The 57,671-nt window shown below is 69.4% G+C and carries 42 protein-coding genes, 1 tRNA gene, 1 rRNA gene, 3 pseudogenes and 1 riboswitch (1 of these 48 running past the window's edge); of the genes and pseudogenes, 23 read left to right on the top strand and 24 right to left on the bottom strand.

Annotated elements, in window-relative coordinates:
* The 5 genes and pseudogenes from ACTMVF_RS00235 to ACTMVF_RS00215 form a co-directional block, all read left to right on the top strand.
* A pseudogene (locus ACTMVF_RS00235) lies at positions 1-712 on the top strand (DUF3631 domain-containing protein); it begins 597 nt to the left of the window's first position.
* Between the two features lie 431 nt (positions 713-1,143).
* Entirely contained in the window at positions 1,144-2,070 is a 927-nt protein-coding gene (locus tag ACTMVF_RS00230) for a DUF2637 domain-containing protein (protein WP_441268916.1), read from the top strand.
* A 167-nt stretch (positions 2,071-2,237) separates the two neighbouring features.
* Positions 2,238-2,981 carry a MobC family plasmid mobilization relaxosome protein gene (locus ACTMVF_RS00225; protein WP_441268915.1) on the top strand — a complete coding sequence of 248 codons (744 nt, stop codon included), beginning with the start codon at positions 2,238-2,240 and terminating at the stop codon, positions 2,979-2,981.
* On the top strand, positions 2,978-4,690 hold the full coding sequence (locus ACTMVF_RS00220) for a relaxase/mobilization nuclease domain-containing protein (protein ID WP_441268914.1): 1,713 nt from the start codon (positions 2,978-2,980) through the stop codon (positions 4,688-4,690). The genes ACTMVF_RS00225 and ACTMVF_RS00220 overlap by 4 nt, the downstream gene beginning before the upstream one ends.
* Before the next feature lie 122 nt (positions 4,691-4,812).
* On the top strand, positions 4,813-5,925 hold the full coding sequence (locus ACTMVF_RS00215; RefSeq protein ID WP_441268913.1) for a pentapeptide repeat-containing protein: 1,113 nt from the start codon (positions 4,813-4,815) through the stop codon (positions 5,923-5,925).
* A gap of 190 nt (positions 5,926-6,115) precedes the next feature.
* Here ACTMVF_RS00215 and ACTMVF_RS00210 read toward each other — a convergent pair whose 3' ends face one another.
* From ACTMVF_RS00210 to ACTMVF_RS00195, 4 genes are all read right to left on the bottom strand, one after another.
* Positions 6,116-6,694 (bottom strand): HAD domain-containing protein, encoded by a 579-nt coding sequence (locus ACTMVF_RS00210; RefSeq protein WP_441268912.1) that lies wholly within the window; start codon positions 6,692-6,694, stop codon positions 6,116-6,118.
* Positions 6,695-6,723: 29 nt separating this feature from the next.
* Positions 6,724-7,416, bottom strand: a complete 693-nt coding sequence (locus ACTMVF_RS00205) for a class I SAM-dependent methyltransferase (RefSeq protein ID WP_441268911.1) — start codon at positions 7,414-7,416, stop codon at positions 6,724-6,726.
* 1 nt (position 7,417) lies between these two features.
* Positions 7,418-8,329, bottom strand: a complete 912-nt coding sequence (locus tag ACTMVF_RS00200) for a phosphotransferase family protein (protein WP_441268910.1) — start codon at positions 8,327-8,329, stop codon at positions 7,418-7,420.
* Positions 8,330-8,406: 77 nt separating this feature from the next.
* Positions 8,407-9,156 (bottom strand): hypothetical protein, encoded by a 750-nt coding sequence (locus ACTMVF_RS00195; protein WP_441268909.1) that lies wholly within the window; start codon positions 9,154-9,156, stop codon positions 8,407-8,409.
* 226 nt (positions 9,157-9,382) lie between these two features.
* Between ACTMVF_RS00195 and ACTMVF_RS00190 the strand changes: the two genes are divergently transcribed.
* Both ACTMVF_RS00190 and ACTMVF_RS00185 read left to right on the top strand, forming a co-directional pair.
* On the top strand, positions 9,383-10,741 hold the full coding sequence (locus ACTMVF_RS00190; RefSeq protein ID WP_441268908.1) for a tetratricopeptide repeat protein: 1,359 nt from the start codon (positions 9,383-9,385) through the stop codon (positions 10,739-10,741).
* A 36-nt stretch (positions 10,742-10,777) separates the two neighbouring features.
* Entirely contained in the window at positions 10,778-11,278 is a 501-nt protein-coding gene (locus ACTMVF_RS00185; RefSeq protein ID WP_441268907.1) for an NUDIX domain-containing protein, read from the top strand.
* Positions 11,279-11,352: 74 nt separating this feature from the next.
* Here ACTMVF_RS00185 and rrf read toward each other — a convergent pair.
* From rrf to ACTMVF_RS00170, 3 genes are all read right to left on the bottom strand, one after another.
* Positions 11,353-11,469, bottom strand: a 5S ribosomal RNA gene (gene rrf, locus ACTMVF_RS00180).
* Between the two features lie 165 nt (positions 11,470-11,634).
* Entirely contained in the window at positions 11,635-12,738 is a 1,104-nt protein-coding gene (locus tag ACTMVF_RS00175; protein WP_441268906.1) for a BsuBI/PstI family type II restriction endonuclease, read from the bottom strand.
* Positions 12,739-12,740: 2 nt separating this feature from the next.
* Entirely contained in the window at positions 12,741-14,504 is a 1,764-nt protein-coding gene (locus ACTMVF_RS00170) for an Eco57I restriction-modification methylase domain-containing protein (RefSeq protein ID WP_441268905.1), read from the bottom strand.
* A gap of 419 nt (positions 14,505-14,923) precedes the next feature.
* On the opposite strand from ACTMVF_RS00170, the gene ACTMVF_RS00165 reads away from it, so the two are divergent.
* A complete protein-coding gene (locus ACTMVF_RS00165; protein WP_441268904.1) occupies positions 14,924-16,948 on the top strand; it encodes an ATP-binding protein in 2,025 nt (674 codons plus the stop codon).
* 250 nt (positions 16,949-17,198) lie between these two features.
* On the opposite strand, the pseudogene ACTMVF_RS00160 reads toward ACTMVF_RS00165, so the two are convergent.
* The 6 genes and pseudogenes from ACTMVF_RS00160 to ACTMVF_RS00135 all read right to left on the bottom strand — a co-directional run.
* Positions 17,199-17,516 (bottom strand): annotated as a pseudogene (locus tag ACTMVF_RS00160) (site-specific integrase); the annotation flags it as partial.
* A gap of 124 nt (positions 17,517-17,640) precedes the next feature.
* Positions 17,641-18,234, bottom strand: coding sequence for a GNAT family N-acetyltransferase (locus tag ACTMVF_RS00155; RefSeq protein WP_441268903.1), 594 nt, complete (start codon positions 18,232-18,234; stop codon positions 17,641-17,643).
* A gap of 135 nt (positions 18,235-18,369) precedes the next feature.
* Positions 18,370-19,206, bottom strand: coding sequence for a M55 family metallopeptidase (locus ACTMVF_RS00150; RefSeq protein ID WP_441268902.1), 837 nt, complete (start codon positions 19,204-19,206; stop codon positions 18,370-18,372).
* A gap of 211 nt (positions 19,207-19,417) precedes the next feature.
* Positions 19,418-19,639, bottom strand: coding sequence for a hypothetical protein (locus ACTMVF_RS00145; RefSeq protein ID WP_441268901.1), 222 nt, complete (start codon positions 19,637-19,639; stop codon positions 19,418-19,420).
* Positions 19,640-19,881: 242 nt separating this feature from the next.
* Positions 19,882-20,505 carry an HAD family hydrolase gene (locus ACTMVF_RS00140; RefSeq protein WP_441268900.1) on the bottom strand — a complete coding sequence of 208 codons (624 nt, stop codon included), beginning with the start codon at positions 20,503-20,505 and terminating at the stop codon, positions 19,882-19,884.
* Between the two features lie 4 nt (positions 20,506-20,509).
* Entirely contained in the window at positions 20,510-21,268 is a 759-nt protein-coding gene (locus ACTMVF_RS00135) for a DeoR/GlpR family DNA-binding transcription regulator (RefSeq protein WP_441268899.1), read from the bottom strand.
* Between the two features lie 72 nt (positions 21,269-21,340).
* On the opposite strand from ACTMVF_RS00135, the gene ACTMVF_RS00130 reads away from it, so the two are divergent.
* Complete coding sequence (locus ACTMVF_RS00130; RefSeq protein ID WP_441268898.1) at positions 21,341-22,543, top strand: MFS transporter; 1,203 nt, start codon at positions 21,341-21,343, stop codon at positions 22,541-22,543.
* Here ACTMVF_RS00130 and ACTMVF_RS00125 read toward each other — a convergent pair.
* Positions 22,498-22,599 (bottom strand): annotated as a pseudogene (locus tag ACTMVF_RS00125) (winged helix-turn-helix domain-containing protein); the annotation flags it as partial. The gene ACTMVF_RS00130 and the pseudogene ACTMVF_RS00125 overlap by 46 nt on opposite strands.
* Positions 22,600-22,699: 100 nt before the next feature.
* Here ACTMVF_RS00125 and ACTMVF_RS00120 point away from each other — a divergent pair.
* The 3 genes from ACTMVF_RS00120 to ACTMVF_RS00110 all read left to right on the top strand — a co-directional run bounded on the left by ACTMVF_RS00120 (position 22,700) and on the right by ACTMVF_RS00110 (position 25,661).
* A complete protein-coding gene (locus ACTMVF_RS00120) occupies positions 22,700-23,464 on the top strand; it encodes a GNAT family N-acetyltransferase (RefSeq protein ID WP_441268897.1) in 765 nt (254 codons plus the stop codon).
* Between the two features lie 121 nt (positions 23,465-23,585).
* The gene (locus ACTMVF_RS00115) at positions 23,586-24,269 is read left to right on the top strand and encodes a maleylpyruvate isomerase N-terminal domain-containing protein (RefSeq protein ID WP_441268896.1); all 684 of its coding nucleotides are present in this window, start codon (positions 23,586-23,588) and stop codon (positions 24,267-24,269) included.
* A gap of 453 nt (positions 24,270-24,722) precedes the next feature.
* Positions 24,723-25,661 (top strand): MerR family transcriptional regulator, encoded by a 939-nt coding sequence (locus ACTMVF_RS00110; protein WP_441268895.1) that lies wholly within the window; start codon positions 24,723-24,725, stop codon positions 25,659-25,661.
* A gap of 304 nt (positions 25,662-25,965) precedes the next feature.
* On the opposite strand, the gene ACTMVF_RS00105 is transcribed toward ACTMVF_RS00110, so the two are convergent.
* Positions 25,966-26,205 (bottom strand): hypothetical protein, encoded by a 240-nt coding sequence (locus ACTMVF_RS00105; RefSeq protein ID WP_441268894.1) that lies wholly within the window; start codon positions 26,203-26,205, stop codon positions 25,966-25,968.
* Between the two features lie 257 nt (positions 26,206-26,462).
* On the opposite strand from ACTMVF_RS00105, the gene ACTMVF_RS00100 reads away from it, so the two are divergent.
* Positions 26,463-27,266, top strand: coding sequence for an MBL fold metallo-hydrolase (locus ACTMVF_RS00100; RefSeq protein ID WP_441268893.1), 804 nt, complete (start codon positions 26,463-26,465; stop codon positions 27,264-27,266).
* Between the two features lie 255 nt (positions 27,267-27,521).
* Positions 27,522-30,800, top strand: a complete 3,279-nt coding sequence (locus ACTMVF_RS00095; protein WP_441268892.1) for a S8 family serine peptidase — start codon at positions 27,522-27,524, stop codon at positions 30,798-30,800.
* 101 nt (positions 30,801-30,901) lie between these two features.
* Here the strand turns inward: ACTMVF_RS00095 and ACTMVF_RS00090 are convergent, their stop codons facing one another.
* Positions 30,902-31,546 (bottom strand): GTP cyclohydrolase II, encoded by a 645-nt coding sequence (locus ACTMVF_RS00090; RefSeq protein WP_441268891.1) that lies wholly within the window; start codon positions 31,544-31,546, stop codon positions 30,902-30,904.
* 178 nt (positions 31,547-31,724) lie between these two features.
* Entirely contained in the window at positions 31,725-32,240 is a 516-nt protein-coding gene (locus ACTMVF_RS00085; protein ID WP_441268890.1) for a MarR family winged helix-turn-helix transcriptional regulator, read from the bottom strand.
* 71 nt (positions 32,241-32,311) lie between these two features.
* On the opposite strand from ACTMVF_RS00085, the gene ACTMVF_RS00080 reads away from it, so the two are divergent.
* From ACTMVF_RS00080 to ACTMVF_RS00065, 4 genes are all read left to right on the top strand, one after another.
* On the top strand, positions 32,312-33,454 hold the full coding sequence (locus ACTMVF_RS00080) for a dihydrofolate reductase family protein (RefSeq protein WP_441268889.1): 1,143 nt from the start codon (positions 32,312-32,314) through the stop codon (positions 33,452-33,454).
* Between the two features lie 47 nt (positions 33,455-33,501).
* Positions 33,502-33,575 (top strand) — tRNA-Met (locus tag ACTMVF_RS00075).
* Between the two features lie 445 nt (positions 33,576-34,020).
* Positions 34,021-34,178, top strand: a riboswitch (cyclic di-AMP (ydaO/yuaA leader).
* 11 nt (positions 34,179-34,189) lie between these two features.
* Positions 34,190-35,215 (top strand): M23 family metallopeptidase, encoded by a 1,026-nt coding sequence (locus tag ACTMVF_RS00070; RefSeq protein ID WP_441268888.1) that lies wholly within the window; start codon positions 34,190-34,192, stop codon positions 35,213-35,215.
* Positions 35,216-35,363: 148 nt separating this feature from the next.
* The gene (locus ACTMVF_RS00065; protein WP_441268887.1) at positions 35,364-36,311 is read left to right on the top strand and encodes an aldo/keto reductase; all 948 of its coding nucleotides are present in this window, start codon (positions 35,364-35,366) and stop codon (positions 36,309-36,311) included.
* Positions 36,312-36,441: 130 nt separating this feature from the next.
* Here the strand turns inward: ACTMVF_RS00065 and ACTMVF_RS00060 are convergent, their stop codons facing one another.
* The 4 genes from ACTMVF_RS00060 to ACTMVF_RS00045 form a co-directional block, all read right to left on the bottom strand.
* Complete coding sequence (locus ACTMVF_RS00060; protein WP_441268886.1) at positions 36,442-37,773, bottom strand: PrsW family intramembrane metalloprotease; 1,332 nt, start codon at positions 37,771-37,773, stop codon at positions 36,442-36,444.
* 228 nt (positions 37,774-38,001) lie between these two features.
* Entirely contained in the window at positions 38,002-38,865 is an 864-nt protein-coding gene (gene trmB / locus ACTMVF_RS00055) for a tRNA (guanosine(46)-N7)-methyltransferase TrmB (protein ID WP_441268885.1), read from the bottom strand.
* 85 nt (positions 38,866-38,950) lie between these two features.
* Positions 38,951-40,180 (bottom strand): L-2-hydroxyglutarate oxidase, encoded by a 1,230-nt coding sequence (gene lhgO, locus ACTMVF_RS00050; protein WP_302003700.1) that lies wholly within the window; start codon positions 40,178-40,180, stop codon positions 38,951-38,953.
* Between the two features lie 102 nt (positions 40,181-40,282).
* A complete protein-coding gene (locus ACTMVF_RS00045; protein WP_062702981.1) occupies positions 40,283-41,707 on the bottom strand; it encodes a hypothetical protein in 1,425 nt (474 codons plus the stop codon).
* Positions 41,708-42,409: 702 nt separating this feature from the next.
* On the opposite strand from ACTMVF_RS00045, the gene ACTMVF_RS00040 reads away from it, so the two are divergent.
* Together ACTMVF_RS00040 and ACTMVF_RS00035 are read left to right on the top strand one after the other, a co-directional pair.
* Positions 42,410-44,500, top strand: coding sequence for an asparagine synthase-related protein (locus ACTMVF_RS00040; RefSeq protein WP_441268884.1), 2,091 nt, complete (start codon positions 42,410-42,412; stop codon positions 44,498-44,500).
* 373 nt (positions 44,501-44,873) lie between these two features.
* The gene (locus ACTMVF_RS00035; RefSeq protein WP_441268883.1) at positions 44,874-48,320 is read left to right on the top strand and encodes a BTAD domain-containing putative transcriptional regulator; all 3,447 of its coding nucleotides are present in this window, start codon (positions 44,874-44,876) and stop codon (positions 48,318-48,320) included.
* Here the strand turns inward: ACTMVF_RS00035 and ACTMVF_RS00030 are convergent.
* Both ACTMVF_RS00030 and ACTMVF_RS00025 read right to left on the bottom strand, forming a co-directional pair.
* Positions 48,307-50,316, bottom strand: a complete 2,010-nt coding sequence (locus ACTMVF_RS00030; RefSeq protein ID WP_441268882.1) for a sigma-70 family RNA polymerase sigma factor — start codon at positions 50,314-50,316, stop codon at positions 48,307-48,309. The genes ACTMVF_RS00035 and ACTMVF_RS00030 overlap by 14 nt on opposite strands.
* A gap of 295 nt (positions 50,317-50,611) precedes the next feature.
* Positions 50,612-51,394, bottom strand: a complete 783-nt coding sequence (locus ACTMVF_RS00025) for a TetR/AcrR family transcriptional regulator (protein WP_441268881.1) — start codon at positions 51,392-51,394, stop codon at positions 50,612-50,614.
* A 385-nt stretch (positions 51,395-51,779) separates the two neighbouring features.
* On the opposite strand from ACTMVF_RS00025, the gene ACTMVF_RS00020 reads away from it, so the two are divergent.
* Positions 51,780-53,159, top strand: coding sequence for an NAD(P)/FAD-dependent oxidoreductase (locus ACTMVF_RS00020; RefSeq protein WP_441268880.1), 1,380 nt, complete (start codon positions 51,780-51,782; stop codon positions 53,157-53,159).
* A 197-nt stretch (positions 53,160-53,356) separates the two neighbouring features.
* Entirely contained in the window at positions 53,357-55,027 is a 1,671-nt protein-coding gene (locus ACTMVF_RS00015; protein ID WP_441268879.1) for an ATP-binding SpoIIE family protein phosphatase, read from the top strand.
* A 198-nt stretch (positions 55,028-55,225) separates the two neighbouring features.
* Here ACTMVF_RS00015 and ACTMVF_RS00010 read toward each other — a convergent pair whose 3' ends face one another.
* Entirely contained in the window at positions 55,226-56,494 is a 1,269-nt protein-coding gene (locus ACTMVF_RS00010) for an MFS transporter (protein WP_441269511.1), read from the bottom strand.
* A gap of 133 nt (positions 56,495-56,627) precedes the next feature.
* Between ACTMVF_RS00010 and ACTMVF_RS00005 the strand changes: the two genes are divergently transcribed.
* Positions 56,628-57,176: a MarR family winged helix-turn-helix transcriptional regulator gene (locus tag ACTMVF_RS00005; protein WP_441268878.1), complete on the top strand. Its 549-nt coding sequence runs from the start codon at positions 56,628-56,630 to the stop codon at positions 57,174-57,176.
* Positions 57,177-57,671: the final 495 nt, after the last annotated feature.

The raw sequence follows: 57,671 nt of genomic DNA, 5'->3' as shown, positions 1-57,671 counted from the left end.
CGTGTGGTCGGCAACGACCACACCCCGCACCGCTTCGCGACTTTCGCCCTGGCGGCCATCGCGGGGATCGGCGACCTGCCCGACACGGTCATGGACCGGGCGGTCGTGATCCGCATGCGGCGCCGGGCCGAGGGCGAGAAGGTCAAGCCCTTCCGTTCTCGCCGTGACATCCCAGCCCTGCACGATCTACGCGACCGCATCGCCGCGTGGACCAAGCCTCTGATGGACGAGGCCGCGAACCTGGAGCCGGACATGCCCGTCGAGGACCGTGCCGCGGACACCTGGGAGCCCCTGGTCATCGTCGCCGACCTGGCCGGCGGGCGCTGGCCCCGGCTGGCGCGGGTCGCGTGCGCGCGGATGGTCGCCGCCGAAGCGGCGGCCGAGGAGGACCACCCCAGCGGGGCGCGGATCCTCGCCGACATCCGCCGGGTCTTCTACGCCCAGCGAGGTGGACAGCCTGTCCACCGAGGAACTCCTCCACCACCTGCGCCAGGACCCCGAGGCTCCGTGGGCCGAGTGGGGACGGGGCGGGCTCACCGCGCGTGAGCTGAGCAGGATGCTGCGCGCGTACGAGATCAAGCCCGGCAACGTGCGCATGGCCGACCGGACCCAGCGCAAGGGGTACATGCGCAACAAGTTCCTCGATGCCTGGCGCCGGTACTGCCCCACCGTCCACCCCGTCGACGCCGACACCACTCGCGGCGAGGGCTGAGCCCAGCGCCCCTGGTTGCCGTACTTGCCGTCCCTGCCGTGATCTCGCAGGTCACACGGCCTACAGACAAGACAGCAACCGGGGCCAAGACGGAAACGCGATCATCAATCGCACCCTGCCGCCAAGACGCCGCCCGTATCCGTCTTGCGCCGTCCGCCGCCGTCCTGCCGTATCGCCGCAGGTCGCAGCCCTGCCCACCGGGACGGAAGACGCAACGCCACCGTCCCGACCGGGGGCACGGCCACACCGACACCAGGCCCGCCAGGACATCCCGCGCTTGTTCCGTCTCGGAACAAGACGTCGGCAGCGCCTGCCGGGACGGAGGGCCGAGGCGGTTGCCGTACCCGCTGTGACCTGCGCCTGCAACGGCCAAGACGCCAAAGACGCACCACACCACTACCCCAGGAGTATCCCGCTTGAGGATCCCTCTCATGTCCCGTCGCCGAGACCGCCCGCCGCGCGGTGACCAGCCCGGTCAAGAGCAACCAGCGAAGACGAAGCTCACTGCGGAGCAGTACGTGCTCCGCACGGCCGGCATCGTCATCGTGGCCCTTACCGCCGGTGCGTTCTGGCTCTCCTACGCACACCTGGCCGAGGTCGCCGCCCAGCACGGACTCCGCGACTCGCCGACCCGCCGATGGGCGTGGCCCGCGACGCTGGACGCATTCATCGTCGCGGGCGAGCTCCTCATGCTCCGTGCGGGCCTGCGCCGCGTCACTGACAAATGGGCCATCGGCGTCACCGCCATCGGATCATTCGGCTCCATCGGGCTCAACGTGGCCGGGGTGACCGGCACGCGCGACGTCGGCAGCGTGCCGTTGCTCGACTACGTGGTCGCCGCGGTTCCCCCAGCCGCCGCGATGGTGGCCTTCGGCGTGCTGATGCGGCAGATCCACGAGCTCGTCGCGCAGCCCGTTGTCGACCATTCGGCCCCCGATTCAGCGCAGGTGTCGCAACCACTGGCCACCACATCCGTCCAGCCCACCGAGCTGTTGACCACCACGGTCGGCCAGTCCGGCGAGGCTCCGGCTGAGGGCGTCCAGCCTGCCGGTCTGCTGGTTCAGCCCGGCCCGGCCGCTGAGCCGTCGGCTGCCGTATCCGTCCAGTCGCCGGAATCGCCGACCGACGCTGCAGCGGGCAAGTTGCGCGGTGGCCGTCCGCCCGGCGCCCCACTCCAGGTACTCGTGGAGATCGGCCGGGCTGCTGCCGCTGAGCAGGGCAAACTCACCAGGGCCGTCGTCCGAACGGCAGTCGAGGACAAAGGGCTGACGGTCGGCAGTAAGCGGCTGACCGAGGTGATGGACATCCTCCGGGCCGAACTCGAAGCCGCAGCGGAGGCCCATCGAGCCGACGGCTGACCGGAACCGCCGCCGGGTGACCGGAACCCTTCCGGTCACCCGGCCCGCCGGTCACCGTCCCGTGTAACGCGTGATCGTCCACACCTGTGGATGAGGTGGCAGCCGTCCGAACTCCGTCTGATCTTCGCGTTGCCCCGCGCGCCCCACGCCTATCTGGAGAACCGTCCATGACGCACGACCCGCTCAACCCCGAGAACGCCCCCGACGAGCTGGGGCAGCTGACGAAGTCCCCTACGCTGATGGACCGTTGGCGCCGTGCGTTCGGACGGGGTGCCCCTGGCGGAGCCAGTAGTACCCCGAGTCCGACTCAAGGCCGGTCTTCGGGGGGCTCCGCCTCGGGGGTGGCGGGGGAGGCCCAGCGCCAGGGGGCGCCAGGCCAGGACGTCAGGGCTCAGGGCGGCCCCGACGCGGACACGCTCCACACCGTCCAGTGCGAGACCCTGCGCCCCGTACGCGCCACCGACACCGCTGAGGCTGTCGGCGGCGAGCCTGTCGTGAAGAGCGTGGAGCCCACGATCCGCCGCTTCACCGGCACCAAGCGCGTCGTCCGCGTCGGCCCCCTGCGCTTCACCGGCGACGAACACATCCAGCTCCAGGAGGCAGCCGCCGAGCACGGCTACAAGGGCGACTCCGGCTTCGCCGCCGACATCGTTCTCGCCTTCATCACCGGCCGGTTCACCGCCAACCTGCCCCTGTCCGAGGACCGCCGCCGCACCCACATCTTCCGCGCCCAGGTCCTGCGCCAGCTCAACCGGATCGGCGTCAACGTCAACCAGATCGCCCGCGCCCTCAACAGCGACCACACCCCACCCGACATCCGCCAACGCCTGACCGAACTCCACGACCTGCTGGAGCTGATCGCCGAAGCCCTGCGTCAGCCCGTCGAGGTGGAGACGGAGGCGTCCGCGTGATCGCCGCCATCAAACCAGCCGGATCCAACACCCGTGGCCTGCTCGCCTACCTCTACGGCCCCGGCCGCCACGACGAGCATCTCGACCCGCACATCGTGGCTGGCTTTGCGATGCTCGGCATGCCCGACCCCGGCCGCGACGAGAATGCCACACTCACCGAACTCGCCCGCTACCTCGACGAGCCCGTACGGCTGCGCAACGGCGAGTTCGGCAAGCCGGTGACCGACCACGTTTGGCACTGCCCGGTCCGCGCCGCCCCCGAGGACCGCTACCTCTCCGACGCCGAGTGGGGCGAGATCGCCCAGCGCATCGTCCAAGCCGCCGGCATCGCCCCGGCCGGTGACGACCTGGCCTGCCGCTGGATCGCCGTACGCCACGCGGATGACCACATCCACATCCTCGCCACCACCGTCCGCGAAGACGGCCGCCGCCCCAAGCTCCACGACAGCGGCATCCGCGTCGGCGACGCCTGCCGCGAGATCGAGAAGGACTACGGGCTGCGCCGCCTGAAGAAGGGTGACCGCACCGGCGCCCGCCGCCCCACCCAGGCCGAGATGCACAAGGCCGAACGCCTCGGCTGGGACCAGACCAGCCGCGAGTGGCTCCAGGACCGCATCCGCGCTGCCATCCCGCACGTGAGCAACGCGGAGGAATTCATCGCCTACCTGCAAGCTGAGGGCGTCGAGGTCCAGGCCCGGCGCGGCCCGTCAGGCGACCTCCTCGGCTACGCCGTCGGCCGCCCGGGCGACGTCAACGAAGGCGGCGAACAGGTCTTCCACTCCGGAGGAAAGATCGCCCCCGACCTCTCCCTGCCCAAAATCAAGGCCCGCCTCGAATCAAGGCAGCCAGAAGAGCACCCCACCGCCCGCCGCAACCGACCCAGCACCGCCTGGCACGAAGCCACCGACGCCCTCGACACCCTCCACACCGACCTCGCCGACGACACACACGCCCAAGCCAACATCACCGCCCTCGGCGAACTACTCGAAGCCACCGCTCAGAAGGCACCCGACAACCTGCGCGCTGAACTTCAGGCTGCGTCCAAGGCATTCGCCCGCGCCCAGCGTTCTCACGTCTGGCCCGAAGACCGAGCAGCCCACGCTCTACGCAGCGCGGCACGCGACATCGTGCACACCGCCACCGACCCCGACGGCAGCGCCTTGGCCGCCTTGATCGCAGCCCTCGTCTGGGCCGTCATCGTCGCCGGGCGCTGGCACGAAGCGAAGAGCCACGCCCACCAGGCCGACGCAGCCCGCCAAGCCGTCCAGCACCTCCAGACGGCCGCCGACCACGCACTCGCCCCGACACTCGCCGAACTCACAGCCCGACCGCCCAGGGAGCAAGCCCGCCGCGTACTCGCGAACGACGTACGAGCAGTCATCCCCGACCACGCCGAGCGAATCCTCACCGACCCGGCCTGGCCCGCGCTCGCCACCGTCCTCGCCGACGCCGAAGTCCGCGGCCACCAAGCCCACCAGCTCCTCAGGGAGGCTGCCGCCCAGCGTGAGTTGACCACCGCCCGGCAACCCACACGCGTGCTGATCGCCCGTATCCAGCACGCCGGTCGGAACCCGGCGCTCAACCGCCATGCCGAGGCTGCCCGCCGACGCTCGACCATTGCAGGCTCGGTCCCCTCTCAGCGGAGTCGAAATCCCCAGCCCGCAGCGGCTGCGACTCTTACCGAAGAGCAGCGCCGCCAGCGTCGGTAAGCATCATGCGTTCCGTCTGAGCGAGGCTTCAGCCGTCTCACCGAAGTCGACCGCCATAGGTAGGGCATGCGAGACGGTCCAAGACCGCAACCAAAACCATGCCAGGGGACCTGTAAAGACTCATGAAGACTGATCTCGACAGGCGGCGAATGCGGGCTCGTCGCCTCCGCGCGCTTCAGCGCTACGCGACCTGGGGTCTCGTGTCTGTGGCCGCGTTCATGCTGTTCGGTGGGCTGCCCTGGCTGGTGTGGAAGGGCCCGTACGTCCTTGACAGTAAGTACATCGACATCGACACGGTAGGGGACGGCACCGGCTCTGCGGCTCTGGTCACTGGTCTGCGGACCGCACTTGTGGCCTGCGTCGCCGCGCTCGGCGCCGGAATCGCCCTCTTCTACACGGCTCGCAACTATCGACTCACCCGACGCGGACAGGTTACTGAGCGCTTCACCAAAGCCCTGGAACGCCTCGGCTCCGACGAAATCTACGTAAGGATTGGCGGGATCCTAGCTCTGGAACAGATTGTCCAGGACGCACCCGATCAAGCAACCGACGCTGCCCACGTTCTTGGACACTTCATCCGGCATCGAGCCCCCGCCGCAGACCCTGCTGCGCCTACCGCCGACGAGGCGGGTAGTACGGTTGGCAAGCCCCAAGCTCCCGACGCAGACGTGCAAGCAGCTCTGACCGCACTCACCCGCCACGAATCGCGCACGCACGTCGATCCCCGGGAAATTCTCGATCTTCGAGGGCTTTGTCTTGCCGGTGCTCGCCTCAACTCTGCTGATCTCACAGATGCTGTGCTTAACGGCACTGACCTCAGGGGTGCTGAAATGAACCAGGCCAAGCTCACCGGTGCCCGGCTAAACGAGGCGAACCTGAGTGGTGCCTGGCTGAACCTGGCGAACCTGAGCGGCTCTCGGCTGAACGGGGCAGACCTCAGTGGCGCTGGATTGAATAAGGCAGATCTCAGTGGTGCTCAACTGGATCGTGCGGACCTCACCGGTGCGGGGCTCAATGATGCCGATCTCAGTGGCGCCGGGTTGGTCAACGCAAAGCTCGCCGGTGCTGGGTTGAATAAGGCCAATCTGAGCGGCTCTCGACTGAACGGGGCAGACCTCAGTGGCGCTGGGCTGAACAAGGCAGACCTCAGTGGTGCCCAACTGGACGGTGCGGACCTCACCGGTGCAGGACTGGACGGTGCGGACCTCAGCGGTACTGGTCTCGGAGGAGCCTGAGCAATAGCCGAATGCGTGCGCGGTGAGCGCCAGCGAGTCGGGTGTCGCTTCTGAGGGGGTGGGGTCGTAGTCGATCCGGCCTCCGATGATGTGGCGGCGACAGGACGGGCTCAGCTGCCAATGCTGGCTCAGGTTGTCGCCCTCGCCGCGTGTGGCGGCAAGGGCACGCTCCTTCTTGTGGCTGGTTCTGTTACGCGGCTTCGGCTTTGCCTGAATCGCTCGCCGCACCTGCGTGTGTGATGGACAACCGCACAGCCCATGTCAGGACCTCGACCAGGTGCTCGGCCAGCAAGCCGACGTGGGGATCAGGCTGGACCAGGGCAGTCGCTTGGCCGCGGGCGGTGCGCTCCCTCGCCCACTCGTGGTCGAGGCTGGTGAAGTCGTCGTCGATCCAGATGGCGGGTGCGTCGCCGAGCCAGGCGTCGACGTGGTCACGCTTCCACAGGTAGCCGTTGGGGTGGCTGGTCGCGATCTGCGGATGCGGGAGGTCGACGTATGGCAGGGGTGGGAGGCTGAGAAGCGGGCCGATGAGCGTGCTGGCGTCTTGCCGCCAGCTGGTGCACCAGACGGGGGCGACTAGGCCGGTCCGGATCACCTGCATGAGCAAGGGGCCGTGCGCAGGGTTGAGCCAGATGGTGACCGGGTCGTCAGTGGACCGGCCAGTGGGAACCACGCCGTGACGGGTGTGGGTCGACGGGCCAGCCCCTTCTGCGTCCGGGAAGGGTATGAGGATGCCGTCGATGTCGAGGAGCAGGTAGGGCGGTCGCATCGGTTCCTCCCAGAGGGCCGGGGCGGGGATCAGAGCTTGCGCGCGGTGATCAGCAGGGTGGTGGGCCAGATGCCGTGACGGGCGTCGTGGAAGTCCTGTGCTGAGGTGAGCCACAGGCCGGAGCGGTCGAGGTGTTTCTCCCAGCGATTGGCGTCGAAGTCCCAGCGGGCGTTGGGTAGTCGGGTGCGGTCTGGGAGGATGACGTAGTCGCGGCGGGGATGGTCGTTGGTGGTTGGGCGTAGGCCACCGCGCTGAGGGTGAGGGACCGAGAAAGCAAGGGGGCGCCCGGGTTTGAGGTGCTGGGCGATGGCCGGGAGCAGAAGTTCGGGGGCTACGAGGCCGACGGCTCCGAAGACGGAGTAGATGGCGTCGAATTGCTCGTCGGAGGCTTGTAGGTAGTGCAGGGCATGGCCGGCGACGAAGGTCAGGTTGCTCAGTCGCCCGTAGTGCGAGCGGGCTCGGCGGACCTGGAGGCCGACGAGGTCGACGCCGGTGACCTGGGCGCCGTAGCGGGTGGCGAGGTGGGCGGCGTTGTGGCCGGGGCCGCAGCCGAGTTCCAGCAGTCGTTTGAGGCGCAGGTCCGGGCCGAGGACCTCGGCGCCGGGCCCGGCGCCCGGCCGCGTGGTCCACTCCATCCGCGCGGGGACCGAGAGTGGCTCGGCAGGGTTTGCCGTGGTGCGTTGTAGGGCGTGGACGTACCAGGGGGAAGCCTGGGCAAGCACGTCAGACCTCCAGGAGGTGGAGGACGTCGGTGAGGTGGCGGCGTACGGCCTTGATGTAGGCGGGGTCGGTGGCCGGGTCGTTGATCCAGCGGATGGACTGCTCCATGAACCACTCGACGGCCCACATGCGGTGCCAGCCCAGCGCCCAGTTCTCGGCGGTGAGCCCGCCGCGATGGGTGAGGGCGTCGGGGGTGCCGCCGGCGGTGACGTACTGCTCCAGGAAGACGCGGAGGCGTACGGGGTCGGGGGTGTCGAGGGTGCCGTGCCAGCTGGCGAGGTCGAGCAGGCCGGGGCCGGTGAAGGCGCGGGCGAAGTCCAGCAGCCGCCAGCCGTGCCTGCTGATGTGGAGGCTGGTGGGGTGGAACTCGGAGTGCACCCAGCCGAATGGAGCCACTGTGGCACCGGCCGAGCGGGTCTCGGCGGCCTGGGCGATTCGATCGAGCGCGTCCTCGATGTCGTCCGCCTCCTGCCACCGCTCGGCCTTGCGGAGCCGGGCGAGGTGTTCCAGGGCCCGGTTTGGCAGCGTGCGGAGCCGGGCTTGGTCGAGGACGGGCAGTGCGGGTGCTGTGCGGGTGCCGTGCAGGACCACGGCCGCGGCGGTGCCGTCGAGGTCGTCGGCGTCGCGGACGGCGGGGTCGAGGTCCTCCATGAGCATGCCGAGCCAGCCGTCCATGACGGCGGAGGCGTGGACCTGCGGGACGGGAACGCCGAGCGTGCGTGCCAGGCGGAGAGCTTGGTCCTCGCTGTCGAAGGGCCGCTTCGCGTACTTGAAGATCGCGGTGGTGGAGTCGGGGAAGGTCAGGCGCTCGACCCCGGACATGGACCACACGCGCACCTCCTCGCGCACGGCGGTGGTACGGCTGGCCATGGTGAGCAGGTTGTCGAGAAGTTCGGCGCTGGGGTTCGCGGTCACGTGGGGGCTCCAAGGAGGTTGGTGGCGTCCGGGGCGGGCGAGCGGTGCCGGCCTGCCCCGGAGCCTGGTGTGCGGTGTTACGCGGCTGGGCTCACGCGGTGGGCGTAGATCTGCTCGATCCATCCGGCCTTGAAGGCCGCGAGGTCGTTGCGGAAGGCGGCCATCGAGGCACCGTAGGGCGCGACGACGCCGCCGGTCTGGTCCGGCACGGACTGGCAGCCGTGTACGAGCCTGCCGCCGAGGGCGGCGTGGGCCTTGATGGACTCGATGCGGCGGTGCTCGTTGAACCAGCCGCCGTGGTAGACCTCGTCGAGCATGCCGCCCATCTCGTCGCTCAGGTCGAAGACGACGGAGGTGGCGGCGGGGAAGAACCAGCACGGGCCGACGTTGGAGATGTGCCCGTCCAGCTCGACCTTGTTCAGCGCCATCAGCGTGGCCGCCTCGCGTAGCATCCGCAGGTGCTCGGCGGTGATCCGCGGCAGGCCGAGGCCCGCGAGGTGCTCGTCGCGGAACAGGTACGCGTACACCGCGTAGGCGGTGGACAGCACGCGGGCGGCGTCCGAGGTGGACTCGGCGTGAGCCTTGATGAAGTCCAGCGCGAGCTGCTCGACCGCGCTCTCGGTGGTCTCCTGCACCTCCAGCAGCTGGGACTTGACCAGCTTCCAGTCGGCGACGAGCCACGTGTTCGACTCGAAGCGGAAGAAGTACTCGGCCGGGTCGATGGTGATGCTCCGGCCGTCGACCTGGATGCCGGGCAGGCGGCTCCAGCGCTCGTCGAACGCCTCGGGCAGCTCGACCGTGATGGCCGTGGTGTTGATGGTGGTCACCGTATCTCCGTCTCTGATCGGCCGGGTTCGGGCATAGGAATGTCCGAACCCGGTGTAGGCGTACGGAACTTCGGGGAGCAACCCGGCCGAAAGGGGGAGCCTGGTCGCTGTGTCGGACCAGGGCCGGGCGGCTGATGATTAGTGAACCCTCCGTCACACACAGTGGGTACCGTGAGAGGCAGTTGAAGCGGTATACGCGGTTTACAGCCCCGGAGCGGAGGCGATCGTGGCAGCAGCGCCGAGAGGTCCCAACTCCCGCCTGCGTGACGTCATCGAGGCGATCGGCTGCACCTACGAGGCTCTGGCGAAGGACATCCGGCGTATCGCGGCCGAGAACGGCGAGATCCTCCAGACCAACAAGTCAGCCGTCTCTCACTGGGCGAACGGCACACGCCAGCCGACCGGACAGACCGGCCAGTACCTTGCGGAGGCGTTGTCCCGCCGAGCAGGCCGCACCATCACCTCGGTCGAGATCGGCCTGCGAGCACCCGAAACGGCGGTGTCGGAAGAGCCCGATCCTGTTCTGGCCGCCACCGATCTGGGCCGAGCCGACGTCGAGCGCCGCCGCTTCCTTGCCGTGGCTGCCTTCACCACGGCCGGTGTGGCCATGCCGCTCTTCTACGACCACGAGGCCACCGCCCGCATGCTGCGGGCCCGCACAGGCAGCTCCCTTGTCGGGATCGAGGACGTGGACGTCGTACGGCAGATCACCGCAGCCTTCAGTGCGGCCGACGAACGCCTCGGCGGCGGCCATGGCCTGACCACCGTCACCGCCTACCTCGCCGACACCGCCGCTCCCATGCTCCGCGGACGCTTCCCGAACGAAGCCTTACGGCAGGCCGCCTTCGGTGCCGTCGCCGAACTCGCATACCTGGCTGGGTGGAAGCACCATGACCTCGGCCAGGAAGGTGCCGCCCAGCGCTACTACCAGGTCGGCTACCAACTCGCTTGCGAAGCCGACCCGCGTGGCCACGCCGCCTGGATGATGCGCGCTCTCGCCCACCAGGCACTGAGCCTCAAACAGCCCCACCACTGCGTCGACCTCGTCGAAGGAGCCCTCACCCGCGGCCTAGGCCACGTCGACGGCCAGACCGAGGCGCTACTACACATCACCCACGCCCGCGCCTACGCTGCGGTCGGCGCGAAGCCAGCAGCAGCCCGCGCTCTGCTCGCCGCCGAAGACGCCCTCCTGCGCGACGACGGTCCCCAGCCCAGCTACTCCCGCGTCAGCGGCCCGGCCGCCGGCACCGTCGCCAGCCACACCGCCCGTACCCTGACCGACCTCGCCGACCACGTCGGCACCGAGCAACAACACCGCGACGCCCTGGTGCGCTGGGACCCCGAGAAGTACAAGCGCGTCCACGCCCTCACGCACGCCGACCTCGGCGACAGCCTCGCCGCTCAGGCCCGCGCCGACGAGGCCGTCGCCGCCTGGTCACAGGCTCTGACCCTGATGGAGGGAATGACCTCCGACCGTACGCGCAAAGCGATCACCTCGCTCCGCTCCACCCTCTCCATCTACCAGCGCCGCAAAGTGCCCGGAGCCGCCGAACTCGCCCGCCGCGCACGCGAAGCGCTGGCCTAAGCTGCCCACCAACCGGCCGACGAAGGGACACAAGCCGTGGCTCAGCGGACAACCGACGACCAGCCCAAAGCCCTACAGCCCGCCCTTGAATCCATGACCCTCCTGGTCGCCGCCGTCATCGTCCACGACAAGGCCACCAACCGCGTCGTTCTCCTCCAACGCAGCCAGAACGCCAAGTTCGCCCAAGGCATGTGGGACCTCCCCGTCGGCAAGAGCGAACCCGGCGAGCCCATCACCGAGACCGCCGTACGCGAGTTGTACGAGGAAACCGGCCTGACCGTGAAGCCAGAGTCCCTGAAGGTCGCCCACATCATCCACGGCGCCTGGGGAGTCGAAGCCCCCAACGGCTTCCTCACCGTCGTCTTCGCTGTACACGAATGGACTGGCGAACCCGAAAACCGAGAACCGCGAAAGCACGCGCGAGTTTGCTGGGTTGACGCGGCATCTATCCCCGAATCATTCGTCGATACAACTGCCAGCGCTCTCCATGCCTATCTCAGGCGCGGGTCGCAGGTGTCGCTTGACGGCTGGGCATAGCCAACTTAGACAGCTAGGAAGGCGAGAAAAGAGAAAGGGGTACTGCCTCGTGGAGGCAGTACCCCTTAAAAACTTCCCGGCAGCGACCTACTCTCCCACGAGGTCCCCCTCGCAGTACCATCGGCGCAATCAGGCTTAGCTTCCGGGTTCGGAATGTAACCGGGCGTTTCCCTGATGCTATGACCACCGAAAACTGTGTGGCGTGACGTTCCCGCCAGCGCCTTCAAAGAAGATCATACATGTTCCACCGAGCAGGGTACCGAGGCGGCGGCGGTTGGTGTACGGCGCCTACGTCGCCAGCCCCGGCCTGCCGGCTGGTGGCGTGGCGTTCGTCTCCTCACCCGAGCAGGTGGTTCCTAGGCGTCGTCCGCGCCTGGCACGACCTCGTACCAGGCCAGCTCATGGAATGGCTCCGCAGCAAACCAAGCCCACGTGCCGGAGGCGAGGTCCTTGAGGCGTCGCCTTGCCGCATCCGAATTGCGTGACTCGAACGCGGTGAGGAACGAGCAACGGCCTTCCGCAATGTTCTGTTTCGCTGCCCATTTAAGGAGTGCTGTCCGCCTGGCCGCAGTGACAACCCCGTCTGAAGCCGCAACCTCAATGATCCAAAAATCGACTGGATCTGCACCTATATCTGCCATAATGACGTCGGGGAGAACGTTCTTGACGTCGATTGTGATACCGAGACCCTGCAGAGCTATTTCCTCGCCGAGATGGACCTTGTCTCCCGGCTCAGAGATGGCGAGGACGACCGGCTTCTGCATCCGAGCCTCGGCCCAGGTCTCCACGACCCCCTTGATGATCAGAGAAGCTATGCCTGGTTCGAGTGTTCGAGTAGCCCCTCCGCTGTTGGGAAGAAGCACAGTGACGGCATGTTCGGCGGCCTCAGCCTTCAGCGCGAACGCCGCCTTCAACCTGGCTCCAGCATCCAAGTGTTTGTCGCGCCAAGCGGTCGCTGCCTGCTCGAAAATCTCGTCGGAGAGTTCTGGGTCAAAGAGGTCGGCGAAGTGGTCGAGAAGCGCCCAGCTGGGCTGGCTGCTCGCCGTCGGCAGGCCAGCGCGCTTGCGGATGGCTGCGTGGGAACGCCACTCCCTGAAGGTCTCGTCTCGCAGAGTTTCCCTTGAGTTGTCCCTGTAGGACGGCTGGAAGGGCTCGTTCCACGTCTCCTCGTGGAGGGCGGCTACGTGCTTGTTGCCCTTCGCCGCGGCCGTTCTCCAGGCTATGCGGTCGGCGTCTCCCGAGTGAGCCAAGGCGCCCTTGGACATCCACAACACGGTCGTTGGGCGTGCCCACTGCACCGTGTCCGTTGGGTCATCAGCGCTGCAAACGGCGTCGACGTAGATCAGAGCCGACACGGCCATCGCAGCGAGCGGCGAGGAGAACACCGGGTCGAACGCAGCCCTCGGGAAGATCACTTGAAGTCGCCTCTCGGCTTCCTCGGGGCTGATGAGCTTCCTCAACTTCAGGCTCCTGTAGGTCGGTAGGCGGCGGCGACTGCTGCTTCGAGTGCATCTCCCTCAAGGTCATTCCACTTCCGCACTACCTCGCGGTGCGGCATGGGGATGGACTCAAGCTCGTAGGCGCTGAGCGCAACCGAGCCGGAGATGCAGCGGACAACCTTGTCCATGGTCTTGGTGGCAAGCAAGCGAGTCATGGCCTCAGGCGTCAGCACCGAATCAGCAGCGGCAGAGCATCGCAGCACGTTTACGTGGTTTTCGACAGTGACTCGGCCGTCGCGGGCGTCCAGATCTGCCTGACTGAGATGTGCGGCAACGAGCCGACGTGACTGTTCGGGGGCCGTGGTGCGCTGGACCAGCACGGCAGGGCTATCTAGCACCATCACCTTGAGGTCAGAGGCGGCGGTGAGGGCCAGGAACCGCATGGAATCCCGCGCAGGATCACGATGTAGGACGCCGCCGTCTAGGTCTGCAGCCCAAATCACCTGGGAACGATTGGGACCGCCGGACGGGTACAGGTCGCTGCTGCGTCGATTCCACACGAGCGGACCTGTGGAGGCGCGCCAGCCCAAGGACCCCAGAGACTCTTCCATGGCTGATGCTGCGGCAGCGATGGGCGCATCGTCGGAGCGGCGTGGAAGAACCCAAGGTTGCTCTGTCCTCTGGGTCTTAACACTGGCGATGGTGGTCTCGGAGCTGCCAAGACTGCTGATCCTGGTCTTCCTGCGCTTCCGCCTCTCGAACGTGGCCAGGCATGTTTCTTGAAGCACAGACGTGAACACGCCGCTGCGGTCCTCCACGAACGCCACAGCGCTCATGGCCGCCTCTTGGCTTATGTGATCGCGCAGCTTGCTGAAGTAGCGTCCGCTGGTGAAGCTGGTCGGAACGAGTGCGGCTAGGACACCCTCAGCGTCCAGGGCATCGATAGCCCTAGCCATGAAGAGCCCGTACAGGTTTGCGTGTCCGTAGAGGACGTGGGCATAGCGCTCGCGCTCGACAGGAGAAAGCCGCACGCGACCATATGGCGGGTTCATCACCACAACGCGCACAGATCCTGCAGGCATGTCCAGGCCGTCACCAACGTGGGCGAGTGCGGGTAGTGGCTTGCGAACAGATGCAGGGACTCGGGCAAGAGTCGGCAGCATCTCCGCTGCTAGCACCACGTTGGCGACCCACACCGCAGCTTCGTCGGCGTCCACCCCGCGAAGGAGGTTGGGCAGGCCGGCCAACGTGAGCGCAGGATCGACATCGAACGCTGCCCGCAGGTGTTCCCGCAAGGCTGGCAGTAGAAGGGCGCCGGCGCCGCAGGCGGGGTCAAGTACTAGACCCGTAAGCATTCGGTTGCTGGGGGGCAGGCCAAGGCTTTCTCGAGCCATTCCCCACAAATGGACGGCGAGTTCGCGTGGCGTGTAATGGCGACCGTGGCGCGACCGCGTTGCAGCCGATAGGGCTTCTACGTACGCCGCACCCACTTGCTCTGGCCCGAGTGTCGACAGGTCGGCTGGCTCGATGGAGCCATCCATGATCCCAGCAGGCGGACGCGCCTGGAGGGCCTGTTCGATATCCAGCCACGCCCCGTCGAGCCCGGCAGCAGAAGCACGCGACCTCCACCACGCTGAAAGGCCGGCGAGTACTGCTGCAGCGCTGGAAGTCAGCTCTGCTGGCCGGTCCGTCAGCTCGCCTCGGGAACCCCGGGAACCCAAGGGCCGCGCCGTAGCGTTGCTCACCTTGGCTTCCGACAGTGCTGCGGCAGCGAGCAGTTCCGGCATGAAAGCGGTGCTCCTTCAGGGTAGGGCTCGACGCAACAGTAGCGACCTGGAACTGGTGTGTCCTCGAAAGGCTTGTGCTACCAGCGCCAACTACAGACAACCGAGACTACTGCGATGCATTGGCGTTATCGGTTGGTTATGTCTAGTTCGATTGGGAGGTTGGCGGTGCGAGTAGCAGTGGCGAGGTTGGCCGACGCTGCCCGCCTGTAGGGGTCAAGGTCAGGGCCCCTCCGTCCATCGCTGGCCGGTGGCGGGTGATGCATGCAGCTAGGTTCCGTACGTCAGTGGATCAAAACTGGCCAACTGTCAGCCGGTCATGGCCCATATCCGGCCGCTTGTCCTGTGCAGGCTTGCCGATGGCTACGCTGCGTGCCTAGGAGATCTCGATGCGTGGGCGGATCTGACAAGAAGGAGGACGCTTGAGCACTCATCTGCGCTTTGCGCCGGAAATCCTGATCCGCCTGGGTGAGGAGCTGATCCCCCACCCAGATCTCGGCGTGATCGAGTTGGTGCGCAACGCGTACGACGCGGATGCGACGAAGTGCATCGTCCAGCTGCACAATGCCACGCAACCGGGCGGGACCCTCGTTGTTGAGGACGACGGCGACGGTATGACCGTTGAGGACATCCGGGAAGGCTTCCTACTCATCGGGAGGTCCTCGAAGCCTGGTGCCCCGGACAGTCGATCCAACCGCCGGCGGATTGGTGAGAAGGGCCTGGGGAGGTTGGCAGCCCTGCGTCTCGGTCGCCGAGTCGAGGTGAGCACGAGACCGCGTAGCGAGCCGGGTCTGGAGCACCTGCTGGTCATCGACTGGTCTGACTACGAGTCGGTCACCTCAGTCGAAGATGTTGAGTTGGCAGTCTCCACCCGATCAACGTCAAAGCCTCCGGGCACCTCGTTGACCGTTCACCGGCTAATGGAGGGGTTCGACAACGAACAGATGGAGCGGCTTGCACGCGCCATGCGCTTGCTGACCGGGTTTTTCAATGACGAGGACACGGGCTTCGCTGCCACGCTCATTGCTCCTCAGTTCGAGAGAATCTCGGAGGCGGTTAATCGGGGCTTCTTCGATGAGTATGAGTACAAACTCGAAGCCCACCTGGATGAGCAAGGTTACGCCAGTACAATCCTGTACGACTGGAAAGGAAATGTGATTACAAGGGGTGAGCATATTGACGTAGTGCCCGATCACCGCAGAGGGCGTTTGCAGCCCCCTTTGCGATACCAGGCGCCACCAGCATCTTTCGAGCTGTGGATGTTCTTGCTCAGCAAGCGCGCCTTTGACCTCCGTGGATCAAAGCGGCGGTACGTTGAACTACGTCCTTGGCTGGCGGTGGTGGGTGGTGTCCACGTGTTCCACCGTGGACTTCGTGTTCATCCGTATGGTGACCAAGGATCAGACTGGCTAGACCTCAACCTTCACCGGTCGCGCAGTCCCGAGCTGCGACCCTCTACTAATACCAGTATTGGGCGGCTTTCGGTAGAGGATCCGGATGGGCTGCTTCTCCCTAAGACGGATCGAATGGGGTTCCAGGAAAATGCTGCCTTTATTGAGCTTAGACAGTTTGCCGCAAGTGCTACAGACTGGGCCGCACGTGAACGGAGGAGGATTCGAGATCGTGAGCAGCTAGAGCGTCCTGCTCCGACTCGTCGCACCGATCAAGATGTTCCTTCCAGCGAGAAGACGGAGCCTGAGGAGGCCGTGTGGGCTGGGTCTACGGGACTTGAGCCTCAGGAACAACCGTCGACGCCGGAACCGCCTCTGCCGAAGCAGCGGCAGAAGTCGGCGTTGCCAGCAGTGCCGCCTGAGCGTTTGGCCTATCGGGCTCTCGCCACAGCCGGGATCTTGTCTGTCGCGTCCGTACGTGAGTCGGTCGCGGTTGGCGACGCCGGCAGTTTGGCTGCCGACGGAGCAGCCGACTGGGTTGCGCTCGGGGCACGGGCGGCACATCCGGATAAGTTCCGGATTGCGGCCCGTGACCTCAATGAGGCTATCGGTGACGCGTTGAGCGCAGTGCGTGGCCAGCTGGAGCGTCATGGGGTCTCACTCACGCTAGACCTCTGGGGGGAGCCGGTTCGGGTCGCCGCGGCCGCTTCGGATCTGGAAGCGATCGTTTTCAACCTTGCTCTGAACGCCGTCAAGTCGTTTGAGCGTGCCGGTGAGATGTTGGGTGGGCGCGCCGTGTTGGTGCGCACCCACGTCGATAGCGGGCAGGCAGTCGTCGACTTCTTGGACTCGGGTCCGGGCGTCGACGACGTTGGCCTCGTTGAGATGTGGCTACCGGGCGTGGCCGGACGGACGTCAGACAGCACTGGACTTGGGCTGACGATCATTCGGGACGCCGTCGCTGACATGCGTGGCACACGATCCGTGGATGCCTACGGGGAGCTGGGGGGCGCGACGTTTCGCATTCGCCTGCCCTTGTGGCACGACCAGGACTGATGCGAGTGCACGCAGGAGAGGCTCTTCACGGCAGCTTGCGTGAGCGATGCGTGAGCGGATGATGTGGCACGAGCTGTTACGAGCCGCAGCGCGCATCACGACGCACGTACTCTGACCAGGAGGTTCCGGACACCGAAGAACCGTCCGGAACCACCCAGCAAGCTTTGGCCAGGACTTTTAATCCATTGGTTGTGGGTTCGAGTCCCACAGGGCCTACCGGTGGCGGGGGAGGGAAACGGCCTCTGACCTGCTACGCAGCGCCTGAGTCGGCTTCGGTCGGGTCGGGCGCTGCTTCGTTTTCGAGCCATTGCATGAGCGATGCGTGAGCGGATGTGCTCGTGGCCTGCGGATCGGGTGCCGCTTGGGCGGATGAAGTGGAGTGCCGCAGCGTCTCCTTCACCGTGTGGATGTCGCCGCCGCCTCCATGCGTGAGCGTCGCGGCGACGTGGCGCAGGTCCCGCAGGGTGATGGGCGGCAGGTCGGTCGTGGCGAGGATGCGGCGGAAGGTCTCCGAGACCGTCTCCGGGTGGAGCCAGGAGCTGTCCTCCTTGGTGAACACCTTGCCGGTGGGAGAAGAAGATGCGCACGGCGGCGGGATCGGTGGTGCCGCAGCGGATCGAGGGCATGGCGGCGTCCGGCCTGGTCCCGGATTGCCGACGCATCGTGGATGGCGGAGGCTCGCGCCCTACTTTTCAGCGGGGGTCGGAGAGAGGAGACCGGGCCTTGAATGAGTGCAGGTCGGCTACGGCGAGGGTTTGCTCCGCGTCATGCGCCTCGAAGGTGCCGATGCACTGGAAGCCGAGGCGGATGGCGAGCCTGAGGGAACGCTCGTTGGCCGTCTGGGTCACCACCAGGACCGGCTGGTCGGGCAGCTCGCCGGCGGCGGCGCGCAACATAGCTGTGGCGGCCTCGAATGCCAGTCCCGCACCCCAACTGCCGCGCCGGAGCAGGTAGGTCAGCTCCAGCTCCGAGCCTTCCTTGGTGACGTGTCCGGGAAGGTCGGCGGAACGGCGGTCGAGTACGAGTGTCCCGATGAACCGGTCAGTTTCCTTGTCGGCGATGACGTAGGTACCGGGCTTGGCGGCAATGGCGCTGATGCCATTCGCGTCGAAGTACTGCTCGACGACGCTACGGGGCCGCGGGCCGCCGAGGTGGGCACGGACCTGTGGATCGGTCTGGAGCTCGATGAGGCCGTCGATGTCGGCAGCGTGCGCTTTTCGCAGTTGGAGACGATCCGTAGTGATCTCCGTGGCAGACAGGGTGGGTAGTGCGGTCATGAGATCCATTGTCCCGGCTCCTTGGATCGAGCCATCGCTCCAGGGGCGGCGGTCAGCCGGCCCGCGGGGATGCGCGGTTGGGGCACTTCCTGCACGAGGGAGGTGTCTCGGTGAAAGCCAAGTCGTCGCACTGCATCGAGGGCTTCAGCAGTAGGGCGCTTGGTTGGTGAGAGACGCCGCTACCCGCATCCATATGCCGAAGAGGCGGTACAGGGCGGGCAGTTCACCTGTTGCCTGGGTGGTTCTGCTGTCTGTCGTGGTGACTCCTGGGATTCCTGCCAGGGTGGTTGCCACGGATGTCGACTGCCATCGCACGGCCAGGGTGGACTGCTCCCTGGTGGCTGTGGCTGCGGCTGCGCGCGGCCGCGTCGAGAGCACGGTGGCGACGGCCGCTTCGATGTCCTGGTGCGCTTGTGCGATGGGGCGTAGGTCTGCCGCGAAGCGACCGTGTGCGTGCTTCACGGTCACGGTGGTGATCGAGTCGTCCCAGGCCGTTGCTTCTGCGCAGGCGATGTCATCACCGGTGAGCGCGACCAGCGGGACGCCGAGTGCTGCCGCTGTGGCCTGGGCGAGCCCGATTTCTCCCACGGGCCGGTCGTTGAGCCACATGTCCTCGATCTCGTGACCCATGAAGCTGTGGCTCAGCACGCCAGGAGATCCGGCCCGGGAGTGATAGCCGATGCAAATCATGGCGTCGTGCCCCGGTTCGAGGCCGGCCAGCATGCCCATGGTCTTGGGTTTGCCCCTTACCAGGCGTGCTGCCGGATGCAGGGTCTCGGGGAGGAGGTTGCGCATCGGACCGTGCGCGTCGTTGACGAGGATGTCGGTTGCCCCGGCTGCGAGTGCGCCGCGCACTGCGGCGTTGACGTCCTCGGCCATGAGCAGACGGCCACGTTCGTAGTCCCGCCCGTCGGGCTGGACGTCGGCGGCGTCGACGAGTCCGGTCACGCCTTCCATGTCGGCGCTGATGTAGATCCGCATACGTGTACCTCTCGGCCTTCTGGTCAGTGATACGAGGGCTGGTCTGCTGCCGTCCGGCCCGTGCCGGGGCCGTGCTCGAGGTCTGGTTACTGGGCCTTCTGCAGGAAGGCGCGGGCAACAGGGCCTGCGTCGCGTCCGCCCAAGCCGCCGTCTTCGAGTAGCAGGGCCCGGGCGAGGTCCTGGTCAGCTTGGAATCCGATCATCCAGTGGCCTATGAGGGGCGCAGCAAGTTCGTTGTCCGACCGGAGACCGGCCCTGGGCAGTGGAGCCGTGCCTGGGCCACGGTGGGCAGCGAACGCTGCAGGCGCAGCGTCCAGGTCTGTACGTCCCGGGCCTCGGTGGGTGCCGCTGCGACGCGGGGCAGGGAGATCTCCCGGTCCACGACCTTGCGGATGGTCGGCGGATCGAGTCCGAGTGCGCGCAGGGTGCGCACGAGAGCCGGCCGGGCGACGGCACCGTTTCGTAGAGCCGGTATCCGGCCGGGCTGAGGTCGGCCGGCGTCACGATCCCCGAATCGGAGCAGAACCGGATCGCCTTGACCATGAGGGCGGTCCGCTGGGCCGGTGCACCGATGAGAAAGAGGCGGGGACCGTGCCGCTGCGGGATGGCGTCTTCGTACAGGAACTCTCTTGGGATTTCCCGGAGCGCGATGGGTGCCGGTGACGGGTCCGAGCGTCATGGTCGAGATGGCTCAGCGTCGCTCTGGGCGAGGTGTTCTCTCAGCCGGGCCGCGGTGGTGAAGAGGTGCCCCCGCATGCCGACGGCCTCGGCCGCCCGGATGTTGTCCTGACGGTCGTCGACGAAAAGGACGCGATCCGGTGGCACACGCAGGGCATTTTGGCACCACCGGTAGGCGTCCGGGTCGGGTTTGGCCCGGCCGATGCGGCAGGACAAGGCGCATACCTCAAAGCGATTGAACCAGGCGTGGCGTACTTCGTAGTGGCCGGCCAACTCTTCGGGGATGTTGGACAGGAGCGCGATCCGCCGGTCTTGTGCGGCGAGTTCCTCGAGGAGGTCGACCATGGTGTCGTCGACGCCGCTCCAACTGGCGATGTCGGCCGCGACGAGGCGCTCGATCTGGTGGTCGTCGAAGCAGGTGCCCAGGGTCTTGGCCACCCTGCGCCAGTAGCCGGGGCCGTTCACCTCACCGCGGTCGTATGGCGGACGCAGCGTCCAGTAGGCGTCCCAGAAATCGGGTGCAGGTATGCCCGCCGTCCGGACGATCCGGTCCTTGCCCTCGGCGGACTGGAGGCGCGCGATGACGCCGAAGAGATCGAAGAGAAACACAGCGCCGGTCATGAGGTCACACCTTCCGTACGGTCACGCCCGCCGCGCTCAGCCGGTCGGTCTGGTCGTCGGGAGCGGACTCGTCCGTGACGACGGCGTGCAAGGCGGAGGCCGGGGCGACGAAGCCGAGTGCGGTACGCGAGAACTTGGCGCCTTCCGCGACAGCGATGACCCGGCGGGAGGAGGCGATCGCCACACGCTTGACGGCGGCGTCGTCCAGGTCATAGGCGGTCAGGCCGTTTTCCGCGTCCAGTCCGCAGCAGCCGATGATCGCGGTGTCGAAACGCAGGGCGGCCAGCGACGCCGTGGTGAGTGGACCGGTCAGCGCCAGCTCGCCCGGCCGCGGTCGGCCGCCCGGGACCAGCAGAGTCAACTGCGGGGCTCCAGCCAGCGCGTTCACGGCGTGCAGGGACAGCGGCAGCACGGTGAGCCGTCGGTGCTCCAGGGTGCGGGCCACCTCCAAGCACGTGGTGCCGCTGTCGAGGACGACGGACTCTCCGTCGGCGATCAGCCGGGCAGCCTCGGCGGCGATGCGCCGCTTGACCTCCAGCCCCTCCTGGGCCCGCAACGCGAAGGGCGGCTCCTCGCCGCGCAGCAGCAGGCTCCTGGCTCCCCCTCGATAGCGCTCGAGCACCCCCTGCGCCGCCAGGACTTCGAGGTCGCGACGGACGGTCATCTCCGAGGCGCCGGTGAGCCCGGCCAGTTCGGCGACGCCGATGCTGCCGGCTTCCCGTACGGCGTCGGTGATCTGCCTGAGTCGATCTGTACCTGCCATGCCCAGATTGAACATCAGAGGTGTTCGAAAGGCAACCTTTCGAAAGGAGATCATGTTCTATATGTTCGAAGCATGGAACAAGACCTGCGAGCCGGCCGGCTGGCCACCTTCGCCTATTTCATGCTGAACGGCTTCCTCATGGGGATGTGGGTCGTCCACATCCCCGGCATCGAGCCGCGGGCAGGAATCGGCCATGCCGTGCTCGGCTGGCTCTTGCTGCTCCTGGGCGCAGGCGCCTTCGCCGGCATGCAGGCCGTCGGCCCGCTCACCGACTGCTTCGGGGCCCGCACCGTCGTCCCGCTCAGCGCGGCACTGTGCAGCGCGGCCGTGGTCCTGCCCGGCCTGGCGGCGAACGTCTGGACGCTGGGGGCCGCGCTCCTGGTGCTCGGCGTCGGCAACGGCTGCCTGGATGTCAGCATGAACGCCCATGCCGTCCAGATCGAGCGCGGTTACCGGCGGCCCGTCATGTCCGCCTTCCACGCCGCCTTCTCCATCGGTGGTGTGCTCGCCGCGCTGGCGGGATCCCGCACGCTCAGCCTGGGCTGGAGCCCCGCCGCGACTCTCGGCGTGGTGGCGCTCGGCGGCCTGGCCGTCGCCGCGCTCGCGGCCCCCGCCCTGCTGCGCCGCGACGCCGTCCGTCCCTCGGACGACGCCACCCCTGCCACGGGGACCCGTCAAAGGACGCCCCGGCGCATCTGGATGCTGGCCACGCTGGCATTGATGATCATGCTGTGCGAAGGCGTGGCGAACGACTGGAGCACCCTCCATCTGCGCCAGGTCCTCGACGCGAGCGCAGCCACCGCCGCCCTTGCCTACGGAGCGTTCGCCACCGCCATGACCGTCGGCCGACTGCTCGCCGACCGGGTCACCGCGCGCCTCGGCCCCGTGGCCATCCTCCGCTACGGCGCGTCCGTCGCCGCACTCGGCCTGACCGCGGCGGCCCTCTCGCCCTGGGTCCCCCTGGCTCTGGCCGGCTGGGCCGTGTTCGGGGCAGGACTGTCCGGCTGCGTTCCCCAACTTCTCAGCGCCGCCGGCCATTCCGACCAGGACACTGCCGGCGTCAATGTCTCCCGCGTCGCCGGACTCGGTTACCTCGGCATGCTCGCCGGGCCCGCCGTCATCGGCCCGCTGACCCACGTCCTGCCGCTCAACCTCACGTTCCTCCTCCCCGTGGCGTGCTGTGTCATCGCCGCCTGCCGCTCCGGCATCCTGCGGCCACCGCAGCCGGCCACAGCCGCATCGTCACGTTCGGCTGCCCGCCGCGCGGGCTGCTGACACGACCAGCCGTGCCGCCGCAACCGTTCCCACACACCACGGACGGACAACGACACCCTGAGCTGATCCACTCGCCTCAACCGAATCCGGAAATGATCACCCCTGAGGAAACGTCAGTTACTACGAACGCCGACAATCCCCGGAAAGGCATGCCTGGTGGAAGAGCTCGTACGACTCGGTGACATCGAGCAGGCCGCGGCCGGAGACACGCGGCCGATCTGGGCCGCCCAGGGACGGCACGACGGCAGTCTGGGGCCCGGCGTGCGGGCCTGGCGCCATGGAACTGCCCTGGCGGTGGCGAGTCCAGGCCTCTCGGAACGGGATCGGCTTGCGATCCAGGGCGACCGAACCGATGCGGTCACCTTGGTGCGGCGAGTAATGGATGAAATCGGACCGTCATATCGCCCCTTCGCGGAGGCACCCTTGATCGATGCCGTGGTGCGGCAGATACCCGGCCTCGTGCCGATACACGAATTCTTCTGGATGGAGACTGCGTCCCGGCCCGGTACTGCCCCTGCAGGCGCGCAATGGTTGGAAGCTCGACAGGAGAAAGCAGCTACGGCACTCTTCGATCGCTTCTTCCCTGACTCGTACGCGCAACCGGGGCGCATCGGCGTACGCCGATGGGCCGGAATCCTCGGCAGCCTGGAAAGCGGCTCAGCCGCGGAGCCCTTGGCGGTCGCGGCCGATGCGTGGTCAGCAATCGGCTGCGGGTACATGGCCGGGGTATGCACTCACCCCGCAACCCGCGGACGCGGCCTGGCACAGGCCGTCTGTGGCTTCGTCGTGGACGATCTGGTCCACCGGTACGGACGTGCCGCGCTCATTGTGGATGCTGCCAACACGTCGGCAATCGCCGCGTACGAACGCCTCGGCATGACCAAACACCTCTCCGGAGCGGCGCGCTTCTCTCCCCGGTGAGTTCGGGGTGTACCGCCAGCCCCCATAAGTCGCACCGGTATTCCAAGGTCAGTTGCTTGACCAGGCGAACCAGCATGGCCAACCGGGTGTCTGATTGTGCCCGGTTGGTAGCGTCACAGGCATGGATCAAGACCGTGTGCTCGAAGCGTTTCGTCGGGAATCCGGGGCGCTCACTGATGCTGTCTCAGGACTGTCTGAGGCCGAGTGGAACCTCCCGACACGCTGCACCCCCTGGGCCGTACGCGACCTGCTCGGGCACGTGTCCGTCGTGATCGATTGGCTTCCGGGCATGCTGGACGCCCCAGCACCGAGCGAGGCCAAGGTTTCCGCAGCGGAGTACTACCGCCCGGACGACCGGTTTTCACCCCGGACCAACAGTGCCCGGATCGCCCTGGCTCAGGACCGGGCAGCAGAGTCGGCTGACGGTGCCGCCTTTGCCGACGATTTCGCCGCGATCTGGCGGCGAGTCGACCGGCTGTGCCGGGTCCAGCCTGCCAGCCGTACCGTGCGGACGCGTCATGGTGACGCCATGCTCTTGTCGGAGTTTCTGCTCACCCGAGTCGTTGAAGTCGCCGTCCACGGCCTCGACCTGGCTGATGCAGTGGGACGCGAACCTTGGCTCACCTCGTCGGCCGGTGACGCCGTGCTGGAGCTGCTTCTCGGCGCAGAGCAGATGGCGGCCGCCGACACATTGGGTTGGAGCCAGCCGCATTTCCTGCGCAAAGCCACCGGCCGTGAGCCGTTGGACGCATCAGAAACCGCGCAGATCGAACAGCTCGGCATCCGATGGCTCGCCCTGGGCTGACAACTGTGCTCGGCTGCACCCCCTCCAAGTTCATCCGTGGCTCGCGGCCGCGTCGGCGGGCACTCCGCCGTTGCCACCGAGGCAGTCATCCGCGCCGCCCGCGACCTGCTGCCCGACCCCGGCCGCTCGATCACGTCGATCGCCAAGCTGCTGGGTGTCTCTCCGGTTACCCCCTATAACCACAGGGCCCACGGAGCGCCCTGGGCTCGGGCAAGGATTTCCAGGCCGACGCCGAGGGTGGCGGCGTGCACCACCGGTAGGCGTCCTCCGCGCCCCGCTGGGGTGCGGAGCGGCATCACGGACCGGTACCCGCCGACGAATGGCCCCGCTCCTCTCGCCACTGGCCGCCGGGGGTGTTCGCGCTTTCTGGAACCAGAAGGCGAGCAGGAGGGAGCGTGGAGACGTAGCCGCAGACTTGAGTCTCCTGCAGGGGGAGACAGGAGGGTGGGTCTCATGGATGGCGGCACCCTCTACTCGATCGGTGAACTGGCCCAGCGCACCGGGCTGACAGTCAAGACGATCCGGTACTACTCCGATCGCGGCATCGTGGCGCCGGCCGACCGTACCCACGCCGGCTACCGGCGCTACGCCCCGGATGCCGTCGCTCGCCTTGCCCTCGTGCGAACACTGCGAGAACTGGGACTCGGCCTCGACATGATCCGGCGGGTCGTGGATCAGGAACTCACGCTCAGCGAAGTCGCCGCGGAGCACGCCGCCGCACTGGACGTACAGATCAGCATCCTGCGTCTGCGACGGGCGGTGCTGACGGCCGCCGCCGAACGCGAGCCCAGCCTCAAGGAGATGGAACTCATGCACCAGCTGGCCACACTGTCCGAAGCCGAACGCCGACGCTTGATCGACGAATTCCTCGACACCGTCTTCGACGGTCTGCACAGCGGCTCCCGCTATGCCGCAGCTCGGCGGTCCATGACGCCCGAGCTCCCCGACAACCCCACAGACGAGCAGGTCAGGGCATGGATGGGCCTGGCCGAACTGTCCCTGGACCCGGACTTCCGCGCCAGTGTGCGGCGCCTGACCGAAGACCATGTGGCCGGCCTGCCCGACGGCGCCACGACGCCACCGCGCCCGGACGTGGTCGCCATCACGCGTGATCTCGTGGGACCAGCCGTGGCATCCGGCATCAGCCCGGATTCGCCCCAGGCCGATCCTGTCGTCGCGGCGCTCACCGCCCACTGCGCGCTCGCCCACGGCCGCCCCGATGACACCGAGTTGCACCGATGGCTGCTGCACCGTCTGGAAGCCGCGAGCGATCCGCGCAGGGACCAGTACTTCCAGTTGCTCGCGCTGATCAACGGCTGGCCGGCGCCGGAACGCCTCGTCCCGGTGATCGACTGGTCCGTTACAGCTCTGCGGATACGGGCGGCTCGATGACGCAGCAGCCTCACAGCCCCGCCGCACAGCCAGACGAAGCACTCAAGGCCACCGTCGCCACATACTGCCTGCCTCATCCCACCATCAGTGCGGACCTGCGGGGCCTGCCCTTCTGACGCGCGCTGAGCAGGAATCACCGTGTGGTCACGCTGCTTCGGCATATCAGGGAGGAGAAGACCGGGTTACGAGCTACATCTGCTCTGACCTGGTGGTTCCGGACACTGAAGAACCGTCCGGCCCACAGACGGACTCGGCGCCGGGCTGGTGGGCCCGGCGCCGAGGCTTGGTGCGGTGCAGTGGACAACTAGTGGTGACAACTCGAGCCGGTGTGGTTGATTTGCCCGCCCGCGCTGCCTTCACCGTTGAGTGCGTTGCCCAGCAGACCGTTGAGCACGCCAACCTGGCCGAGGATGTCGATGTTCTGGTCGTGCGACTTGCATCCTCCGTGGTCGTGCCCGCCGTATGCGTTGGCAGAGCCGGTGGCTATGAAGCTGAAGCTCCCCAGGATGGCGGCCGCCACAGCGGCCTTCTGAAGCTTGCGCATTGCTCCTCCTTGGGTCGGGTAGAGCGCACCATTGATAGATCCACTTTGCGCTCATTTCGGAGGCTAATCCGATATCTCCCACTGCGCTCATCGGGACTGCCATATGGGGGTCCTGAGGGGCAATCGGCTGTGACGGGGCCTCAATGTCCCCCGCTCTGGGGCGACTTCGACTTCTCACGTTTTGGGTTGCGCCTTTCCGTGAGAGACGGTTAGCTGTGTCTCACGGATAGATTCACTATCAACCGTGAGGAATGACGATGGCTGCCCCTCGCACCACCCCTCGCACCGCCGCTCGCACCACCAGTGAGCAGGTCCCCGTCCGCGTCTTCGGCGGCCCGACCGCCCTCATCGAGTACGGCGGCCTGCGCCTCCTCACCGATCCCACCTTCGACGCCCCCGGTGACTACCCGCTGGGAGGCGGCCGTGCCCTGACCAAGACCGCCGCCGCCTCCGTCTCGCCCACCGAGCTCGGGCGGATCGACGTGGTTCTGCTCTCGCACGACGAGCACCCCGACAACCTCGACATATCCGGCCGTGCGCTGCTCGCCGAGGTGCCGTTGACCTTGAGCACGCCGAGCGGCGCGGGCCGGCTGGGCGGTACCGCTCGGGGGCTGGGGGACTGGGAGTCCGTGGCGGTGGACCGGCCCGGTGGAGGCGCGATCACCGTGACCGGGGTGCCGGCGCTGCACGGCCCGGGGGAGCGCGAGGAGCTCGAAGCGGTCATCGGGCAGGTCGTTGGCTTCGTGCTGACCGGGGACGGTCTGCCCACGGTGTACGTCAGCGGCGACAACGCCCAGCTCGGGCCGGTCAAGGAGATCGCCGGGCGATTCGGGCCGGTGGACACGGCCGTCCTCTTCGCCGGTGCCGCCCGCGGGGCCGTGCTCGACCGCCAGTTGCTCACCCTCGACAGCGTCCGGGCCGTGGAGGCTGCCCGGATCCTCGGGGCGCGCCGGATCGTCCCCGTCCACTTCGACAGTTGGGCCCACTTCACCGAGGGGCGCGACGAGCTGGCGGCCGCGTTCACCGAGGCGGGGCTGATCGACCGGGTCCAGCTGGGGTGACCGGCGCCCAAGGGGCCGGCTCGCCGCCTCACCGGCTCGCCGTCTCACAGGAATGTCACAGCCTGAGTCAGTAAGTCCCCTGTGACGCATGGCGGGTTTGTGCCAGTCAGCGATCTCCGCTCCCTGAACTATCAACAGAAATCGGTCCCTTGAGGAAAGCTGGGCGATCATCCGGGATCACATTCCGGACCGCGGCGGTCGAAGGTGCTCGATCCGGCCGCCGATGCCTTCATTCCTTCAGCACCAGGGATCACCATGCCCCCCACCCCCCACCCGGCCCCGATACCGGGGGCGAAACGCGCCGCCCGTATCGCCGTGGCCGCAGGCCTCGTTGCAGCGCTCTCCGCGGCCGGGCCCGTACCCCTCGCCCTCGCCGCGGACGGCTCCACCGCCACCGCGGCCGACCCCGGCGTCAAGTCCGCGCACGACAAGCTCGGTTCGGACGACGCCGACCTCCTCGCGGAGGCCAAGGCACAGCGCGACAAGACCGTCACGATGATGATCGTCACGGCACCCGGACGGACCGAGAAGGTCGCCGAGGAGCTGGACGCGGTCAAGGGCGGCTCCGTGGGCCGTACGTACGACAAGCTCGGCTACGTACGGGCCACGGTGCCGACCGCCAAGGCGGAGTCGGCCATCGCGGCCGCCGCCAAGCTCTCCTCCGTGCAGGCCATCGACCTGCGGGACGAAATACCCCTGGAGGAGCCGAGCCTCGAAAGCGGCGGCAAGTCGAGCGCCACCGCGGCCACTTACTCCGGCCCGGACAAGAACACCCCCGCGAAGAACCCGTACAACCCGTCCTTCGAGACGGGCGCCGTCGACTTCGTGAAGAAGAACCCGAAGGCGGACGGGCGTGGCGTGACCATCGGTGTCCTCGACACCGGCGTCGACCTCGCCAGTCCCGCACTGCAGAAGACGACGACCGGTGAGCGCAAGATCGTCGACTGGGTGACCGCCACCGACCCGCTGGTCGACGGCGACGGCACCTGGCGGGCGATGACCACCTCCGTCGCCGGGCCCTCCTTCACCTACGGCGAGAAGACCTGGAAGGCCCCTGCGGGCTCGTTCCAGATCAGCACCTTCCGTGAGGCCGTCACCAATCAGGGCAAGGTCACGGAGGGCGACGCCGACGGCGACGTCAACCGCGACGGCGACACGACCGACGACTGGGGCGTGCTGTACGACGCCAAGGCCGGCACGGTCACCGTCGACGTCAACGACAACGGCGACTTCACCGACGACACGCCGATGAAGCCTTACAAGGACGGCCACCAGGTCGGCCACTTCGGCACCGACGACCCGGCTACGGACATCCCCGAGAGCCAGGACTTCGTCGTGGAGGTCCGCAAGGACGTCCCGATGGATCCGCTGGGCGGCGACTGGGTCGGCAAGAAGGCCGACTTCGTCAACATCGGCCTCACCGCCGGTTCGCACGGCAGCCACGTGGCCGGCATCACCGCCGCCAACGGCATGTTCGGCGGCAAGATGAACGGCGCCGCCCCCGGCGCGAAGATCGTCTCCTCGCGGGCCTGCCTCTTCGGCCCCGGCTGCTCCAACGTCGCCATCACCGAGGGCATGATCGACCTCGTCGTCAACCGTGGCGTCGACGTCGTCAACATGTCCATCGGCGGCCTGCCGCCCCTGAACGACGGCAACAACGCCGGCGCCGAGCTGTACACGCGGCTCATCGACACGTACGGCGTCCAGCTCGTCCTCTCCGGCGGCAACTCCGGTCCCGGCGCCAACACCATCGGCGACCCGGGTCTGGCCGACAAGGTCATCTCGGTCGGCGCCGGTGTCTCCAAGGAGACCTTCGCCGCCAACTACGGCACCGGCGTCGAGAACAAGTACCAGCTGTTCAACTTCTCCTCGCGCGGCCCGCGTGAGGACGGCGGCTTCACGCCGACGGTCGTCGCCCCCGGCGCCGCGGTCAGCACGATCCCGGCCTGGATGCCCGGCTCGCCGATCGCCGAGGCGGGCTGGAAGCTGCCGGCCGGCTACGCCATGTACAACGGCACCTCGATGGCGGCCCCGCAGACGGCGGGCGCGAGCGCGCTGCTGCTGAGCGCCGCCAAGCAGCAGGGCATCAAGCTGACGCCCCAGAAGCTGCGCACCGCGCTCACCTCGACCGCCCACCACATCGAGGGACTTCAGGCGTACGAGGAGGGTGCCGGCCTCATCGACGTCGTCGACGCCTGGAAGGCGATCAAGGCGGGCGCCACCGCGCACGACTACGCCGTGAAGGCCCCGGTCGACACCGCGCTCGACCAGGCGCTGAAGACGCCGGGCTTCGGCACGGGCGTCTACGACCGCGAGGGCGGCCTCAAGGCCGGGAAGAAGAAGACGTACGACGTCACGATCACCCGTACGTCCGGCCCCGCCGGCTCGCTCCCGCACATCCTGCGCCTGGCGAACAACAAGGCCCGCACCTTCTCGATCGTCGGCCCGAAGGTCGTCGACCTGCCGCTGAACAAGGCGGTGACCGTCAAGGTCCAGGCCGCCCCGAAGCACGCGGGCATCAAGAGCGCGATCCTGGAGGCCGACGACCCGAGGACCGTGGGCGTCGACAAGCAGATCCTGAACACCGTCGTGGTCTCCACGCCGCTCCAGCACACCTTCACCGCGTCCGGGTCGGTGCAGCGCAACAACGTCAAGTCGTACTTCGTCACCGTCCCCGAGGGCACGAAGTCGCTCCAGGTCACGCTGGGCGGCCTGGCGGAGGGCAGCCGGACGCTGTTCAGCGCCATCAGCCCGTACGGCACCCCGGTCGCCGACAACGACCCGAACACGACGGACATCGCCTCCTACGAGGACCCGCTGCCCGGCGTCTGGGAGATCGAGGTCGACTCGCGCCGTACGTCGGCCCTGCTGGACAACCCGTACAAGCTGAACGCCACCGTCTACGGCGCGTCCTTCGACCCGGCGGCCGTGACGGTGCCTGAGGCCAAGGTCGGTACTCCGGTCGCCGCCTCCTGGACGGTGACCAACAAGCTGGAGGCCGTGGAGGGCAACCTCAAGGGCGGCGCGCTCGGCTCGTCGAAGACCGCGCGGCCGACCATCGCCGACGGTGAGACGCAGACCAGCACCGTCGAGGTGCCCGAGGGCACCACGTCGCTGGACGTCGCCATCGGCAAGGTCTCCGATCTGGCCTCCGACCTCGACCTGAACGTGTACGACGCCGAGGGCGAGCTCGTCGGTCAGTCCGCGGACGGCGACTCCGAGGAGGCCGTCTCCATCGCCAACCCGGCCGCCGGCAAGTACACCGTCGAGGTTGTCGGCTTCGAGGTGCCGTCCGGCTCCACCGAGTACGACTACCGGGACGCGTTCTTCTCCTCCGCGCTCGGCTCGGTCACGGTCGACGAGTCGACGCAGGTGAAGCTCGGCACGGGCGACTCGGCGAAGGTGGCGGCGAACGTCACGGTCGCGCGGGCCGTGCCCGAGGGCCGGCAGCTCTTCGGTGAGGTACGGCTGGTGAACACGCGCGGGACGACCGCGGGTGTCGGCGGGGTGACGATCGAGAAGGTCACGCCGTAGTCGGCCGTAGTCGGCCCTAGTCGTATGACGCATGGCCGAGGGGCGGGTGTCCGATCAGGACACCCGCCCCTTCGTTCTGTCTGCCGCGTGCTGCCGTCCGCTCAGCCTACGTTCAGCCCCGCGAGATCCCCCAGCGGCAGCGTGTGCTGGGTCTGCAGGACCTTCGCGCGCAGATAGCGGACGTTGTCCGGTGTGGCGAAGACGCCGGTGGGGACGCGGCCCTGGACCTGGATGCCGAGGGCGCGCAGCTGGTCGGCCTTGTCGGGGTTGTTGGAGAGCAGGTCCAGTTCGCCGATGCCGAGGGCGGTGAGCATCTGGGCGGCCGCCGTGTAGTCGCGGGCGTCCTCCGGCAGGCCCAGGGCGGCGTTCGCGGCGTAGGTGTCGAGGCCCTGGTCCTGGAGGGCGTACGCGTCCAGCTTGTTGTAGAGCCCGATGCCGCGGCCCTCCTGGCGCAGGTACAGCAGCACCCCGCCGCGCTCGGCAATGCGCTCGACGGCCTCGCGCAGCTGGGGGCCGCAGTCGCAGCGGGCCGAGCCGAAGACGTCGCCCGTCAGGCACTCGGAGTGCAGCCGGACGAGCGGGGTGGTGCCGGGGGCCGGGTCGCCGAGGACGACGGCCACGTGCTCCTGGCCGTCGGTCAGGCCGTGGAAGGTGACCAGCTCGGCGTCCACGGAGTAACCGTCGTGGAAGCGCAGCGGGACCCGGACGCGGGCGCGCTGGGTGGCGGCGGCGGTGAAGTCGGGCATGCGGGATCTCCGGGTTCCGTACGTGGGCCGGCTGCTTCAGATTTGAAGCAGCTCCTCGGTGCAGGACCCTACCCCATGCTTTAAATTTGAAGCAACAAGTTTGTCGCCCGCGTCACAGGCCGGTCGGACTCGGGCCTCGTTGCTCCTGCCCCACGACTCTTGCCTCCCGACTCCTGCCTCACGAACAGGACTTGCCGGAGCGCCGCCGCCAGGGCACGTCGTCGGCGGTGGCGTGCGCGTCCTCTCCCTGGAAGCCCTCGGCGACCGCGGTGAAGATCTCCTCCAGCTGTCGGACCTGCTCCGGGGTCAGCCGGTCGAAGAGCAGCGCCCGTACGGTCTCCACGTGCCCCGGAGCCGTGCGCTCCAGGACGCGCATCCCTTCCTCGGTGATCGCCGCGATGCTGCCGCGCTTGTCCCAGCGGCAGTCCTCGCGCCGCACCAGCCCGTCCTTCTCCAGGCGCGTCACGGCGTACGTCAGCCGGCTGCGGGTGATCTTCAGCCCTTCCGCGAGATCGGTCATGCGCAACCGGCGCTCCGGAGTCTCGGACAGGGTGGCGAGGATGGAGTAATACAGATGGGGCATGCCGGCTTCCTGCTGGAGCTGCCGGTCCAGCGCGTCCTCCACGAGGGCGGCGGAGGCGATGTAGGCGCGCCAGGCGCGCTGCTCCTCGGGAGTGAGCCAGCGAGTCGTCATGCCCCCAGTGTAGGTTTGTTTCAAACTTGAACCAAGCCCGAGTTTCCCCGACCGAGCCGGAGAGCGCGCCGATGCCGTCGTACCCCTACGTCCTGCTGTCCGCCGCGGTCTCGCTGGACGGCTACCTCGACGACACCACCCCCGAGCGCCTGCTCCTCTCCAGCCCGGCCGACTTCGACCGCGTCGACGAGGTACGGGCCTCCGTGGACGCGATCCTCATCGGTGCCGGCACGATCCGGGCGGACAATCCCCGGCTGCTGGTGAACTCGGCCGAGCGGCGGGCCGCGCGGGTGGCGGCGGGCAAACCGGCGTATCCGCTGAAGGTCACGGTCAGCGCGTCCGGCGAACTGGATCCGGCGGCGAACTTCTGGCACACGGGCGGCGAGAAGATCGTCTATACGACGGAGAAGGGCGCGGAGCGGCTGCGGCGGACGCCGGTCGCGGCGGACGTGGTCGCACTGGGCGCGGACCTGGACTGGCGGGGGCTGCTGGAGCACCTGGGCGAGGTGCGCGGCGTCGAGCGGCTGATGGTCGAGGGCGGCGGCACGATCCACACGCAGCTGCTACAACAGGGCCTCGCGGACGAGGTGCAGCTGGTGCTGGCGCCGCTGTTCGTCGGGGACCCGGACGCACCGCGGCTGTTCGGGCCGGGTGGGTATCAGGGCGGCCGGCTCCGGCTGCTGGAGGCGCGACGGATCGAGGACGTCGTCCTGATGCGCTACGAGCCGACGGCGCCCGGCGTCGGCACTCTTCCCTCCGCCGCGGATCGGCACTGGCTGGCACTGGCGTGTGACCTGGCGGCGCAGTGCCCGCCGTCGAAGACCGCCTTCAGCGTCGGGGCGGTGGTCGTGGCGGCCGACGGCACGGAGCTGGCGCGGGGGCACTCCAGGGAGGGCGGCGATCCCGTGGTGCATGCGGAGGAGGCGGCGCTGGCGAAGATCGCGACCGGTGATCCGAGGCTGGCGTCGGCGACCGTATACAGCAGCCTGGAGCCGTGCACCCGGCGGGCCTCCCGGCCGGCGCCCTGCGCGCGGCTGATCCTGGAAGCGGGGGTGCGGCGGGTGGTGACGGCTTGGCGGGAGCCGGACACGTTCGTGGTGGGCGCCGACGGGAGCGGGCTGCTGGCGGGGGAGGGGGTGGATGTCCTGGTCATGCCGGAGTACGAGAATCGGGCAAAAGCCCCGAATGGTCACCTGCTGCCGTGGCGCCGGTAAAGGCGTGTGCTTTCTGTCCTGCGGATGGCGTACTATTGAGTCATCGCCGCGGGGTGGAGCAGCTCGGTAGCTCGCTGGGCTCATAACCCAGAGGTCGCAGGTTCAAATCCTGTCCCCGCTACTGAAAGCTCAGGGCCGGAACCAATTGGTTCCGGCCCTGAGTGTTTTCTCGACGATTTTCCGACTCGCTTCCCGCCCCCCACTTCGGCAGCAGCCCTGGTGAGGTGGGATGAACGGCGGATCTCGTACGCGCGCCGGTCCGTCCGGCTGCTCTGCGTCCTGCGGGGCGGCATGGCGCACGACCTGGCTCTCATGGCCGTACGACGGCCTTGATCGTTGTCACCGGATGTGATCGGCTGACTGCCCTCCGCATAACAACTGACATACCGTCAATACCTGTGTGGTTCCTGAGTCCCGGCCAACTCGCCCGATTTAGGCCGCTCATGACCCGTAAGTCCGGGCGAAATTAGTTAATGATCAAGTGGAACAGCTTGGAATCCGCACCCCGCGTCTATTAACGTTCGATAACGCAGCGCGGTCGTCCCAGCCGTCACAAGAGGCGGCTCCGTGCGCACGCGCCGAATCCCGCAAGGGAACCGGGGAACCACCACCTTGGGGTGAATCGCATGGATGCCGCCGTGAACTCACGGCCGGTATACGCGCGTAGGAGACCTTCCTGCTCCGAACCCGTCAGCTAACCCGGTAGGCGAGAAGGAAGGAAAGGAGCACGCCCACGTGGCGTCCAACAGGCCTGCCCAGCAAGCCCCGTTCGTGCCGAGCCAACGCGGTACCGACAGCTTCGGCTACGACCGCTACCGCACCGACGAGGGCCCGTTGGAGGAGTGGAACCCCACTGCGGAATCCATTCGTCCCGTACGCGGCAGGCATCGCGTCTCCAAGCAGCGCGGCGGGGGACTCGCCCGCAGCTCCACGGTTCTCGGCGTCGGTGTCATAGCCGCCGTCGGCGCGGGCGGCATGGCCAGCGCGAACAGCGGCAAGCCGCCGGTCGCCATCACCATGCCGGACCTGCCGCTGATCTCCGACGACTCCGCCGAGCCCGCCGAGGACACGGCCACCGCCCTCAGCACCATGGGCACGGCGACCGAGGAGACCGCGCAGGGCACCACCGACGCCGGCGAGGCGCTGCGCAGCCGGATCATCGCGCAGGCCGAGCTGCAGCAGGACCAGATCGACGACAAGGCCGCCGCGGCCGCCGTCGCCGCCGCCGAGAAGGAGGCCGCCGCCGCGGCCGCCAAGGCGGAGAAGGAAGCCGAGGCCAAGGCCGCCGCCGCGAAGGCCAAGGCCGAGGAGGAGGCCCGCAAGAAGGCCGAGGCCGAGCGCCTCGCCGAGCTGGCCAAGCAGTTCACGCTGCCGACCTCCTCGTACACCATCACCTCGACCTTCGGTCAGGCCGGCGCCTACTGGTCCTCCGGCTACCACACGGGCCTCGACTTCGCCGCCCCCACCGGCACGCTGATCAAGGCGGTTCACTCCGGCACGATCACCTTCGCCGGCTGGGACGGGTCGTACGGCTACAAGACGGTGCTCACCCTCGACGACGGCACCGAGCTCTGGTACGCGCACCAGTCCTCGATCAGCGTGAGCGTCGGCCAGAAGGTCAACACGGGCGACGTCATCGGACGCGTGGGCGCCACGGGCAACGTGACCGGTGCGCACCTGCACCTGGAGGTGCACCCCGACGGCAGCACGAGCGGCATCGACCCGCTGGTGTGGCTGCGCGGCAAGGGGCTCACGCCCTGAGGTTCCCCCACGTCTGATCCCCGGCGGTCCTGACGGCAACCCCCGACGTCAGGGCTGCCGGTTTCCGGAGCGCCGGGGTCCGCTTGTTTACGGGAACTTTGCGGCGGGCGTGGAAGAGCGCCCTCCGCCAAGGGCGTTGATATGGAGCATGACTGCTTCCCTGCGCAAGCTCGGCTCCTCCGACCTAGAGGTCTTCCCGCTCTCCCTCGGCGGCAACGTCTTCGGCTGGACCGCCGACGAGACCCAGTCCTTCGCCGTCCTCGACGCCTACGCGGCGGCGGGCGGCAACTTCATCGACACGGCCGACTCGTACTCGGCGTGGGTCGAGGGCAACGTGGGCGGCGAGTCCGAGACCATCATCGGCAGCTGGCTGAAGGCGCGCGGCAACCGGGACGACGTCGTGATCGCCACGAAGGTCAGCCAGCACCCCGACTTCCAGGGCCTGACCGCGGCCAACATCAAGGCGGCCGCGGACGCCTCCCTGCGCCGCCTCGGCACCGACCACATCGACCTCTACTACACCCACTTCGACAAGCCGGAAGTGCCGGTCGAGGAGATCATCGGCGCCCTGGACGACCTGGTGAAGGCCGGCAAGGTCCGGCACATCGCCGCGTCCAACATCTCGGCGGAACGGCTGGCGGCCTCCCTCGCCTTCTCCGACCGCGAGGGCCTGGCCCGCTACGTCGCCCTCCAGCCCCACTACAACCTGGTCTCCCGCGACACCTACGAGGGCGAGCTCCAGAACCTCGCCGAACGGGAGGGCCTCGCGGCGGTCCCGTACTACGCCCTCGCGTCCGGCTTCCTCACGGGCAAGTACCGCGCCGACACGGCGGTACAGAGCCCGCGCGCCCAGGGCGCCGGCAAGTACCTGGAGACAGAGCGTGGCCGACGGGTGCTGGCCGCGCTCGACGAGGTCGCCCAGGCCCATGAGGCCCCGGTGGCCACGGTGGCCCTGGCCTGGCTGGCGACCCAGCCGACGGTAGCCGCCCCGATCGCCTCGGCCCGGACACTCGAACAGCTGCCGGCGCTGCTGGGGGTGGCGGAACTGAGGCTGACGGACGAGGAACTGGGGAAGCTGACGGAGGCCTCGGCCTGAGCACTGAGGATCACTCCCCGGCGCCGGCCCAGGGGGCGGCAGCCCCCTGGCGGGTTGAAGGGGCGGAGCGCCTTCAGGATGGGACGGGTAAGGGCGGCGGGGGCGAGCCAACCACTCCGCCCCCCGACGCTCACGTCCGATACGGGTTGTACGCGGGATACGGCGCCGTCCCGTACCTGGGCCCGTACGGCTGCCCATACGACGGCCAGTAAACCGGCACCGGCGCCCCATACCCGTACGCCGACCAAGCCTGCGCGGCCCCCGCATGCTCAAGCGCCGGCCGCGCCAGCTCCCGACGCCGCCACAACTCGTGCAGCAACTCCCGTTCCCGTACGGCGAAGTCGGCCCCGGCCCGCCCGCGCCGCCCCCGATGCCGCAGGAAGGCCAACGACGTGGCGTACGCCTCGTACTGCGCCACCCCCCGAGCCGCAGCCCGCCCCCCACGGCGCCGCGCATACTGCCGTGCCATCCGCCTGGCCCGCATCGAGCCGAGCACGAAGGGCTCGCCCGGCGTCAGCCACCCGGCGACGACATAGGCGGGCAGCTCCTCGCGCACGGTCCGCAGCTCACGCTGCCGGGTCCAGATCACCAGCCACGTCAGCAGCCCGAACGCGGGCACCATGAAGGCCGCGTACACGGCGAAGAACCCGAACTCCCCGAAGGCCGACGAGCCGTTCCACAGCGCGTGCATGCCCATGGCGAGCAGCAGCCCGGAGAGGGGAAGGAGGACGCGCCGCGCATGCTGCCGCTCGCCCGACAGGGCGGCGATGCCGAAGCCGATGCCGGTGAGGACCGTGAAGAGGGGGTGCGCGAAGGGCGACATGATCACCCGGACGAAGAAGGTCGCCGCGGTCACGGAGGCGATACCGCTGTCGCCGGAGAGCTGGTCGGTACCGAAGGCGGTGCCGAGGTAGAGGATGTTCTCGGTGAAGGCGAAGCCGGTGGCGGTGACCCCCGCTATCACCACGCCGTCGACTATCCCGGTGAAGTCCCGTCGGCGGAAGAGGAAGACGAGCAGGACGGCGGCGGCCTTCGCGGTCTCCTCCACGACGGGCGCTATGACCGTCGCGCCGAGGGTGTCCGCGTGCGACGGGTCGGCCGTCGCGGTCGCTATCCATCTGGTCGCGAAACTGTTGGCGACGATCGCTATCAGCGCCGCCGCGCAGGCGCCCCAGGCGAACGAGAACAGCAGATTGCGCCAGGGCCCCGGCTCGACCCGGTCCAGCCACCGGAAGGAGGCGACGAGCAGCGGCACGGGCAGGATGGCGAGTCCGAGCCCGACCAGGAACCCTTCGGTGCCGGTCTGCTCACGTACCAGGGCGAGGATGACCAGCCCGGAGAGCGCGAGCAGCGTGCTGAGCGCGCCATAACGCACCCACCGCTTCTGCCACCAGTGCGCGTGCCGCCGTGCGCCGCTGGTGGGGCCGGTGGGGGGCGTCGGGTACGGGGGACAGGTGGCCACGGCATTGACCCTAACGAGGCAGGGGCGCCGCCCGCAGCAGCGCGAGGGGCTCTGGCGCCGGTGGGGGTTTCTTCGGTGCTCTGCTGTAAATGCTCTTGTCGGTGCTGTTCGTCCGGTCGTCGGCCGGATGCTCTTCCCGCCCGGTCGTCCACCGGATGCTCTTCCCACCCGGTCGTCCACCGGATGTTCGTCCCATCCGGTCGTCCGCCGGACGTTCTTCCGCTGCTCCTACCGCTGTACGCGCCGGAAGAGCAGGTCGTTCACCACATGACCCTTGTCCAGTCCCTGCCCCTCGAAACGGGTCAGCGGCCGGAACGGGGGACGGGGCGCGAAACCGCCGTCGTCCTGGGTGTTCTCGAAGGCGGGGTGCGCGGTCAGCACTTCGAGCATCTGTTCGGCGTACGGCTCCCAGTCGGTGGCGCAGTGCACGAGGGCACCGGGCTTCAGCCGGGTCGCGGCGAGGCCGAGGAACTCGGGCTGGATGAGCCGCCGCTTGTGGTGCCGCTTCTTGGGCCAGGGGTCGGGGAAGTAGACGCGCAGCCCGTCGAGCGAGTCGGGCGGGAGCATCTCGCGCAGCAGGATGATGGCGTCCCCGTTGCCGACCCGGATGTTGGACAGCCCGTTCTGGTCGGCCAGATTGAGCAGGTTGCCCTGCCCGGGGGTGTGGACGTCGACGGCGAGGATGTTGGTGCCGGGGTCGGCGGCGGCCATCTGGGCCGTGGCCTCCCCCATCCCGAAGCCGATCTCCAGCACGACGGGGTTGTCGTTCCCGAACAGCTCGGCGAGGTCCACGACGCCCCGGCCGTCGATGTCGAGCCCCCACTTGGGCCACAGCCGCTGCAAGGCGTCCGCCTGCCCCGCGGTCACCCGGCTCCGCCGCGGCTGGAAGCTCCGGATCCGCCGCTCGAAGTGCGACCCGGCGGGGTCGGGCCTGGGCCCGTCCGGGAACCGGGGCTCACCCTTGGCCCGGGTGTGCCGAACCGAGACACCGGGGACGTGGCCGGAGTGGTCCTCGCCGGGAATGCCGGGAATGCCGGGCTGACCGGGGGTACCGGGCCGGGAGACGTCGGGGGCGTTGAGGGAGTCAGACACAGTGGGGTCGATTTTACGTGCTCCGCACGACCACCCTCCGGGCCGCGACCGTCACGGCCGGCACCCTCGCGCCCCCCTCGGCCGCTCAAGCCTCCCCGAGCACCGCCAACGCTCTGCGCGCCACCTCCCGCCCGATCGGCAGCGAAGCCGTCGCCGCAGGGCTCGGCGCGTTCAGCACATGCACCGCCCTCGGCCCCTCCCGGATCAGGAAGTCGTCCACCAGCGTTCCGTCCCGCAACACCGCCTGCGCCCGCACCCCGGCCGCCGCGGGCACCAGATCATCCGCCGTCACCGCCGGCAACAGCCTGCGCACCGCCACGCCGAACGCACCCTTGGACACCGACCGCCGCAGCTCCCCGGCCCCGTACCGCCAGTGCCGCCGCGCCATCCGCCACACCCCGGGCCACGCCACCGTCGCCCCGGCCTCCCGCGGCCGTACCACGCCCCAGCTGTAGCCCTCCCGGGCCAGCGCCGGCACCGCGTTGGGCCCGATGTGCACATCCCCATCGATCCCGCGGGTGAGGTGCACTCCGAGGAACGGGAACGCCGGATCCGGCACCGGATACACCAGCCCCCGCACCAGCTCGGGCCGCGCCAGCGAGTAGTACTCCCCCCGGAACGGCACGATCCGCACCTCCGGCTCGTCCCCCGTCATCCGGGCCACCTCGTCGCAGTACAGCCCGGCACAGTTCACCAGCACCCGCCCCCGCACCACGTCCCCGCGCGTGGTCCGTACGGCGACCCCCAGCTCGGCCCGCCGGTCGACGCGCTCGACCTGCGCGCCGTACCGGATCTCCGCCCCCGACGCCTCGGCCAGCTGCCGGGCGACCCCGACGAAGTCGCACACGCCCGTCGTCCCGACGTGTATCGCGGCGAGCCCCCGCACCTCGGGCTCGTACTCCGCGATCTGCGCGGCGCCCAGCTCCCGGACCGGAATCCCGTTCTCCCGCCCGCGCTGCACCAGGGCGTGCAGCCGCGGCAGCTCCTCCCGCTCGGTCGCGACGATCAGCTTGCCGGTGACGGCGTGCGCGATGCCGTATTCCGCGCAGAACTTGACCATCTCGGCGGCGCCCCGCACCGCGTACCGCGCCTTCAGCGACCCCGGTCGGTAGTAGATCCCGCTGTGGATGACCCCGCTGTTGCGCCCCGTCTGATGCCGGGCGGGACCCGGCTCCTTCTCCAGCACGGTCACCCGCGTGCCGGGTGCGGCCCGCGTGATCGCATACGCGGTGGACAGCCCGACGATCCCCCCACCGATCACGAGCACGTCACAGTCGTAGACGATCCCCGGCCGCACCTGCACCACCTCCTGCATCCGATAGTGCACTGCGCCACTGACAACGCGTTCAAACGCAGGAGGGACGGGGCCCTCCGTTCCTCTTCTTGTCCCTGTTCCGGTTCTTGTCCCTGTTCCGGCTCAGGCGGGGGCCATCAACAACGGTCGTGCCCGCTCCCGCAGCTCCACGACCCGCGGCTCGTCCCCGTACGGCTCCAAACGGTGCAGGAGATCCTTCACGTACTCCGTGGTGCGAGCCGACGATATGCGCCCCGCGACCTCCACCGCCCGCACCCCCTGCTCGCACGCCGCATCGAGATTGCCCGACTCGAGCTCGGCCACCGCCGAAACGACGAGCCGCAGTCCGTGCGACCGTACGAACTCCTCCGTCGGCTTCGACAGCGCCTGCTCCGTGAACCGCCGCACCTGCCGCGGCGCCTTCAGGTCCCGGTAGCACTCGGCGGCGTCCGCGGCGAACCGGTCGTAGGAGTAGAACCCGAGCCAGGAGGGATCGTTGTCCCCCTCCCGGGACCGCTCCAGCCACCCCTCCGCCGCCTTCAGCGCCGCGCCGGCCGCCTGCGCGTCACCGGCGCGCGCGTGCGCGCGTGCCTCGACGAGCCGGAAGAAGCTCATGGTGCGGGCCGTGGCGAGCCCCCGGTTGCGTTCCAGGGCGGCCTGGGCGAGGTCGACGCCCTCGTCGCCGAAGCCCCGGTAGGTCGCCTGGAGCGACATCGACGCCAGGACGTACCCGCCCAGGGGCACGTCGGCGGCCGCGCGCGCGAGGCGCAGTGCCTGGATGTAGTACCGCTGGGCGGCCTCCTGCTGCCCGGTGTCGAAGGCCATCCACCCGGCGAGACGTGTGAGCTCGGCACTCGCCCCGAACAGGGCCCGGCCCACCTCGTCGGAGTACGAGCCGAGCAGCAGCGGTGCCGCCTCCACCCGTAAGCACTCGGGCACCATGGACGAACGCCAGTCGCCGCCTCCGTACTTGGAGTCCCAGCGCCTGGCGTCCTCGGCGGCCTCGCGCAGCTTCTGCACATCGCTGTGGCCGACTTTGAGCGGTGCGCCGGAGTCCTCCGCGGAGTTCACCTCGCGCGCCACCGAGCTGTCGGCCGGGGTTATCAGCCACCGTGAGGCAGGCGTTGCGTATGCGCTTACTGCGAACGATCCGGCCAGCGACTGCCAGATGCCTCCCGAGCCGGCGCGGCGGCCGGCGAGGTCGAGACGGTACAGCTCCGTCGCCGACTTCACCGCCTGTCCGACGTCCCGGGGGAAGGCGAGGCCCACTTCGGGTGCGGGGTCCGCGTCCGCCAGGCCGATCTCGTGGAGCGGCACCGGACGGCCCAGCTTCTGGCCGATGGCGGCCGCGATGAGGTGCGGCGCGGCGCCCTGCGGCACCATGCCTTTCGACACCCAGCGCGCCACCGACGTCTTGTCGTAGCGAAGAGTCAGGCCCCGCTGAGCGCCAAGATCGTTGACGCGTCGGGCGAGTCCTGCGTTGCTGATTCCCGCGAGGGCGAGAACGGCGCCGAGTTTTTCGTTCGGCCCGCGTTGCTCCCTGGACATGCGCCACCCCTCGACACAGACGGCTGCCGCGCTGGCATAACCACGCGGCATTCGTAAACCCAGCGTAGTTCGCCGCATCCCAAGCGTTAAGGGGCATTCTTCCGGATGGCGGGATTGTGGTCCGCACTCAAGTGCACACCCCCTACGCACAGTTGTGGCGTGCTCCCGTTGTGTGGCTGTGCGCCTGTCCGTGCGCTCTTCTCCAGCCACCGGGGGAGCGGTTCCATGGCTCCTGCGTGGGTCGGCCCGCTGTACTGGATCCAGTGGGCTGGGGGATTCCGCCGCCTACATCCCCGCGGGTGGCGGAACGGTCCGGGGGGCGTGCGGCGTTCCCCGGACTGCGCGCACGCCGAGTACGGCGAGTAGTGCGCAGGACTTGCACGGAGCGTGCGTGAGCCTGTCCCTGCAGCGCCGATTTGGCCGAAAATCGACCCTGCTTCTTCCCGGTAATTACCGCTCCCACCACGGAACTTGAGGGCGCAGGGGGCGTTTTTGGGGAGCGTACCGGGGGCGCATTCGCGTCGCAGACGTCGAGCGATCCCCTTGCCCCGTGCGGGTGTTCGGATCGCGCGAGGGCCCCCGCGTGGGCGCAACTCCGGGATCCCGAGCGGCTCCGCCGCCCCTCCACCCCGCCTCCTTCATGGCAGCATGGTGAACCGGTTCGTGCGGTGCACTGGTTGTCCACAGCCTGTGGAGGCGTCGATGCGGTGGTTGGTGGGATGGAGCAGCACCGCCGCGGTGGCCGCCGCGATCGGCTCCGCGGGGGCCACCGGGAGCGACGGCGAGACCGTGCACCCGGTGGGGTCCCAACTCCTGTGGGGTGACCCGGATCCGCTGTGGGCGGTCGGCGACTGGCGCCCGGACGAGGTGCGCGTGGTCAAGGCCGACGAGCAGACCCGGATCGCGGTCCTCGGCACCTGCGGGGCGAGCGACGAGCAACTGCGGGTCGGCCTGTTCGCCGCGCGCGGAGGGGCACTTCGGCATCTGACGGCGTGGTCCGGCAGCTACACGGCCGTCGTCCAGGTCGGCCGCCGGGTCACCGTGTGCGGCGATCTGGCCGGCGCACGGCCCGTGTTCTACACCCCCTGGGCGGGCGGCACGGCGTACGCGACGGCCGCGCTCCCGCTCGCCGACCTCATCGAGGCCAACCTCGACTTCGGCCACCTCGCCGCACTGCTCGCCGCCCCTGACGTACCGGCGGCCCTGCACGACTCCACCCCGTACGACGGCGTACGACGCATTCCGCCGGGGCATGCGCTGATCCTGCGCGCCGGGGCACGCGAGATCGCCGGGTACGAACCGGTCGCTTCGCTGGCGGTGGCGGCGCCGACGGCGGACCCGGACAGCGCGGTGGATGCCGTACGGGACGCCCTGGTGGAGGCGGTACGCGCGCGTCTGTCCGCACCTCGTCATGTCCCCGGCGCCGACATAGACCCGGGCCCGGTCCCGGGCATGGGCCCCGCCGAACGGCGTGCCGCGCGCGGGATGCCGGTACCGGGCATCGGCGCGGACCTGTCCGGCGGCCCGGCCTCAGGAACTCTCGCCCTCCTGGCCGCCGGCCTCCCGGGAATGCCGGGCACGGTACTGGGCCACGGCACGGGCGCGGGGGAGCGGCTGCTGGCGGTCACCTTCAACGACTTGGCGGTGGGGGGCCGCGAGGCGGAGCTGGAACGCGCGGGCACCTTGGCGGCCAACCCCCGCCTGCACCACGTAGTCGTCACCGGCGGCGAGGAGACCCTGCCGTACGCCGACCTGGACGGCCCGCTGACGGACGAGCCGGGCCCGAGCCTGGTGACGGCGGCGAGGCACCGCGCGCGCCTGGCGTCCGGCAGCGCGGACCACTTCACGGGGTACGGCGCCCGCCAGGTCCTGGACGCTCACCCCGCCCGGCTCGCGGACCTCCTGATGGACCGCAAACGCCGCCATCTGGTCCGCCCGGTCGCGGCCCTGGCGAAGGCGGACGGCTCGGTCCTGGTCCCCGCGCGCGTGTACGGCGCGGCACGCAAACTGTCCCGCACCCCCTACCGAACGGGCCTGGAATCCCTGGCGGACCGCCTCCTCCACCGCCGGTTCGACGAACCCGGAGGCGCCGTAGGGGCCTCGCTCGCCGCGCTCACCTGGGCCAGACCGGGCCCGGCGGCCCGCTGGCTGACCGGCGAGGCGCTGGCTGAAGTATCGGTTCGCCTGCAAGCGGCGACGAGCCGCAACGGCGTGGGCCCCGGGCAACGCCCCGGCGACCACCGCGCGCGTGCGGCACTGGCCCGCCACGCGTCGGACCTACGAGTCCTGGAACAAGCCGCCGAGATCCGCTTCCAGCGCCTCCACGCCCCGTTCCTCGACAACCAGGTCGTCCGCGCCTGCCGAGCCCTCCCCGAAGCCCTGCGCGTCCAGCCCGGCGCCCGCGCCGCGATCCTCCGTACGGTCCTGGAGGGCGCCGGAGTCGCCGACCTCCCACCGGGCTGGGGCGCCCCGTCACACGCGCCGACGGCGGTCGCGGCCCGAACGGGCCTGAGGGTGGCCGCGGACTCCTTGATGGCCCTCTTCGGCACCCCGCTCCTCGCCCAAGCGGGCTTGGTGGAGGCCCGCGTGGTCCGCAAGGCCCTCCGGGCAGCAGCCGAGGGCGAACCCCTCCCCCTCGACGGCCTGGCCGACCTGGTCTCCCTGGAACTGTGGCTACGCCGTCTACTGGCCCGCCGAGGCACCTGCTGGACGGGCACCCCGGCCCGACAGCGGGCGGTACCGGCGGGGATCAGGCCGCAGCAGGGGGCGCTGGGGGCGGCGGGGCGGGGGTAGGGGCCCTTCTGGACCCCGGCCCGCATCACTCGGTCGGTGCGGTGTGTGAGGCCGAGGCTGCTCCGTCCCTAGCCTCCACCAGCCCGTAAGAGCTTGGCCTCTTGAGTCCGGCCCGGGCATTTCAGCCAGTCCGGCGTTTGAGGACGAGGCCCGTTCAGGGCCGAAGCGGGGTCTGGGGCGGCAGCCCCAGCGGGGTCGAAGGGGCGGAGCCCCTTCAGGATGGGACGGGTAGGGGCGGCGGGGGCGAGAACCCTCCCGGCCCGCACCCGAACGACCACCCCAACCACGAACCCCCGACCCGCCCCCGGCCGAACCGACCCTCCCGGCCACCAAAACCCGTGCCACCCACAGCCACCCCCGCCACAATGACCAGGTGCGGTACAGAATCCTGGGCATCACCCAGGCAGAGGACGACCAGGGCACCGTCGTACCCATCGCCGGCCCCCGCCTGCGCGCCCTGCTCACGGCCCTGGCCCTACGCCCCGGCCACCTCACCACCCCCGACACCCTGATCGACGAGATCTGGCCCGACGACCCACCCCAGGACGCCCCCGCCGCCCTCCAGGCCCTGATCGGCCGCCTGCGCCGCACACTCGGCAAGGACGCCATCACCTCCGCCCCCGGCGGCTACCGCCTCACGGCAACGAAGAACGACGTAGACCTCTACGTCTTCGAACGCCTCGTACGCCAGGGCACCTCCGCCCTCCACAGCGGCGCCCCCGCCACCGCCGCCCACGACCTCACCACCGCCCTCGCCCTGTGGCGCGGCCCCGCCCTGGCCGACCTCCCCGCCCGCACCGCCGCCGCGACCCGCCCGGAGGCCCTGCGCCTGGAGGCGACCCGGGCCCGCATCGAGGCAGACCTGCGACTCGGCCGCGCCAAGGACGCCATACCGGAACTGAGAGAACTGACCGAGGCGCACCCGTACGACGAACCACTGCACGCCCTCCTCATCCACGCCCTGCGCGACACGGGCCGAGCCGCCGACGCCCTCACGGTGTACGAAACCGCCCGCCAAGCCCTCGCCGAAGGCCTCGGCACCGACCCCGGCCCCGAACTCCGCGCCCTGCATATGGAGTTGCTGGCACAGCGGCCCTCGGAGACGGAACCCCAGCCGCAACCGCAGCCCTGGCAGCCCACCCCGCCAAGCCCTCCAAGCCCCCCGAGCCCGCCGACCCCCCAACCTCCCGAACGCACCGGCAACCTACGTCCCCGCCTTACCTCTTTCGTGGGCCGGGAACTCGAACTCGACGCCATCCGTTCCGAATTGCACAGGGCCCGACTGGTCACGCTCACCGGACCGGGCGGCTCTGGAAAGACCCGCCTCGCAGAGGAAGCCGCCGCCGAGCTCCCTCAGGCATGGCTGGTCGAGCTCGCCCCGCTCGATCAGCCGGAGGCGGTGCCGGGCGCGGTGGTCAGCGCACTCGGTCTGCGCAAGACCGTGCTCATGACCAACGAGCTGACGGCCCCGCAGGACGACCCGGTCGCCCTGCTGATCGAGTACTGCGCCCCGCGCAGCCGACTCCTGATCCTTGACAACTGCGAACATGTCATCGACGCGGCCGCCACCCTCGCCGAAACCCTGCTCACCCACTGCCCAGGGCTCACGATCCTCGCCACCAGCCGTGAACCCCTCGGCGTCCCCGGCGAGTCGGTACGCCCGGTCGAGCCCCTGCTCCCCGACCAGGCACACCGCCTCTTCGCGGAGCGCGCGGCGGCCGTCCGCCCCGACGCCGACGCCGTGCTGCGCGACGAGCGCGACCAGGAGGCCGTCGCCGAGATCTGCCGCCGCCTCGACGGCCTGCCGCTCGCCATCGAGCTGGCGGCGGCCCGGCTACGGCTGCTCACCCCCCGGCAGATCGCCGACCGCCTCGACGACCGCTTCCGCCTCCTCACCTCCGGAAGCCGTACGGTCCTGCCCCGCCAGCAGACCCTGCGCGCCGTCGTCGACTGGTCCTGGGAACTGCTCGACGAACGGGAGCGCACGGTCCTGCGCGAGGTGTCCGTCTTCGCGGGCGGCTGGGACCTCGCGGCGGCGGAGGCCGTGTGCACCGGGCCGGTCGCGGACCTCATGGGCGCGCTGGTCGACAAGTCCCTGATCGTGGCCACCCCGTGCGAGCGGGACGGCTCCGACGGCATGCGGTACCGCCTGCTGGAGACCATCCACGAGTACGCCGTCGAGCGCGCCGCCGAGGTTCCCGAGCTGTGTCTCGCGGCCGGGCGCAGGCACCGCGCATGGGTGCGCGCGCTCGTCGAGCAGGCCGAACCACTGCTGCGTTCCGCCGACCAACTCCCGTGGATCTCCCGCCTGGAGACGGAGCTGGACAACATCAGGGCGGCCCTCGACCGCGCCCTCACGGCGGGCGACGAACCGGATGCCACATCCATCGCCCTCGCCATGGGCTGGTTCTGGTGGCTGCGCAACTACCGCCAAGAGGGCACGGCCTGGATCGACCGGACCCTGCGATTGGGGGCGGCCCTGGACACCGTGGGCACCGACGCGCCGACGGCCTCCTGCGACCCCCAGGCCACCTCCTACGATCCCCCGGCCACCTCCTTCGACTTCCGGGCCGCTGCCCTCGATTCCCGGATCGCCGCCGTCGACCCGATCGACGCCTTCCTCGCCGCCCCCGATGAGGAGACCCACCACCCACTGCACCACCCGCTGCACCTCCCCCGAATGAACCTCCGCCTGCTCCACCTCTTCCTCAAGTCCGAGACCGAACCGCTCGACGCGCTGCTGGACGAGCGGATGCGGCGCTACATGATCCGTATACGGGACTTCTTCGAGCGGGGAGGCCCGCAGTCGGCGCGGCTGCCGGGGCTCGTCTGGCCGTTGATCGCCTTCTTTCTGAGCGATTCGCGGGACATCCGGGCCGCCATGGACGTCGCGGTCGCCAACTGCCGGGCCCACGGCGGCGACTGGGAGATCGGCGTCTCGCTGATGTTCCGTACGCACATGGTTGTCGACTCACCCGGCGACCTGGAGGGCATCGACGACGACCTCGCGGAGTTGCGGGTCCTCAGCCGCCGCGTCGGCGACCGCTGGATGTGGGCCCAGGTGTGCAGCGCGGCCGGCGAGACGGCCATGTCGCGCAGCCGCTTCGAGGAGGCCAAGGGCGAGTACGAGGAGGCGCTGCGGCTCGCCCACGAGGTGGGCGCGTACGCCGAGACCCCGTTCCTCGTCGCCCGGCTCGCCGAGATCGCCTACCGCTCGGGCGACCGTACGGCCGCGCGGGCCGCGCTGGACGAGGCGAGCGCGGCGGCGGACCGTTACGGCGTCGCGGACTCGCGGGCGTTCGTCCTGCTGCTGCGGGCCCAGATCGCGCTGGACGACAAGGAGACCGCCCGCGCACGTGAGTTGTGCGAGGGGGCCCGCGCGGAGATGGCTCGCGGCACGCCACCGCCCCAGTTCATCGCGATGCTGAACGCGGTCGATGCCCTCGTCGTGACGGCCGAGTCCGGCCCGGAGCACGGACTGCCCCTCCTGGCCGACACACTGCGCGTGGCCGTGGAGAACCGGTGTGCCGACGTGATCACGGCGACCCTCACGGACGCCGCGGCGGACCTGCTGACCCGCCTCGGCGACCACCCGTGCGCGGTCCGCCTGCTCGCCGCCTCGGAGCACTGGCGCCACGGCCATCCACGCCCGCTGCCGGAGCGCGCGCACGCCGAACGGGCCGAGGCCGCCGCCCGCACCGCACTGGGCGCCGAGCGGTTCACCGACGAGCACACCCGAGGCACCGCCCTGACCCGGGACGACGTCCTGCGCGACCTCGCCGGGGCCGTGCGCGACCTCTGCGGCCCTACCCGCAGCTGAACTTCGACTCCGCCCAGTCCGCCAGCAGCAGGGTGTCGAAGGTGCTGTGCGGCTCGACCACCAGCCGTACGGTCCGGCGCCCGGTGAGGTTCACATGGACCGGCACCGCCGCGTCCCCGCCCTTGAGTACTGCGGACCGCCACAGCCGGACGCCGTCGGCGTAGACCGAGAAGGAGAACTCGCCGAGCCCCAGGTTGGTGTCATCGACGCCGACCATCGCGTCGTAGGCGGAGCACTCCCGGTTGAGGTCGATGGTGACGGAGGACCGGCCGTGCACGGTGACGCCGTGCGTGTACCGCTTGTCGGCGATCGACACGCCGTACCGCTGCCACACCCAGCTGCTCTCGCCGAGCCGCATCTCGGGCTCGGTGCCGTCCCCGGCGAGGTCGTACGACAGCTCGCTCCACTGGTAGACGGCCGGGGCGGGCGGAGGCGGCGGAGGCGGCGGAGTCGGTGTCGGCGTGGGCGTCGGGGTGGGGGCAGGGGTCGGAGTCGGGGAAGGCTTGGGCGTCGGACTGGGCGTGGGCGACGGCGTCGGAGTCGGAGTCGGAGTCGGGTCGGGCTTCGGCGCCGCGGCCGGGACGATCGCCGGCGGCTCTTGTGCCGGCGGCTCCGGGGCCGGCTCCTTCCTCGACGGCTCGGGTGTCGGCGTCTCCTCGACGATGGGGGAGGGAACCGGGGGTTGCTTGGCGTCCGTCTTGTCGGCCGGTTGGTCGTTGCCGGCCAGCGCGAGCACGATCGCCGCCGCCACGCCCACGGCGACCACACCGGCCGCGATACCGGCCTTCAACGGCGCGCCGAGCCCCTCGGAAGCGGCCGCGCCGCCCCCGCTGCTCGCCCCGCCGGAACTGCCGCCCGCCGCCCCGGCCCCACCCGCGGCACCGCTCGCCGAACCGCCGCCCGCCGCGGCGGCAGCCCCCGCCGCCCCGGCCGCACCCGCCCCGGCACCGCCGGCGATGAGCCCGGCCGCCTTGGCGTACCCGGCGGCGCCGAACCAGCCGATGACCGCCACCGGCACGACGGCGGGGATACCGCTGGCGACTTCCTTGATCTGGCCCGCTGCCAGCCGGCACTTGGCGCACTCGTCCAGGTGCTTGCGCAGACCGCGTTCGGCACGGGTGCGCAGGCTGCCGCGGGCGTAGGCACCGAGTCGGTCGGCGTAGCGGGCGCACTCCTCGTCGCCGGCGAGGCTCGCGCTGACGTGTGCCTGGAGGTAGGCCTGCTTGAGCCCTTCGCGGGCGCGGCTGGCGAGCACGCGCGTGCCGTTGGCGTCGAGCCCGAAGAGCGTGGCGACCTCGCTCGGCGACTCGTCCTCGACCTCGGTGTGCCACAGCACCGCCTGCCAGCGCTCCGGCAACGACCGGAAGGCCCGCATGGCCAGGGACTGCTCGGCCTCGTGCAACGCCCGTACGTCCGCGCCGAGGTCGAGACCCGCTCCGAAGGAGCCGAAGGACGCAGTGTCGTCGGACACCTCGGACACGCGCGCGGACTGCGCGGCGAACACCGCGAAGTCGTCGACCAATTGCTCCCGCCGCGCCGATCTCGTCCAGTCCGCGGCGGCCCGCCGGATCGAGGTGAGCAGATACGCGCGTACGGCGTGCTCGGGGCCGGAGCCGCCGCGTACCGCCTGGAGCATGCGGGCGAAGACCTCGGCCGTGAGGTCGTCCGCGGTGTGGGAGTCACGGCAGCAGGTGCGGGCGTACCGGCGCACCGCTCCCGCGTGGCGCCGGTACAGCTCCTCGTAGGCGGTGTCGTCGCCGGAGCGCATCCGCCCGATCAGGTCGGCGTCCGACGGCGGCAGCTCGCGCGGCGCTGGCAGCGTGCTGTCCTCGCGCCGGTCGCGCTGAGCCGGGACGCTGCCCTCCGCGCGCCCCTGGGGGCGGCCTCCCGCGGGCATGCCACCCGGCGGCAGGTCCGCCCGCCCGCCCTGACTCGGCACTTGCGGAGTCGCCGAGTCACCGTCGCCGAGTGACTCGTCCTGACCGTCAACACTCATCGCGGAATGCCCCCGCCGCCAGCTCTACCTGTCCCGGACACCGGGTCAGGGTGCCATATTGGCTTTCGGTCAGGACCCACCCGTACGGACCATCCACTCGTCCGTGGGCACTTCCCGCACCGCCGTACTAGCCCCTCACCCATTCAGAGAGGGCTCAAACGGCGTCGGCCATACGGGAGTTGAGCGCGAGGACCGAAATGTGCGGCATGTTCCACGATGGTGTTCGAGGCGAGGACAGCGCAGCACCCCGCCTCCTGGTCACCCCTTCGAAGCAACCGCCGCCGCTTCGGCCGGCTCACGCCTGAGGCCGCGACCGCAACCCCTCCAACAGGATGTCCAGCAACCGCGCCGAGGCCGCCGCCTGCTGCGCCGCATCCGGCAGCGAGGGTGCCGCCGTCGCGATCACCAGCAGGACGTCCGACACCGACACGTCGGCCCGCAACTCGCCCGCCGCGCGCGCCCGCTCCACGAGCTGGCCCACCACGTCGAGCAGTGCCGCCGCCCCGGCGTCGTCCACCGCGCTCGGCGGCACCGCCGCAGGGTGCTCCGGCACCAACCGCAGCTCACCCGCGCCCGGCTGCGTCCGCTGCTGCGGCACCCGGGCCTCCTCGAGCACGCTGCCGTCCTCGGCGACCCCGACCCGCAGCACCTGCGGCGGCAGCAGCCGCCCGGCGCCCGAGGCCACCGACGTACGCAGGAAGCGCGAGAGCGCCGACCACGGCTCGTCCTCCTGACCGAGCGCCGCACGTGCCTGGTCGGTCAGCCGGGAGGTCTCCTCCTCGGCTATCCGCCGCACCAGGACGTCCTTGCTCGGGAAGCGCCGGTACACCGTCCCGACGCCGACCCGCGCGCGGCGCGCCACATCCTCCATCGGCGCGCCGTACCCCAGCTCGCCGAAGACCTCGCGCGCCGCACGCAGCACGTGCTCCAGATTGCGCTGTGCGTCCACGCGCAGCGGCGCCGTACGCGAGCTGTCCCCGCGCACACTGCCCGCCGCCGCGCTCATCGTGCCGCCCACCGCTCCGCCGCCTGATGCGATGGCGGACGCGGAAGACCAACGAGAATCCTGAACATGCATAAGCGATCCCCCGGTAATGACGTCTCCCCCCGGAGACACTCCCCGTCATTGCAAAGCCGGAGCGTCGCGGAACAAGCCCGGACCACGAGCCCGCCCTGTGTGACTCGCGGACCCGAAGAGCGCATCCCCCTACACCCCGTCGACACACGAACATAGTTGAGCGAGGGTCAATTCAGAAGGGGCAGGTTCCGCACGGAGCGCCCCTCGATCGGAGTACGGGTCGTTTACGTCCAGATTTCACCCCCCGTGATCCCCCGGCGCACACCCGTTGACCTGCGGAAGCTCCTTGCACTCCGGCAATTCGGCCAAATCGCGGCGCTGCCGATCTCCGGTCACACAAATTGCCGGGCCTGTGGACAAACGCAAGCGCCGGGTGCGTCATGGGATGGTGAAGGAACGTGCGCGCATTCTCGTTGTCGGCGGCGGCTACGTCGGGATGTACACGGCCCTGCGCCTCCAGCAGAGGCTGAAACAGGAACTGGGGAGGGGCGAAGCCGAGATCACGGTCGTCACGCCCGACCCGTACATGACGTATCAGCCTTTCCTCCCCGAGGCGGCCGCGGGCTCCATCTCCCCGCGCCACGTGGTCGTGCCGCTGCGCCGCGTCCTGCCCCGGTGCCGGATCATCATCGGCGAGGCCACCGCCATCGACCACGCGCGGCGCACCGCGACCCTCTCCACCCTGGCCTCCGAGGAGGAGGGCACGGGCAGCGAACAGCTCTCCTACGACGAACTGGTCCTCGCCCCCGGTTCCATCTCGCGCACCCTCCCCATCCCCGGCCTCGCCGACCACGGCATCGGCTTCAAGACCGTCGAAGAGGCCATCGGCCTGCGCAACCACGTCATCGAGCAGATGGACATCGCCTCCTCCACCCGCGACCCGGCGATCCGCGACGCGGCCCTCACCTTCGTCTTCGTCGGCGGCGGCTACGCGGGCGTGGAAGCGCTCGGCGAACTCGAGGACATGGCCCGCTACGCCACGCGCTACTACCACAACGTCCGCCCCGAGGACATGAAGTGGATCCTCGTCGAGGCCTCGGACCGCATCCTGCCCGAGGTCGGCGAGGACATGGGCCGCTACACCGTCACCGAACTGCGCCGCCGCAACATCGACGTACGCCTGCACACCCGCCTGGAATCCTGCGTGGACCGCGTCGCCGTCCTCAGCGACGGCGCCCGCTTCCCGACCCGTACGGTCGTCTGGACGGCCGGCGTCAAGCCGCACCCGATCCTCGCCGCGACCGACCTGCCACTCAATGAGCGCGGTCGGCTGAAGTGCACTCCGGAGCTGACCGTCGAGGGCACCACGCACGCGTGGGCCGCGGGAGACGCCGCCTCCGTCCCCGACGTCAGCGCCGCCGCTCCCGGCAAGGAGTGCGCCCCGAACGCCCAGCACGCCCTGCGCCAGGCCAAGGTGCTGGGCGACAACATCGCCCACACCCTGCGCGGCGAGCCCCTGGAGACGTACGCCCACAAGTACGCGGGGTCGGTCGCCTCCCTCGGTTTCCACCAGGGCGTCGCCCACGTCTACGGACGCAAGCTGAAGGGCTACCCTGCCTGGTTCATGCACCGCGTCTACCACCTCAGCAGGGTGCCGACCTTCAACCGAAAGGCCCGCGTCCTGGCCGAGTGGACCCTGTCGGGACTCTTCAAGAGGGAGGTCGTCTCCCTCGGTTCGCTCGAACATCCCCGAGCGGAGTTCGAACTCGCGGCCGGTGGAAAGGCTCCTCACAACCCGGAAGGCGACCCGAAGGGGTCGTCCTGACCGGACCCAGGAACTCCACCGACGAGGCAGGCGTCTGACGGGTGTCGGCCAGGTCGGCCGCACTGCCAGACTGATCCCCGAACCGATCCCGACCACGAGGCTCTCCCCACAGTGCTGCAATCCCGGGGTGCTGATGCCCCTCAGACCCCAGGCCGGGTCCGGAGCTGGCCGCAGACGACGACACGAGGCAAGGATTCGTGAACTTCACGCGCTGGAGCGCCCGGCTCCCCGGAACGCAGCGCCGCGCCGCAGCGCGGACCGAACCCGCGGCGGCGGTCACCCAGGACCGCCGGGGAGAGAGCCCGGGCGCCGTCCCCGCGGCCCGCGCCGAACAACTCACCGACGAGGCCAAGCCGATTCCCGCAGTGGACGAACTGCCGGTCCGCGAGGTCCTGGACCGAGTCCCGGCCCTGGTCGCCCTGGTCCACGGCTCCGACCACCGCCTGGCCTACGTCAACGACGCCTACGTGGCGGCCTTCGGCCTGCGCCCCCCGGGCGAACCGGCCCGCGAGGCCCTCCCCGAACTGGCCGAACTGGGCCTGCTCCCCCTCCTCGACCAGGTCCTGCGCAGCGGCAAGCCCCGCACCCTGAAGTCCCGCAAGGCCCCCGACGGCCGCTCCTACACCTTCACCTGCACCCCCGTGACGGAGGGCCACGGCGGCGTCCTCGTCTTCGCCACGGACGTCACCGACCACGCGGAGGCCGCCGAGCGCCTGCGCGCCAGCGAACGCCGCCAACGCGAAACGGCCGTCACCCTCCAACGCTCCCTCCTCCCCCAGGAGCTCGAAGAACCGGACGACCTCCGCATCGCCGCCACCTACCACCCCGGCGGCACGGAGGCCGCGGTCGGCGGCGACTGGTACGACGTGATCACCCTCGGCGGCGGCCGCACGGCCCTGGTGATCGGCGACGTCATGGGCAGAGGCGTACGAGCAGCAGCAGTAATGGGCCAACTCCGCACGGCGGTGAGGGCATACGCCCGACTGGACCTCCCCCCACACGAGGTGTTGCAGCTACTGGACGGCCTGGCGACGGAAATCGACGCCAACCAGATCGCCACCTGCGTCTACGCCGTCCACGACCCGAACGAGGGCCGCCTGGTGTACGCCTCCGCCGGCCACCTTCCGATCCTGGTCCGCGACGAGAGCGGCGCGGTCCAACGCGCCGACGAACCCACCGGCCCGCCCCTCGGCACAGGCGGCTGGATGCACACCTCCGGCTCGATCGCCCTGGGCCCCGGCTCCACGGCGGTCCTCTACACCGACGGCCTGGTGGAACGCAGGGACGAGGACCTGGACGAGGGAATCGCCTCCCTGGAACGCGCCCTGGCCGGCGCGACCGGCACCCCCCAGGTCGTCTGCGACCGCCTGGTCCGCACAGCAGGCGTGACGGCGGACCACGACGACGACGTAGCAGTCCTGGTCCTCCAGCACCCGGCCCGCACGGGCCCCGACAGCGACCTCTTCCGCAACGCGGCCCTGGAACTCCTCGGCGGCATCGAAGCGGCCCCACGCGCGCGTGCCTTCGCCTCCGGCGTCCTCACGAGCTGGCGCTTCCCGACCGACCTCCACGACCTGGGCGTCCTCGCAGCCAGCGAACTCGTCGCCAACTCCCTCCAACACGGCACCCCACCCATGCGCCTACGCCTGCGCCGCACCGACCGCCGCCTGATCATCGAGGTCACCGACGGCGACGACCACCTCCCACGCCGCCGCCGCGCCGAACCGGGCGACGAATCAGGCCGAGGCATCGCCATCGTCGCCACAGTCGCCTCCGCCTGGGGCTCACGGAGAACACCCGGCGGCGGAAAGGCAGTGTGGTGCGAGTTCGCCCTACCGAAACAGCCCGCCGACCCTCCAAGACCCTGACCTGAAGGCCCGCCTCGTGGCAGCGACGGCCGCTTCCCAGCGCCGGCCGGCATCCTTCAGCCCGTCCGGCGTTTGAGGACGAGGCCCGTTCAGGGCCGAAGCGGGGGTCTGGGGGCCGCAGGTCCCCAGGAGGGCGGGGTCGAAGGGGCGGCAGCCCCTGGAGGGTGGGACGGGTAGGGGCGGCGGGGGCGAGAAAACTCAGGCGCGCGCGGGAGCCGACCCCGCAGCCGCCGCAGCCCCCTGCGCCACCACCCGACTCTTCCCCAACCACGGCTGATCCTGCACGGCACTGAGCTGACGCCCGAGCCGCACCGCGAGATACGTGATCCCCAACGAGAACACCAGAAACGTCACGACATACGGCCCATGCAGCGACGCCCCCATAGGCCCACCCACCGCCGGCCCCACCGCCAACGCCAGCTGCTTCACCAGGGCAAACGCAGAGTTGTACTGCCCAGCCATCCCCTCAGGCGCCAAGTCCGCCACCAACGGAGCAACAGTCGGCGACAACATCGCCTCCCCCAGCCCGAACAGCGCATACGTAGAGATGAAGGCAGCCGTAGCCATCTCCTGACTGCCGTGCCCAAGCCCCGCATACCCCGCCGCAACCCAAGCCACAGCCCAGATCAGCCCCACAGCCGCGATCACCCGCGACCGCCTCCGCCGCTCGACGAACTTCAGCACGGCGAACTGAGCCACCACGATCATCGCGGTGTTAGCCGCCAACGCCGTCCCCAGCGCCGAAGTGGAAACCCCGGCCGCCTCGACCCCGTACGCACTCAGCCCAGACTCGAACTGCCCGTAGCAAGCGAAGAACAGCACGAAACCCAGCACACACAGCTGCACCATCGCCCGATTCCCGAGCAGCTGCTTCCAGCTCCCCTTCGCCGACCGGGCTCCCGGCGCCTCCTCGATCCGCGGCGCACGCGGCAGCCGCACCGTCGACATCACCACGACGAGCACCAGGAACATCGCCGCCTCGACAGCGAACAACAGCGTGAACGACGAGACACTCGACGCATCGACGAGGTGCCCACCGATCAGCCCGCCAACCCCCAGCCCCAGGTTCTGCAGAAAGAACTGCGTGGCGAACGCCCGCGACCGAGTCTCCGCAGAGGAGCAGTCCACGATCATCGTCGCGAGCGCCGGCTGCATCACGGCCTGCCCCGCCCCCAGCGCGGCCGCCGACAGCAGTACGGCCGCCGCGCTCCCCGCGAGCCCCAGGCTCAGCGACCCGAACGCGGCAGTGACCAGAGCGGCGAGCAGCACCGGCAGCGGGCCACGCCTGACGATCGCCCGCCCGGCGAACGGCAGCACGACCAGCGCGGCCACGGCGAAGACGGCGAGGACGAGCCCCGCCGTCATGGAACCCAGCCCCCGCACCTGCGCCACATAGACGTACAGGTAGGGGACGGTGAAACCGAGCCCGAACGCGCTGAGTGCGTTGCCCACGTGGATCCGGCGCATCGCTGCGCCCATCGCCCTGGTCACGTTCACCTCTCTCATATGTAGACCTGAAGACTTCAAAGCTAAACTTCGAAGCTAAACAGTACACATCGAAGGACTTCAACGCCAAGCAAGCCCGTGCGATACTCGGCCCATGGGCGACACCCCGGACATCAGCGAACCGACACTCGAAGAACAGATCGCCGCCTACCAGCGGGAGTTCCAGGACCTCGACCCCCAGGTCGAGAAGATCGTCTCCGCGCTGTCCCGCCTGAACCGCCGCATGAATGTCGCCTACGGCCGCCAGACCGCCGCCCTCGGCATCAGCAACGCCGAGTGGGAGGTCCTGAAGGCCCTCGTCCTCTCCGGCGCCCCCTACCGCATGGGCCCCAGCGACATCGCCAAGCGCCTCGGCCTCACCCCGGCCGCCATGACCCACCGAATCGACCGCATGGTCACCGAGGGCCTGGTCACCAGGGAGCGCGACGAGTCCAACCGCGTCCGCGTGATCGTGGAGCTGACCGCGGAAGGCCGAGAGAAGTGGCTCGAGGCGATGCGTCTGGCCTCCGTCTTCGAGGAGGACCTCCTCCAGGACCTCTCCGCGGATGAACGCACCGCCCTCGGCGAGGTCCTCACCCGCCTGCTCCGCAGGGTGGAACACGCCCAGCCGGACGCCGGCGGACGCCTCAGCGACCTGGACTGATGCGCGGCCGCCACCGGCGGCAAAAGATCTTGACAGGGAACGCTTGACAGCCCCCTGCCCGATCCGTAGAGTTCTTCGGGTTGCCGCGGAGCCGTAACGGTTCTGCGACAGCACCTTCCGCCGCGAGAGCGGCAACCCAAACCACAAGCACGACCTCCCAACGGGGTTGAATTCGGCGTGCCCGAATTCAATTCGATTTGGGTTCGGCAGCTCGATTAGGAACTGCCGAGAGGATCCGCTAAGGTTTGAGACGTCGGAACGGCCCAACAGCCGCGAAGACAAGCCCCGCTGACCGGGAATCGGATCCGAAAGGATCTGATAGAGTCAGAACCGCCGGAAAGGAAACGCGAAAGCGAGAACCTGGAAAGCACCGAGGAAATCGGATCGGAAAAGGATCTGATAGAGTCGGAAACGCAAGACCGAAGGGAAGCGCCCGGAGGAAAGCCCGAGAGGGTGAGTACAAAGGAAGCGTCCGTTCCTTGAGAACTCAACAGC

The organism is Streptomyces sp. SD31 (assembly GCF_052068475.1).
Taxonomy (GTDB): Bacteria; Actinomycetota; Actinomycetes; order Streptomycetales; family Streptomycetaceae; genus Streptomyces.
Note: the sequence above shows the minus strand (reverse complement) of the source record. Positions and strands in the feature narration are given on the sequence as shown.

Excerpts from the sequence above, each read along its gene's own strand:
- ACTMVF_RS00085 (WP_441268890.1), bottom strand. The coding sequence starts at position 32,240 with ATGACGACTCGCTGGCTCACTCCCGAGGAGCAGCGCGCCTGGCGCGCC.
- ACTMVF_RS00045 (WP_062702981.1), bottom strand. The coding sequence starts at position 41,707 with ATGTCCAGGGAGCAACGCGGGCCGAACGAAAAACTCGGCGCCGTTCTC.
- ACTMVF_RS00100 (WP_441268893.1), top strand. The coding sequence starts at position 26,463 with ATGGCTGCCCCTCGCACCACCCCTCGCACCGCCGCTCGCACCACCAGT.
- ACTMVF_RS00215 (WP_441268913.1), top strand. The coding sequence starts at position 4,813 with ATGAAGACTGATCTCGACAGGCGGCGAATGCGGGCTCGTCGCCTCCGC.
- lhgO (WP_302003700.1), bottom strand. The coding sequence starts at position 40,180 with ATGCAGGAGGTGGTGCAGGTGCGGCCGGGGATCGTCTACGACTGTGAC.
- ACTMVF_RS00230 (WP_441268916.1), top strand. The coding sequence starts at position 1,144 with ATGTCCCGTCGCCGAGACCGCCCGCCGCGCGGTGACCAGCCCGGTCAA.
- ACTMVF_RS00130 (WP_441268898.1), top strand. The coding sequence starts at position 21,341 with ATGGAACAAGACCTGCGAGCCGGCCGGCTGGCCACCTTCGCCTATTTC.
- ACTMVF_RS00040 (WP_441268884.1), top strand. The coding sequence starts at position 42,410 with ATGCGGTGGTTGGTGGGATGGAGCAGCACCGCCGCGGTGGCCGCCGCG.
- ACTMVF_RS00030 (WP_441268882.1), bottom strand. The coding sequence starts at position 50,316 with ATGAGTGTTGACGGTCAGGACGAGTCACTCGGCGACGGTGACTCGGCG.
- ACTMVF_RS00010 (WP_441269511.1), bottom strand. The coding sequence starts at position 56,494 with ATGCGCCGGATCCACGTGGGCAACGCACTCAGCGCGTTCGGGCTCGGT.
- ACTMVF_RS00080 (WP_441268889.1), top strand. The coding sequence starts at position 32,312 with ATGCCGTCGTACCCCTACGTCCTGCTGTCCGCCGCGGTCTCGCTGGAC.
- ACTMVF_RS00005 (WP_441268878.1), top strand. The coding sequence starts at position 56,628 with ATGGGCGACACCCCGGACATCAGCGAACCGACACTCGAAGAACAGATC.
- ACTMVF_RS00135 (WP_441268899.1), bottom strand. The coding sequence starts at position 21,268 with ATGGCAGGTACAGATCGACTCAGGCAGATCACCGACGCCGTACGGGAA.
- ACTMVF_RS00065 (WP_441268887.1), top strand. The coding sequence starts at position 35,364 with ATGACTGCTTCCCTGCGCAAGCTCGGCTCCTCCGACCTAGAGGTCTTC.
- ACTMVF_RS00020 (WP_441268880.1), top strand. The coding sequence starts at position 51,780 with ATGGTGAAGGAACGTGCGCGCATTCTCGTTGTCGGCGGCGGCTACGTC.
- ACTMVF_RS00025 (WP_441268881.1), bottom strand. The coding sequence starts at position 51,394 with ATGCATGTTCAGGATTCTCGTTGGTCTTCCGCGTCCGCCATCGCATCA.
- ACTMVF_RS00170 (WP_441268905.1), bottom strand. The coding sequence starts at position 14,504 with ATGCCGGAACTGCTCGCTGCCGCAGCACTGTCGGAAGCCAAGGTGAGC.
- ACTMVF_RS00225 (WP_441268915.1), top strand. The coding sequence starts at position 2,238 with ATGACGCACGACCCGCTCAACCCCGAGAACGCCCCCGACGAGCTGGGG.
- ACTMVF_RS00155 (WP_441268903.1), bottom strand. The coding sequence starts at position 18,234 with ATGGATCTCATGACCGCACTACCCACCCTGTCTGCCACGGAGATCACT.
- ACTMVF_RS00105 (WP_441268894.1), bottom strand. The coding sequence starts at position 26,205 with ATGCGCAAGCTTCAGAAGGCCGCTGTGGCGGCCGCCATCCTGGGGAGC.
- ACTMVF_RS00090 (WP_441268891.1), bottom strand. The coding sequence starts at position 31,546 with ATGCCCGACTTCACCGCCGCCGCCACCCAGCGCGCCCGCGTCCGGGTC.
- ACTMVF_RS00150 (WP_441268902.1), bottom strand. The coding sequence starts at position 19,206 with ATGCGGATCTACATCAGCGCCGACATGGAAGGCGTGACCGGACTCGTC.
- ACTMVF_RS00095 (WP_441268892.1), top strand. The coding sequence starts at position 27,522 with ATGCCCCCCACCCCCCACCCGGCCCCGATACCGGGGGCGAAACGCGCC.
- ACTMVF_RS00140 (WP_441268900.1), bottom strand. The coding sequence starts at position 20,505 with ATGACCGGCGCTGTGTTTCTCTTCGATCTCTTCGGCGTCATCGCGCGC.
- ACTMVF_RS00210 (WP_441268912.1), bottom strand. The coding sequence starts at position 6,694 with ATGCGACCGCCCTACCTGCTCCTCGACATCGACGGCATCCTCATACCC.
- ACTMVF_RS00110 (WP_441268895.1), top strand. The coding sequence starts at position 24,723 with ATGGATGGCGGCACCCTCTACTCGATCGGTGAACTGGCCCAGCGCACC.
- ACTMVF_RS00115 (WP_441268896.1), top strand. The coding sequence starts at position 23,586 with ATGGATCAAGACCGTGTGCTCGAAGCGTTTCGTCGGGAATCCGGGGCG.